General features: G+C 58.9%; 54 protein-coding genes and 1 pseudogene (2 of these 55 running past the window's edge). 37 read left to right on the top strand and 18 right to left on the bottom strand.

Annotated elements, in window-relative coordinates; translation table 11 throughout:
• The 3 genes in view from LSG25_RS12800 to LSG25_RS12790 are tightly spaced (at most 38 nt apart) and all read right to left on the bottom strand, a layout consistent with a single transcriptional unit that may run on beyond the window.
• Nucleotides 1–25 carry the 5' portion of a tripartite tricarboxylate transporter substrate binding protein gene (locus LSG25_RS12800; protein ID WP_232741310.1) on the bottom strand. 929 nt of this gene lie to the left of the window's left edge, so 25 of the gene's 954 nt are visible here — the first part of the coding sequence; it begins with the start codon at nt 23–25; its stop codon lies off the left edge, out of view.
• A gap of 38 nt (nt 26–63) precedes the next feature.
• Nucleotides 64–960, bottom strand: coding sequence for an SMP-30/gluconolactonase/LRE family protein (locus LSG25_RS12795; protein ID WP_232741309.1), 897 nt, complete (start codon nt 958–960; stop codon nt 64–66).
• 16 nt (nt 961–976) lie between these two features.
• A complete protein-coding gene (locus LSG25_RS12790; protein WP_232741308.1) occupies nt 977–1,708 on the bottom strand; it encodes an RraA family protein in 732 nt (243 codons plus the stop codon).
• A gap of 133 nt (nt 1,709–1,841) precedes the next feature.
• Between LSG25_RS12790 and LSG25_RS12785 the strand changes: the two genes are divergently transcribed.
• The 4 genes and pseudogenes from LSG25_RS12785 (at nt 1,842) to LSG25_RS12770 (ending at nt 5,033) form a co-directional block, all read left to right on the top strand.
• Nucleotides 1,842–2,675, top strand: coding sequence for an IclR family transcriptional regulator (locus LSG25_RS12785; RefSeq protein ID WP_232741307.1), 834 nt, complete (start codon nt 1,842–1,844; stop codon nt 2,673–2,675).
• A 107-nt stretch (nt 2,676–2,782) separates the two neighbouring features.
• Complete coding sequence (locus tag LSG25_RS12780) at nt 2,783–3,292, top strand: DUF1993 family protein (RefSeq protein ID WP_232741306.1); 510 nt, start codon at nt 2,783–2,785, stop codon at nt 3,290–3,292.
• Between the two features lie 25 nt (nt 3,293–3,317).
• A pseudogene (locus LSG25_RS12775) lies at nt 3,318–4,082 on the top strand (class II aldolase/adducin family protein); the annotation flags it as partial.
• A 45-nt stretch (nt 4,083–4,127) separates the two neighbouring features.
• Nucleotides 4,128–5,033, top strand: coding sequence for a LysR family transcriptional regulator (locus LSG25_RS12770; RefSeq protein WP_232741304.1), 906 nt, complete (start codon nt 4,128–4,130; stop codon nt 5,031–5,033).
• A 21-nt stretch (nt 5,034–5,054) separates the two neighbouring features.
• Here the strand turns inward: LSG25_RS12770 and LSG25_RS12765 are convergent, their stop codons facing one another.
• The gene (locus tag LSG25_RS12765; protein WP_232741303.1) at nt 5,055–5,795 is read right to left on the bottom strand and encodes a GntR family transcriptional regulator; all 741 of its coding nucleotides are present in this window, start codon (nt 5,793–5,795) and stop codon (nt 5,055–5,057) included.
• 347 nt (nt 5,796–6,142) lie between these two features.
• Between LSG25_RS12765 and LSG25_RS12760 the strand changes: the two genes are divergently transcribed.
• The 8 genes from LSG25_RS12760 to LSG25_RS12725 all read left to right on the top strand — a co-directional run bounded on the left by LSG25_RS12760 (nt 6,143) and on the right by LSG25_RS12725 (nt 13,759).
• Complete coding sequence (locus LSG25_RS12760; RefSeq protein WP_232741302.1) at nt 6,143–7,156, top strand: ABC transporter substrate-binding protein; 1,014 nt, start codon at nt 6,143–6,145, stop codon at nt 7,154–7,156.
• Nucleotides 7,157–7,392: 236 nt separating this feature from the next.
• Entirely contained in the window at nt 7,393–8,109 is a 717-nt protein-coding gene (locus LSG25_RS12755; protein ID WP_232741301.1) for a succinate dehydrogenase/fumarate reductase iron-sulfur subunit, read from the top strand.
• A complete protein-coding gene (locus LSG25_RS12750; protein ID WP_232741300.1) occupies nt 8,106–8,450 on the top strand; it encodes a succinate dehydrogenase in 345 nt (114 codons plus the stop codon). The genes LSG25_RS12755 and LSG25_RS12750 overlap by 4 nt, the downstream gene beginning before the upstream one ends.
• On the top strand, nt 8,447–8,803 hold the full coding sequence (gene sdhC / locus LSG25_RS12745; protein ID WP_232741299.1) for a succinate dehydrogenase, cytochrome b556 subunit: 357 nt from the start codon (nt 8,447–8,449) through the stop codon (nt 8,801–8,803). The genes LSG25_RS12750 and sdhC overlap by 4 nt, the downstream gene beginning before the upstream one ends.
• A 32-nt stretch (nt 8,804–8,835) precedes the next feature.
• A complete protein-coding gene (locus LSG25_RS12740; protein ID WP_232741298.1) occupies nt 8,836–9,711 on the top strand; it encodes a fumarate hydratase in 876 nt (291 codons plus the stop codon).
• A gap of 2 nt (nt 9,712–9,713) precedes the next feature.
• The gene (locus LSG25_RS12735; RefSeq protein WP_232741297.1) at nt 9,714–10,328 is read left to right on the top strand and encodes a fumarate hydratase C-terminal domain-containing protein; all 615 of its coding nucleotides are present in this window, start codon (nt 9,714–9,716) and stop codon (nt 10,326–10,328) included.
• Nucleotides 10,325–12,043: an L-aspartate oxidase gene (locus tag LSG25_RS12730; RefSeq protein ID WP_232741296.1), complete on the top strand. Its 1,719-nt coding sequence runs from the start codon at nt 10,325–10,327 to the stop codon at nt 12,041–12,043. Before LSG25_RS12735 ends, LSG25_RS12730 begins: the two co-directional genes overlap by 4 nt.
• A gap of 66 nt (nt 12,044–12,109) precedes the next feature.
• Nucleotides 12,110–13,759: a thiamine pyrophosphate-binding protein gene (locus LSG25_RS12725; RefSeq protein ID WP_232741295.1), complete on the top strand. Its 1,650-nt coding sequence runs from the start codon at nt 12,110–12,112 to the stop codon at nt 13,757–13,759.
• 117 nt (nt 13,760–13,876) lie between these two features.
• Here LSG25_RS12725 and LSG25_RS12720 read toward each other — a convergent pair whose 3' ends face one another.
• The 8 genes from LSG25_RS12720 to LSG25_RS12685 form a co-directional block, all read right to left on the bottom strand.
• Nucleotides 13,877–14,644, bottom strand: a complete 768-nt coding sequence (locus LSG25_RS12720) for a sulfite exporter TauE/SafE family protein (RefSeq protein WP_232741294.1) — start codon at nt 14,642–14,644, stop codon at nt 13,877–13,879.
• Nucleotides 14,645–14,655: 11 nt separating this feature from the next.
• A complete protein-coding gene (locus LSG25_RS12715; RefSeq protein ID WP_232741293.1) occupies nt 14,656–15,663 on the bottom strand; it encodes an Ldh family oxidoreductase in 1,008 nt (335 codons plus the stop codon).
• Nucleotides 15,664–15,721: 58 nt separating this feature from the next.
• The gene (locus LSG25_RS12710; RefSeq protein ID WP_232744681.1) at nt 15,722–16,660 is read right to left on the bottom strand and encodes a hydroxyacid dehydrogenase; all 939 of its coding nucleotides are present in this window, start codon (nt 16,658–16,660) and stop codon (nt 15,722–15,724) included.
• A 125-nt stretch (nt 16,661–16,785) separates the two neighbouring features.
• Entirely contained in the window at nt 16,786–17,691 is a 906-nt protein-coding gene (locus tag LSG25_RS12705; RefSeq protein ID WP_232741292.1) for an ABC transporter permease, read from the bottom strand.
• Entirely contained in the window at nt 17,684–18,472 is a 789-nt protein-coding gene (locus tag LSG25_RS12700; RefSeq protein WP_232741291.1) for an ABC transporter ATP-binding protein, read from the bottom strand. The genes LSG25_RS12705 and LSG25_RS12700 overlap by 8 nt, the downstream gene beginning before the upstream one ends.
• 148 nt (nt 18,473–18,620) lie before the next feature.
• Nucleotides 18,621–19,790 carry a UxaA family hydrolase gene (locus LSG25_RS12695; protein WP_232741290.1) on the bottom strand — a complete coding sequence of 390 codons (1,170 nt, stop codon included), beginning with the start codon at nt 19,788–19,790 and terminating at the stop codon, nt 18,621–18,623.
• Nucleotides 19,791–19,891: 101 nt separating this feature from the next.
• Nucleotides 19,892–20,173 carry a UxaA family hydrolase gene (locus LSG25_RS12690; protein ID WP_232741289.1) on the bottom strand — a complete coding sequence of 94 codons (282 nt, stop codon included), beginning with the start codon at nt 20,171–20,173 and terminating at the stop codon, nt 19,892–19,894.
• A 303-nt stretch (nt 20,174–20,476) separates the two neighbouring features.
• Nucleotides 20,477–21,253: a transporter substrate-binding domain-containing protein gene (locus tag LSG25_RS12685; protein WP_232741288.1), complete on the bottom strand. Its 777-nt coding sequence runs from the start codon at nt 21,251–21,253 to the stop codon at nt 20,477–20,479.
• A gap of 227 nt (nt 21,254–21,480) precedes the next feature.
• Between LSG25_RS12685 and LSG25_RS12680 the strand changes: the two genes are divergently transcribed.
• The 7 genes from LSG25_RS12680 to LSG25_RS12650 all read left to right on the top strand — a co-directional run bounded on the left by LSG25_RS12680 (nt 21,481) and on the right by LSG25_RS12650 (nt 29,838).
• Nucleotides 21,481–22,269 carry a GntR family transcriptional regulator gene (locus LSG25_RS12680; protein WP_232741287.1) on the top strand — a complete coding sequence of 263 codons (789 nt, stop codon included), beginning with the start codon at nt 21,481–21,483 and terminating at the stop codon, nt 22,267–22,269.
• Nucleotides 22,270–22,360: 91 nt separating this feature from the next.
• Nucleotides 22,361–23,347, top strand: coding sequence for a tripartite tricarboxylate transporter substrate binding protein (locus LSG25_RS12675; protein WP_232741286.1), 987 nt, complete (start codon nt 22,361–22,363; stop codon nt 23,345–23,347).
• Nucleotides 23,348–23,360: 13 nt separating this feature from the next.
• Nucleotides 23,361–24,161, top strand: coding sequence for a phosphosulfolactate synthase (locus LSG25_RS12670; RefSeq protein ID WP_232741285.1), 801 nt, complete (start codon nt 23,361–23,363; stop codon nt 24,159–24,161).
• An 18-nt stretch (nt 24,162–24,179) separates the two neighbouring features.
• Nucleotides 24,180–26,426, top strand: a complete 2,247-nt coding sequence (locus LSG25_RS12665) for a DUF3604 domain-containing protein (protein WP_232741284.1) — start codon at nt 24,180–24,182, stop codon at nt 26,424–26,426.
• Between the two features lie 145 nt (nt 26,427–26,571).
• Nucleotides 26,572–27,777, top strand: coding sequence for a glycine C-acetyltransferase (locus LSG25_RS12660; RefSeq protein ID WP_232741283.1), 1,206 nt, complete (start codon nt 26,572–26,574; stop codon nt 27,775–27,777).
• Between the two features lie 53 nt (nt 27,778–27,830).
• Nucleotides 27,831–28,880 (top strand): L-threonine 3-dehydrogenase, encoded by a 1,050-nt coding sequence (tdh, locus tag LSG25_RS12655; RefSeq protein WP_232744680.1) that lies wholly within the window; start codon nt 27,831–27,833, stop codon nt 28,878–28,880.
• 7 nt (nt 28,881–28,887) lie between these two features.
• Entirely contained in the window at nt 28,888–29,838 is a 951-nt protein-coding gene (locus tag LSG25_RS12650) for an RluA family pseudouridine synthase (RefSeq protein ID WP_232741282.1), read from the top strand.
• Between the two features lie 882 nt (nt 29,839–30,720).
• Here LSG25_RS12650 and LSG25_RS12645 read toward each other — a convergent pair.
• Both LSG25_RS12645 and LSG25_RS12640 read right to left on the bottom strand, forming a co-directional pair.
• Nucleotides 30,721–31,716, bottom strand: a complete 996-nt coding sequence (locus LSG25_RS12645) for an asparaginase (RefSeq protein WP_232741281.1) — start codon at nt 31,714–31,716, stop codon at nt 30,721–30,723.
• A 99-nt stretch (nt 31,717–31,815) separates the two neighbouring features.
• Nucleotides 31,816–32,718: a LysR family transcriptional regulator gene (locus LSG25_RS12640; protein WP_232741280.1), complete on the bottom strand. Its 903-nt coding sequence runs from the start codon at nt 32,716–32,718 to the stop codon at nt 31,816–31,818.
• Nucleotides 32,719–32,778: 60 nt separating this feature from the next.
• Between LSG25_RS12640 and LSG25_RS12635 the strand changes: the two genes are divergently transcribed.
• Together LSG25_RS12635 and LSG25_RS12630 are read left to right on the top strand one after the other, a co-directional pair.
• Complete coding sequence (locus LSG25_RS12635; RefSeq protein WP_232741279.1) at nt 32,779–33,858, top strand: 4-oxalomesaconate tautomerase; 1,080 nt, start codon at nt 32,779–32,781, stop codon at nt 33,856–33,858.
• 32 nt (nt 33,859–33,890) lie between these two features.
• A complete protein-coding gene (locus tag LSG25_RS12630; RefSeq protein ID WP_232741278.1) occupies nt 33,891–34,856 on the top strand; it encodes a tripartite tricarboxylate transporter substrate binding protein in 966 nt (321 codons plus the stop codon).
• 772 nt (nt 34,857–35,628) lie between these two features.
• Here LSG25_RS12630 and LSG25_RS12625 read toward each other — a convergent pair.
• Nucleotides 35,629–36,918: a Glu/Leu/Phe/Val dehydrogenase gene (locus tag LSG25_RS12625; RefSeq protein ID WP_232741277.1), complete on the bottom strand. Its 1,290-nt coding sequence runs from the start codon at nt 36,916–36,918 to the stop codon at nt 35,629–35,631.
• 474 nt (nt 36,919–37,392) lie between these two features.
• Between LSG25_RS12625 and LSG25_RS12620 the strand changes: the two genes are divergently transcribed.
• The 3 genes from LSG25_RS12620 to LSG25_RS12610 are packed head-to-tail and all read left to right on the top strand — an operon-like array spanning nt 37,393 to nt 40,386.
• Nucleotides 37,393–38,130 (top strand): phosphoadenylyl-sulfate reductase, encoded by a 738-nt coding sequence (locus LSG25_RS12620; RefSeq protein ID WP_232741276.1) that lies wholly within the window; start codon nt 37,393–37,395, stop codon nt 38,128–38,130.
• A gap of 52 nt (nt 38,131–38,182) precedes the next feature.
• The gene (gene cysD, locus LSG25_RS12615; RefSeq protein ID WP_232741275.1) at nt 38,183–39,091 is read left to right on the top strand and encodes a sulfate adenylyltransferase subunit CysD; all 909 of its coding nucleotides are present in this window, start codon (nt 38,183–38,185) and stop codon (nt 39,089–39,091) included.
• Complete coding sequence (locus LSG25_RS12610; protein WP_232741274.1) at nt 39,091–40,386, top strand: sulfate adenylyltransferase subunit 1; 1,296 nt, start codon at nt 39,091–39,093, stop codon at nt 40,384–40,386. Before cysD ends, LSG25_RS12610 begins: the two co-directional genes overlap by 1 nt.
• A 31-nt stretch (nt 40,387–40,417) precedes the next feature.
• On the opposite strand, the gene LSG25_RS12605 is transcribed toward LSG25_RS12610, so the two are convergent.
• Nucleotides 40,418–40,903 carry an acyl-CoA thioesterase gene (locus LSG25_RS12605; RefSeq protein WP_232741273.1) on the bottom strand — a complete coding sequence of 162 codons (486 nt, stop codon included), beginning with the start codon at nt 40,901–40,903 and terminating at the stop codon, nt 40,418–40,420.
• Between the two features lie 198 nt (nt 40,904–41,101).
• Here LSG25_RS12605 and LSG25_RS12600 point away from each other — a divergent pair, with 198 nt between their 5' ends.
• From LSG25_RS12600 to LSG25_RS12580, 5 genes are all read left to right on the top strand, one after another.
• The gene (locus LSG25_RS12600; protein WP_232741272.1) at nt 41,102–41,830 is read left to right on the top strand and encodes a YggS family pyridoxal phosphate-dependent enzyme; all 729 of its coding nucleotides are present in this window, start codon (nt 41,102–41,104) and stop codon (nt 41,828–41,830) included.
• A 98-nt stretch (nt 41,831–41,928) separates the two neighbouring features.
• Entirely contained in the window at nt 41,929–42,765 is an 837-nt protein-coding gene (locus LSG25_RS12595; RefSeq protein ID WP_232741271.1) for an ABC transporter substrate-binding protein, read from the top strand.
• A 49-nt stretch (nt 42,766–42,814) separates the two neighbouring features.
• Nucleotides 42,815–43,621: an amino acid ABC transporter permease gene (locus tag LSG25_RS12590; RefSeq protein ID WP_232741270.1), complete on the top strand. Its 807-nt coding sequence runs from the start codon at nt 42,815–42,817 to the stop codon at nt 43,619–43,621.
• Nucleotides 43,608–44,405, top strand: coding sequence for an amino acid ABC transporter ATP-binding protein (locus LSG25_RS12585; RefSeq protein WP_305072040.1), 798 nt, complete (start codon nt 43,608–43,610; stop codon nt 44,403–44,405). Before LSG25_RS12590 ends, LSG25_RS12585 begins: the two co-directional genes overlap by 14 nt.
• A gap of 166 nt (nt 44,406–44,571) precedes the next feature.
• On the top strand, nt 44,572–45,537 hold the full coding sequence (locus LSG25_RS12580; RefSeq protein WP_232741269.1) for a tripartite tricarboxylate transporter substrate binding protein: 966 nt from the start codon (nt 44,572–44,574) through the stop codon (nt 45,535–45,537).
• 80 nt (nt 45,538–45,617) lie between these two features.
• Here LSG25_RS12580 and LSG25_RS12575 read toward each other — a convergent pair whose 3' ends face one another.
• Nucleotides 45,618–46,292, bottom strand: a complete 675-nt coding sequence (locus tag LSG25_RS12575; RefSeq protein ID WP_232741268.1) for a Crp/Fnr family transcriptional regulator — start codon at nt 46,290–46,292, stop codon at nt 45,618–45,620.
• Nucleotides 46,293–46,478: 186 nt separating this feature from the next.
• On the opposite strand from LSG25_RS12575, the gene LSG25_RS12570 reads away from it, so the two are divergent.
• The 8 genes from LSG25_RS12570 to LSG25_RS12535 all read left to right on the top strand — a co-directional run bounded on the left by LSG25_RS12570 (nt 46,479) and on the right by LSG25_RS12535 (nt 56,016).
• On the top strand, nt 46,479–48,437 hold the full coding sequence (locus LSG25_RS12570; protein ID WP_232744678.1) for a long-chain fatty acid--CoA ligase: 1,959 nt from the start codon (nt 46,479–46,481) through the stop codon (nt 48,435–48,437).
• Nucleotide 48,438: 1 nt separating this feature from the next.
• Entirely contained in the window at nt 48,439–49,236 is a 798-nt protein-coding gene (locus LSG25_RS12565; RefSeq protein WP_232741267.1) for an ABC transporter ATP-binding protein, read from the top strand.
• Between the two features lie 15 nt (nt 49,237–49,251).
• Complete coding sequence (locus tag LSG25_RS12560) at nt 49,252–50,181, top strand: branched-chain amino acid ABC transporter permease (protein ID WP_232741266.1); 930 nt, start codon at nt 49,252–49,254, stop codon at nt 50,179–50,181.
• 28 nt (nt 50,182–50,209) lie between these two features.
• Entirely contained in the window at nt 50,210–51,274 is a 1,065-nt protein-coding gene (locus tag LSG25_RS12555) for a branched-chain amino acid ABC transporter permease (RefSeq protein WP_232741265.1), read from the top strand.
• A 132-nt stretch (nt 51,275–51,406) separates the two neighbouring features.
• Nucleotides 51,407–52,732 (top strand): ABC transporter substrate-binding protein, encoded by a 1,326-nt coding sequence (locus LSG25_RS12550; protein ID WP_370635867.1) that lies wholly within the window; start codon nt 51,407–51,409, stop codon nt 52,730–52,732.
• A gap of 67 nt (nt 52,733–52,799) precedes the next feature.
• On the top strand, nt 52,800–53,630 hold the full coding sequence (locus LSG25_RS12545; RefSeq protein WP_232741263.1) for an ABC transporter ATP-binding protein: 831 nt from the start codon (nt 52,800–52,802) through the stop codon (nt 53,628–53,630).
• 14 nt (nt 53,631–53,644) lie between these two features.
• Nucleotides 53,645–54,919: a phenylacetate--CoA ligase family protein gene (locus LSG25_RS12540; protein WP_232741262.1), complete on the top strand. Its 1,275-nt coding sequence runs from the start codon at nt 53,645–53,647 to the stop codon at nt 54,917–54,919.
• An 80-nt stretch (nt 54,920–54,999) separates the two neighbouring features.
• Complete coding sequence (locus tag LSG25_RS12535) at nt 55,000–56,016, top strand: amino acid ABC transporter substrate-binding protein (protein WP_232741261.1); 1,017 nt, start codon at nt 55,000–55,002, stop codon at nt 56,014–56,016.
• A gap of 325 nt (nt 56,017–56,341) precedes the next feature.
• Here LSG25_RS12535 and LSG25_RS12530 read toward each other — a convergent pair whose 3' ends face one another.
• A protein-coding gene (locus LSG25_RS12530) for a winged helix-turn-helix transcriptional regulator (RefSeq protein WP_232741260.1) crosses the window boundary here: on the bottom strand, nt 56,342–56,357 show its end. It continues 233 nt past the right edge of the window; 16 of the gene's 249 nt are visible here — the last part of the coding sequence; the start codon falls outside the window, past its right edge; its stop codon occupies nt 56,342–56,344.

Below are 56,357 nucleotides of genomic sequence, written 5' to 3'. Positions count from 1 at the left end.
CCGCACAGAAAGCGAGTTTACGCATGATGGTGGGTCTCCGGTTTTTCAAGTTTGTGATTTTTTTCAGCCCGCGAAGCGCGGCTCGGGCAAGCCGCGTACGCCGACGTTCAGTGCCAGCAAGGCGCCAGCCAGGGGTTCCCGGGTTTGCTGTTCGGGAGTGAAGCGTTGCGAGTGGCTGGTGATATAAAGCGTGTCGAGTCCGTCGCCCCCGAATGCCGGGCAGGTGGGGTTGGTGACGGGCAATTGGATCGTGCGGTCCACCCGGCCGTCCGGGGCCAGCCGCACCAGATGGCCGGTGGCGACCATGCAGTTCCAGACAAAGCCTTCGGCATCCACGGTGGCTCCGTCGGGACGGCCCAGTTGATGAGTCCAGTCCTTGAAAACGCGTCGATTGGAGATGGCGCCGTCATCGATGTCGTAGTCGAAGGCCCAGATGATCTGCCTGTGCGTGTCGGCGAAATACATGGTGCGGTCGTCCGGGCTCCATGACAGCGCATTGGGCAGCACGAAATCGTCGAGCATGGCGTGGCAACTGTGGTCGGCGTCGAGCCGGTAAAGCGTGCCCAGCGGTTCGCGTTGCACGTCGTGCATGCTGCCGACCCAGAAGCGGCCGCGCCGGTCGCACTTGCCGTCGTTCAGGCGCATGCCGGGCTTGCCTTCCTCGGGGTGGCCGATGCGCTCGGCCGCCTTGCCGCTGGCCGGGTCGTACAGGTAAAGGCCCGTGCCGGTTGCCAGCACGAAGCCGCCCGCCTCGCGCAATGCAATCGACCCGGTCACCAGGTCGGGATGAAGGCGCTGCGCGGTGTGCTTGCCGGTGGCTGGGTCGTAGGACTGCAGCGCCGGGCGGCGCACGTCTATCCACCACAGGCGGCGCGTGCGGCCGCACCAGAGAGGAACTTCACCGAGGATATCGGCGCTCTGCACCACGCAGTCGATGTCAATATTGGTTTCGATCGGCATTTTCGGTTTCCAGGAATTACTTGTATTTTGTGGCGGCCAGCGTCGCCAGGTCGATCCCGGCGGCGATGTCGGCTTTTTGACGGCTGTCGCCCGCGTCGATTTTTTCGGCTTCGGCAAGCACGGCATGCGCGTGGGCGTAGGGCACGAAGACGATGCCCGCCTCATCCGCGGCGACGAGATCGCCGGCGTCGACGCTGATGCCGGCGATGCGCACCCGGCCATTGATTTCCACTGTTTCCAGGCGCCATTTGCCGGTAAGGGGGGTGACGCCGCGCGACCAGATCGGGAAGTCGCGCTCGCGCGAGGCGCCGGGGTCGCGAAACGACCCGTCGATGATGGCGCCCGCGCAGCCCGCCCGGTGCGCGACCGTGGCCGACTGGCCTCCCATGTTCGAGACGCCGGCAAGGCCTTCGATGACCACCACGTCGCCAGGCTCGGCCAGGTTATAGGCTTCGTGCTCGCCCATTTTCCCGATGCCGCTTGCGGCGGCATGTGCGGGGCTTTCGCTGCGCTCGACGTTTCGCACGGTCACGGCCTGGCCCACCAGGCGTTTTCGACTTAGCGTGGGCGCCAGCACGGATGCGGGAATCGCGCCGGCCATGCCCAATTTGTCCATGGCGTCGGAAAGGGTGCCGGTCAGGTCGTCTATGCGCGCATAGCGCTGCAGCAGTTCCGCCGGCAGGCGCGTCAGCGTCATGCGCCGGATTGCTTCAGCCGGTACGCGGCCGGTCAGTTTTTTGGTGCTCATGTGCTTGGTCTGGTAATCTGTCTTTTTTATACTATCCTGTTATTTTGATTTTATCAATAATCCTGTTTAATGGGATTTTTAATAAAAACCCAATTTCAAGGATGGTTCCAAATCAATCCCGGAATGACGGCTTATGCCTTTACAATCCACAGCTGATTGGCTAACTACGCTCGTGACCTTGAACCCGAAAGACACTTCTTCCAGCCTCACCCGCGCGCTCGACATTCTGGGCATGTTTTCGGTTGCGACGCCGCTCGTGGCCGTCGAGGACATTACGGCGGCCCTGGGATACACGCGATCCACGGCCTACCGCTACATCAAGGAGCTGTCCGATGCCGGCCTGGTGACGCCGGCCTCCGCCGGGGCGTACAGCCTTGGGCCGCGCATTATCGAACTGGAACGGTTGGCGGCGCTGACCGATCCGCTTTATCGCGCCGGCCGGACCGTATTGAGCGAGCAGCATTGCGACAACAGCGCCTTGTTGTTGCACAGCCTGTATAACGACAAGGTGCTGTGCATCTACAAGGTAGGGCCCGATATGCTGGAGCATAACGGCCAGCGCCTTACCATGCGCCGGGCGCGGGGCATACCTTTTTCGCTGTTCCAGGGCGCGGCGTCGCTTGCCATGCTGCCTTATCTTTCGCAGCACCGCATCCGGCAAACCTATTTGCGCGACGAAGGCGAAATCAAGGCGGCCGGCCTGGGAACCAACTGGAATGAATTCCGCCGTAATATGGCCGCTATCCGCCGCGCCGGATTCGCGACCAGCCATGGGCAGATCACGCCGTTTGTCATGGGCGTGGCGGTGCCTATTCTTTTGCCCGACGACCAGCGCCTGATCGGAAGCCTTGCGCGCGCCTGTCCCGCCGCCGCCATGCCCAAAGCCCAGGAACCTGTCTGCGCCGAGGAACTGCACGAACTGAGCCGACGGATCGCGCTGGAGTATGCCAAGGTGGCGCATCGCTGATGCGTGGTTCTGCAAGAGGCAAGGCCATCTATTGCTTTGCGTAGCGCCATTTCGGATATTTTCCGCCAGATGCCTATAATCAACTCACTTATCACCTAGGAAATACCATGACTATTTCTCTCTACGCAACCACGGTTCCCGTTTTCAAACAGATGCTAAGCGCGCTCGACGCTGTGCTGGGCAAGGCGGAAGCGCATATTGCCGCCAAGGGCATCGACCCGAACGCCTTGCTGCAGGCTCGGCTTTTCCCCGATATGTTCCCCTTGGTCAAACAAGTGCAGATTGCCGGCGATTTCGCCCGCGGGGCTTGTGCGCGCCTGGCCGGGGTGGATATACCCAAATTCGAAGATACTGAAAAAACATTTTCCGAGCTTCATGCGCTGATCGGCAAGACCCTTGCCTTTGTCGAAGGGCTTACCGCCGCGCAGATCGATGGCAATGAAGAGCGCGAGATCGTTCTACGCCCTGGCACACCCAAGGAAAAGAGGTTTACCGGCCAGTCGTACCTGTTGACGTACAGCCTGCCGCAGTTTTTCTTTCACGTCACCGCGGCCTACGCGATTTTGCGGCACAACGGTGTCGAGATAGGCAAGCGCGACTACATGGGCCAGGCCTGACGCGGGGCGGCCAGCCTCGGCAAGCAAGCAGGAGTACGCAAAAATGACGCACGCGTTCAGCGATGTTGAATGGAAGGCCAGGGTCGATCTGGCGGCGTGTTACAGGCTCATGCCTTTATTCGGCATGAGCGATCTCATTTATAACCACATCACGGCGCGCATACCCGGGGCGGGCGATGAGATTCTCATCAATCCGTATGGCTTCATGTACGAAGAGATCACAGCCTCCAGCCTGATCAAGATCAATGTGCAGGGCGAGATACTGCATAATCCCCATGCCGATTATGAAATGAATCAGGCGGGCTACGTCATCCACAGCGCGGTGCATGGAGCAAGGCGCGATGTGGCCTGTGTCATTCATACCCACAGCCGGGCGGGGATGGCCGTGTCGGCGATGGAGGTCGGCCTGCTGCCTCTGACCCAGACGGCCATGCGCTTCAAGGATATCGCCTACCACGACTATGAAAGTGTGGCGATCGATCTGGACGAGCAGTCCCGGCTGGTGGCCGATTTGGGCACGCAGGATGCGATGATATTAAGAAACCATGGCCTGCTGGTCGCGTCGCCCACAGTGGCCGAGGCGTTCAACACCATGTACTGGCTGGAAATGGCCTGCCGGGCCCAGGTCGATGCGATGGCCTCGGGTACCGAGTTGATCATTCCATCCGAACAGGTGGTCAACAAGACGCATCATTTGTATTTGCCCACTACGCGCCGTCCGTTCGGAATCATGGAGTGGCCGGCCATGCTCCGTTATCTGGATCGCCGCGATCCGGGCTATAAAAATTGAACGCTGATACGATGCCGGGCAGTACTTTTCCGGGCGCGGGCATGTATGTCGTCGATTCGAACGCTTAGAACCTTTCTGGCGGTGGTGCGCTACGGCACGTTCGCGGCGGCGGGGGCGGAAATAGGCCTGACCGCGGCGGCGGTCGGCTTGCAGATAAAGACGCTGGAACAGGCGCTCAATTGCGAATTATTCGTCCGGACCGGGCGCTCGGCCGTGCTCAGCCCCCAGGGCCAGGCAAAAGTCGCGGAAGTCCAGGCCATCGTCAGGGCTTACGATGCCTTGGCAAGTAGCCATGACGATGGCGAGCTGTCCGGGCCTGTTGCGGTGGGAGCCCTGGTGTCCGCGCTCATGGGGGCGTTTTCGGATGCCTTGAGGGCCATCAAGAAAAAGCATCCGGGCTTGAATGTAAAACTGTACGCCGGTTTGTCCAGCGAATTTGCCGACAAGGTGCAAAGGGGAGAGCTGGACGCCGCCGTTGTGACGCAATCTCCGGTGTTGTTAAGCTCGGAATTGATCTGGACGCCTCTTTACACGGAGCCCATGGTGTTGATCGTGCCCAGTCAATCACCGGAGGCGGTCGATTCTTCGCTCACACCCGATGAGGTGCTGGCGACGCTGCCGTTTCTGCGTTTCGACCGGCGTACCTGGACCGGCCAATTGGTGCAGAAGGTTCTGGAATCCTTTGCGGCCAAACCCAACGAAGAGATGGAACTCAATTCGATCGAGACGATTATTGAATTGGTCAGGCAAGGCTTTGGCGGCTCGATTGTTCCAAAGCTGGCCAATGTGGACTGGGCCAACGACCGGCGCTTGCGGGTCATTGAATTGCCCGATGTGCAAATATGCCGGCGCGTGGGATTGCTGGAACGGCAGAGTCACTTCAGGCTGAGCTTTACCAGCGAAATAAAGTCCTATTTCTCGGCCGCGGCGCAGATTCGGCCAGGCAAATAAAAGCTTTATTGGGCAAAAGCCTTATTGCGCCACTCTGGGGCAATACTCGTAGTGCCGCGTGTCAAGATAAGACACGCGGCATTCGATGGGCTGGTTGTTATAGGAAAAGGCAATCCGGTGTATTTGCAGCAGTGCGGTGCCGGGCGCTATGCCAAGCAGCCTGGCCTGTTCTTCATCGGCCGGCGTTGCGCGCACGCGCTCGTCGATGCGGATGACGTTCAGGCCGAAGGCCTCTTGGTACAGGCTGTACAAGGTGCTGGGGCGGTTTCGCAACTGCGATTCGCTGAGCCCGGCGAACAGGGCTTCCGGCACAGTTATTTCATCCACCTGTACCGGCGCGTTGTTCAGCCTGAGCACGTTGGTCAGCTTGAAAACCTTGGCGCTGCTGGCGATACCCAGTTTCTCGCAAGTTTTTTTATCGGCCCTGGTTTTGGCAAACTGAACCAGCGCCACGTCGGGCGGGGCCTTTAGGCCGTCGTGGCGCACGACATTGAAAAAATGGAACAGATGCTGTTCGCGGCTGTGCATGGCCACAAAAGTGCCGCGGCCCTGGTGTCGGATCAGGATGTTTTCAGCGACCAGTTCGTCGATGGCTTTGCGCAAGGTGCCGATCGACACATCGAAGCGCTGGCTAAGCTGTTTTTCGGCAGGGATGACTTCGCCGGGTTTCCATTCCCCGGCCGACAGTCCGGCCAGCATCTGGCGCTTGACCAATTTGTATAAAGTCAGGCCGACGCTCGAAGACGGAGCATATTCACGCATGGTTTAGCACTATTTGTTTAATATGGGAAAGCGTCATTTTAATGACGAGGCCGGTTTTCCAGGATTATAGTAAAAAGCGTTCCATTGATACAAGTCATATAGTTGACATTGATGAATTCAGAACCTATCATGCAATCGACTATAACAATGCGCCGCGGCGTGTGCGGGGCGGGCGGATGGATCCCGTTATGAAGGGCGCTGCCAGTGGGTAGCGTGGATCCGCGCTCGAGCAACAATAAACAAGAATCCAGAATTGGATGCGGAATCAGGAAGGTAGCATATCGGTTCCGGTAGACTTCAAAAGGCGTGTCGTGTGCGCCACCTAACGAAGCAAAAAAGGAGACAAAATGAAACTCGGAAAACTCGGATTGCCGCTTTTGCTGGGGGCCAGCTTGCTGGCTGGATCAAGCCCCAGCGCCATGGCTGAAATCAAGGTCGTCAGCATTGCGCAGCAGTATGGAATCAGCTATTTGCCATTGATGGTGATGCAGGAGAAACAGCTTCTGCGGAAAGAAGCAAAGGCGGCCGGCCTGGGCGACATCGAGGTGAAATGGGCCAAATTCGCCGGCGGCAATGTCATGAACGATGCCATATTGTCGGGCGATTTGCAGTTCGCATCGGGGGGCGTGGGGCCGTTCGTCACATTGTGGTCCAAGACCGTCAAGAACGTTGGCGTCAAGGGCGTGTCGGCCATGAATTCCATGCCTTTGCTGTTGAACACCCGCAACCCTGACGTCAAGACAATCAAAGATTTCACCAGCAAAGACCGGATTGCGCTGCCGGCGGTCAAGGTTTCGATTCAGGCTATAACGCTGCAAATGGCGGCGGAAAAGGCCTTCGGTCCGGGCCAGCAAAACAAGCTGGATGCATTGACCGTGACCCAATCGCATCCGGATGGCATGGCGGCGCTGCTGTCGGGCAGCAGTGAAATCGACAGCCATTTCACGTCTCCGCCGTTCCAGTACATCGAACTGAGCAAGCCCGGGATTCATACCGTCTTGAATTCGTACGATGTAACCGGGGGCCCGCATACGTTCAATATCGTCTGGGCAACCCAGAAATTCGCGGATGCCAATCCCAAGACCTATGCGGCCTTCGTCAAAGCGTTCGACGAGGCAATCGCTTTTATCAACCACGATAAAAAGGCGGCCGCCGAGCTGTACATCAAGGTCACCAAATCGAAAGAGCCGGTGGAATTTTTCGAAAAAATCCTGAACGATCCGAACGTCGAATTCACGACTACGCCGAAAAACGTCATGAAATACGTCGATTTCATGTACCGAATCGGTTTCATCAAGGTCAAGCCTGCATCCTGGAAAGACATGTTCTTCCCCAATGTGCAGAATGCGCACGGCAGTTGAGGTTCTGCAGGGTTGTGCACCGCAAGCCAGGCCGTTTAACGGCGGTTTGGCTTGCGGGTGGAAGGCTATCAATAATAAAGAAAAAATTTATTTTTAACGAATAAATACTAGCTTTTCTTTTTGAATGGCGGCGCTAATAATAAAAGCTATTGGATTCGGCCTGGTCGATCATGCTTCGGCAATGCGATGGGGCCGGTTGCGGCGCCGCTGTATGCCAAAGGGAAATAGAGAGCTTTATGACTGACAATCTCAATGTGAAGGTCTGGCGCGGAAAGGAGCGAGGCAGTTTTGTGGCCTACGAGGTGCCGCGCCGCGAAAGCCAGACCGTCCTCGACGTCGTGACGTATATCCAGCGCCATCTGGATCACACTCTGAGTTATCGTTTCTCATGCCGCGTCGGCATGTGCGGTTCCTGTGCCATGACGGTCAACGGGGTTGCGCGCTGGACGTGCCGCACTCACGTCGCCAAGGTCGCAAGCAGCGGCGAACTGGAAATTGCGCCTCTGGCAAACCTGCCGGTCGTCAAGGATCTTGCCGCCGACATGAACGAGTTTTTCGACAAATGGGCGCGCGCCAAGGGGCAGTTCAAGGGTTCGAAGACGCGCCACGACGATTTCGCGCGGGTCGATCCGGCCTCCAAAGAGCGTGTTGCGGCCGATGCCGGCATGGAATGCATCGGTTGCGGCGTATGCTATTCGTCGTGCGATGTCGTCACCTGGCGGCCCGATTTCCTGGGCCCCGCGGCACTCAATCGTGCCTGGACGCTGGTCAACGATGCGCGCGACATGCAGCAGCATGAGCGTTTGCAGGCGGTGGCGGGCGATGCCGGCTGCCATTCCTGCCATACCCAGGGTTCCTGCACCGAGCGCTGTCCCAAGGGGCTTTCGCCAACCTTCAGCATTGCCGGCCTGAAAAAGCTTGCCGCCAAGGCGGCCATCCGGGGCGATCTATGACGACGGCCGCGCATCAAGCCAGGCGCTGGTATTGGCAGCGCATCAGCGCAATGGTGCTGGCCATTTGCGTGCTGGTCCACATCGGCGTGATTATCTATGCGGTGCGCGGCGGGCTTACCGCAGCTGAAATCCTCGGCCGCACACAGGGTAATTGGTGGGTAGGCGTGTTCTACGGCATTTTTGTGCTGGCCTGTACGGTGCATGTGCCGATCGGCCTGGCGAAAATTGCGGAAGAATGGCTGGCCTGGCCTCAAAAAACGGCCAATATGGTTTCCAATATTTTTGGCGTTGCAATCCTGTTCATGGGGTTTCTCGCCGTTTATGCGGTGCTTGCATCATGAAGCGCGGCAATGATTTCCGTTCGCGCAATCACCCGGCCTACTGGGCGTTCCTGGTTCATCGCATTTCGGGGCTGGTCCTGGGTTTGTTCCTGCCGGTGCATTTTTGGGCGCTAAGCCGGGCGATACACGGCCAAGCCGCGCTCGACGGATTCCTGAAGCTTACCGACAACGCCTTGTTCAAGTTCAGCGAATGGGGCGTGGTCGTTCTGTTGTCATTGCACATGATGGGTGGAATACGGCTCTTGCTGATCGAGTTCGGCGGGCAGCCGGGGCTGCGCAAAAACTGGATCGCCGGTGCCGGCGGTTTTGGCATTGCGGTCGGGCTCGCTTTTGCCCTGGCATTGATTGGATAAGTGCCGGCGCGCCGGATACTGAAGGAGATATTGTGAAAATTGATCTGTCGGCCGTTGAAGAAGCGGCGAAGGAACTGTACATTCGCGCCCTGAAGGTGCTGCCGCCCGATATCAAAGAGGGCTTCACCAGCTTGGCCGCGGCTGAAACCGCACCGGTCGCCCAGCGCATTCTCGGCACCATGATCACCAATATCAGCGTGGCCGAAGGCGCCAACAATTTGCTGTGCCAGGACACCGGCGTACCCATTTACAAGATAGCCATAGGCAGCAATGCGGAGGTGAACGGCTACGCGCTCAAACAGGCGATCCGCAAGGGGTGCGAGCGCGCCACGACCGAGCATCCGTTCCGCTCGTCCATTGTGCATCCGCTTACCCGCATCAACGACAATACGTCCTGTGGAATAGAGGTGCCGGTAATCAGCATCGATTTCGTCGATATCCCGGACTATCTGAAAATAACCATGATTCCCAAAGGCAGTGGTTCGGAAAACAATTCTTTCCTCAAGATGGCCATACCCGCCGAGGGAATCGACGCCATCAAGGCCTTTACGATCGATTGCGTTTTGGCGGCGGGCGGGAAAACCTGTCCGCCCACGATTGTCGGCGTCGGCGTGGGCGGCAGCTCCGACTTGTGCGTGGCGCTGGCCAAACGGGCCGCGACCCGGGCCCTGGGGAGCCATTGTTCAGATCCCGAAGGGGCCAAGCTCGAGCAGCAGCTGTCGGCCGCGGTGAATCAACTGGGCATCGGGCCGCAGGGCCTGGGGGGCGACTCCACGGCATTTGCCGTCCATATCGAACTGGCCTCCACGCACATTACGATGAACCCGGTGGCGGTCAATATGCAGTGCCATTCCGCCCGCAGGGCGACCGCCACTTTTTCGCCATCGGGCGTTTCTTACGGATTCTGATCATGGCCCACTACGAACTCAGCACTCCAGTGACCGAAGAGCAGGTCCGGCGGCTGCGCATCAACGACACCGTTACCCTGCAAACCACATTGTTCGGCATCCGCGATGCTACGCAGATCCATATGTTCGATCATCATCGCAGCACGCGTTTCGACCTGCGTGGCCATGCGGTTATTCATACCGCGCCGAACGTAAAGAAAGTACCGAAAGACGCGCAAAATCCTTGCGGTTATGCGTCTATTTGCATAGGCACAACCACTTCGGATCGCATGGAGCGTTTCACCCGCCCCTTGATGAGCGAAACCGGCGTGCGCATCATTATCGGCAAAGGCGGCCTGCGGGAAGATTCCCTGTCGGCGTTCCAGGAACTGGGCGGCGTATACCTTGCCATTGTGGGCGGTACGGCGGCGCTGGAAACGACCTGGATAGAACAGATCGAAGACGTCGATCTGGACGACCTGAATCCCGAATCCCTGTGGAAGTTTCGTGTCAAGGATTTCGGCCCCTTGCTGGTGGCCATGGATAGCCAGGGCGGCAGTCTGTACAACGTTGTGCGCAACGATGCCGCGGCGCGGCGCGCCCAGGTGCTGGCGTCTCTTGGAGTTAAATCCGCATGAGCGTCAAACGCATACAAACCGATATCCTGATCCTGGGTTCCGGGGGCGCGGGCCTGTTCGCCGCATTGCATGCGCATAGCGCCAATCCGGAACTGTCGGTGACCGTTGCCGTAAAAGGCCTGCTTGGGAAGTCGGGCTGTACCAGGATGGTGCAAGGCGGCTATAACGTCGCCCTGGCGGAGGGCGACTCGGTAGAGCGCCATTTCATGGATACGATCGAGGGCGGCAAATGGCTGTCCAACCAGGATCTTGCCTGGACGCTGGTCACCAAAGGGGTCGAGCGCGTACACGAGCTCGAAAATGAGCTGGGTTGTTTTTTTGATCGCAATCCCGACGGAACCGTGCATCAGAAGGCCTTTGCCGGGCAGACTTTCGACCGGACCGTGCACAAGGGCGATCTCACCGGTATCGAGATCATCAATCGGCTTTCCGAGCAGGTGTGGGCCCGCGGCATACATCGGCTGGAAGAGCACCGGGCCGTTGAGCTCATAAAAACGGCCGACGGTACCGCGCTTGCCGGCGTGCTGATGATATCCATGCATAGCGGCGAGTTTGTATTTGTGCAGGCCAAGGCGGTGTTGCTGGCAACGGGCGGCGGCCCCACCATGTACAAGTATCACACTCCTTCCGGAGAAAAGAGCTGTGACGGCCTGGCGATGGCCTTGCGGGCCGGCCTGTTCCTGCGCGATATGGAAATGGTGCAGTTCCATCCGACCGGCCTGCTGGCGGGAACCGGCACGCGCATGACTGGCACGGTGCTCGAAGAGGGCTTGCGCGGTGCGGGCGGCTATCTGCTGAATGGCAAGCGTGAGCGCTTCATGCACAATTACGATCCTCGCGGCGAGCGGGCAACACGCGATATTGTCTCGCGCTCGATCTATACGGAAATGCGCTCGGGCGATGCCTCGCCCAATGGCGGCGTCTACATCCAGATGAGCCACCTGGGGGCCGACAATGTGCGCCGGCAATTCAAGGGCATGGTCGAGCGTTGCGCCGATTGCGGCTTCGATCTGGCGGGCGGCCTGGTCGAGGTCGTGCCGACGGCGCATTACATGATGGGCGGCGTTGTTTTTGAACCCGATTGCACAACGTCGCTAAAAGGCCTCTTTGCCGCCGGGGAAGATACGGGCGGAGTGCATGGGGCAAACCGGCTGGGTGGAAATGGCGTGGCCAATTCCACGGTCTTTGGCGGCATAGCCGGGGAAAGCATGGCGGCATGGGTCGGGCAAAATAATGAACTGCGTGCGCCGGACGACGCCGCCATCCAGCGCAGCGTCGCAATGCATCGGGCGCCATTCGGACAGGCGCCGGGAGACCTGGAGGAAATTCGCGAGCAGTTGTATGCGTGCATGTGGGACGACGTGGGCATTTCGCGCACAGGAGAAAGCATCGAGCGCGGCCTGCAGACGCTGGGTGCGCTCGATGCCGCGCTGGACCTGACAGGCGTATCGGGCGAAGACCGGGCGTTCAATCTTACCTGGCACGATTGGCTGAATCTGAAAAGCCTCATTGCGGTCAGCAAGGCGATTGCCAGCGCGGCACTGGCGCGCGAGAATTCCCGCGGAGCCCATTTTCGGGAAGATTTCCCCGAGCCGGGCGATTTGCCGAACTCGACCTATACCGTGGTGCGGGATGTCGACGGATTGCTCGAGCTCTCGCGCAGGCCTGTACACTTCACCCGAGTCGCTCCCGGAGCTACTATTCTGTCGGAATAGCGGCGGCCCCGGAGCCGCCGGTTCAAAATAGTACGACTATCCGATTCTTGAGTAAGGAATACCGCTATGCAAGCACAGGGCATTCGCGGCGCCGATATTATTGCGCAGACACTTGCCCGCATGGGCGTCGACAAGGTGTTTTCCCTTTCGGGAAACCATATCATGCCGCTTTACGATGCACTGATCGATACCCCCATCGACATCATTCACGTGCGCCACGAGGCCGCTTGCGTGCATATGGCCGATGCGTATGCGCGCACCACGGGCCAGGTTGGCATTGCGATGGTAACGGGAGGGCAGGGCCATGCGAACGGTATCGCGGCGCTCTTTACTTCGCTGGCTTCCGAAGCGCCCATGGTGCTGTTGTCTGGGCATGCCGGCCTGGGCGAGCTGGGCAAAGGCAGTTTTCAGGAATTGCGCCAGGCCGAAATGGCGGCGCCTGTCGCGAAGGCCTCCTGGACGGCGCAATCCGCGGCCGGCCTTGGGCATGACCTGGCGAAGGCCATGCAGATTGCCCGAAGCGGACGGCCCGGTCCGGTACATATCAGCTTGCCGTTCGATCTTCTGGAGCAAAGAGTCGATTCCACAGATAGCCTTTGGCCCGAGGCTTCTGCTTCCCGTGCCATCCACATGCCGCTTTCCACACACATGTCCGAGCGGATCATGAAGGAAATTTCCGGAGCGCAGCGGCCCCTGATTCTTTGCGGCCCTGCATTGTGCGGCGGCCCGGGCCGCGCACTGATGGCGCGCCTGGAGGGCGCGGTGCAGGTTCCGGTCATAGGCATGGAAAGTCCCCGCGGCATCAATGATCCAAGCCTGGGCGCGTTCTCCGAAATATTGGCCCTGGCCGACCTGATCGTCCTGCTCGGCAAGCCGCTGGATTTCACCTTGCGGTTCGGCAGCAGCCCTTTCATTGACCAGAATTGCCGGTTTATTGTTATCGATCCCGATCAGGACCTGATTGCGCGGGTCATGAAGTATAGGCAAGACCAGCTCAGCCTGTCGACGCTGGCCGATTCGGCCAGTGCGGCCGATGCATTGCTGGCCAGCGCCGGCAGTCACTCTTCGCGTCCCGTGGAGTGGCTGAACCAGGTAAGGGCTGCGCTGGACTATCGCCCGCCGGAATGGAAAAGCGTGCAATCGGCAATTGGCGGCCCGGTTCATCCTCTGGAGCTGTGCGCCGTATTGCAAGATTTTTTTGCCCGGCATCCGGATGCGACGCTTGTATGCGATGGCGGGGAAATAGGCCAATGGCCCCAGGCGGTCGTCACACAGGCAAAGAATAGGCTGATCAATGGTGTCGCCGGCTCCATAGGCCCGTCGTTGCCGTTTGCCCTGGCCGCCAAGATCGCAAACCCGGCCCATCCGGTCGTGGCCGTCATGGGCGATGGCACATTCGGTTTTCATATGGCTGAATTCGATACGGCGGTGCGATACGGCCTGCCTATCATTGTCATCGTGGGCAACGATGCGAAATGGAATGCCGAATACCAGATCCAGGTGCGCACTTATGGCAAGCCGCGCGCCCAGGGATGCGAGTTGCTTCCCGCCCGCTACGACAAGGTGGTTGAAGCGCTGGGAGGGCACGGCGAATATGTGACCAAAGAGATGGATCTGCCGGCCGCGCTCGAAAGGGCTTTCAACAGCGGCAAGCCGGCATGCATCAATGTGCTGATCGAGTCTGTGCCGGCCCCCGCCACCAAAAGGCCGGCGTAGCTTTGACGACACGGGCGGCTGCAAGGGCCACCCTACGAATTACCCCTATGAATCCGACCATCCCTACGAATTCGCAGGGGCGTCCCTTGTGGGCTCCCGGAATGCGCGCGTTTTGTGTCAAAGCCCTTTTACAATGGCGCTGACGCCGCCCAGCAATAAAATCGCCCATACCAGCTTTTTCGCTGTGGCCGACGAGATTTTCTCGTGCATGCGGCTACCGAAGAAAAAGCCCACCAGGGCGCTTGGGAAAAGAACGGCCGCAATAATATAAATGGCTGGATCCAGCAGCAGTCCGGTGGCCAGGAACATCAAGAGCCGGATTATTGCGGTGGCGCCTATCAGGGTGCCCAGGGTGGAGCGCAACACCTTCTTGTCGTCGATGCGGCTGGCCAGGTAAATCGTATATAGCGGGCCGCCCGTTCCGAACAACGTGGTAAAGATGCCTCCGCAGAACCCCAGCGGCGCCGCCAGCCCGGGACTGATCTTGTATTTTTTTCTGTTGAAGAAATTGTTCCAGGCGAATATCAGCAATATGAATGCGCCCAGCACGAGGAAAAGAGGCTTTTTGGGCGCGTACAGAAGCAGCGAAAGCCCGACCAGTGCGCCCGCCAGCAAAAAAGGCAAGAGGCGCTTCAATTCGATTTTGTCGATATTGCGCCATTCGCGGGAATTCATTACCGTGCAGACGACCAGGTCGAACAGCAGCATGACCGATACCGCAGTATGCAAGGGCAAGACCAGTATCAGAAATGGGATTGCCGTGATGGACGAGCCGAATCCGGTCAGGCCGAATATCGAATAGGCAAGCAATAGCGTGATTGACGCAAAGGCGATGTGGGTGGCTGGAATTATGGAAGTCAGATAGGTCAGGAATTCGCCTGTCATATTGCCGGTACTTAGGTGTTTCCGGCGAGTTTGAGCAATTGCTGATATAGCGCGTCGGGAACCGCAATGCCTTTTTGGGCGGACTGTTCAAGCAGTGCGTGGCGCCGGTCGCCGGGTAGCCGCACCCCATCGTCGTGCAGCATCAACTCGATGAGCTTTTCGGTGCGCGAGAAATAGATGTCGGTGCCCGCCATGGCGCCGGGATCGATGGCCAGGAATAATTGACCGATGCGTGGCTGATTGCCTTCGGCCGAAAAGAATGAATCGGCTTCGAAGCCGAAGGCGGCGCCGGTGAGCGCGCAAGCCAGTAATTCCACCATGAGCGCCAGCATGGCTCCTTTTACGCCGCCCGTCGGCAGCATGCTGCCGGCCAGGGCCGCCTGGGCGTCGGTGGTGGGCTTGCCGTCTTTGTCGACGGCCCAGCCCAGGGGGATAGCCTTGCCTTCCTTGGCGGCCACCATGATCTTGCCGCGCGCCGCTTCGCTGAGGGCAAGATCGATGAGCAGGGCGTGGGTATCCCGGCGGGGAAAGATGGCGGCGATCGGGTTGGTGCCGAACAAGGGTGTTTTCCCGCCCCAGGCTGGCATTGCCGCCGGCGAATTTCCGAAGGCCATGCCGACCATTCCGGCTTTGCCGATTTGATCGAGATGCACGGCCGCGGCGCCAAAATGGTTGCTGTTCGTGACGCCCACGCAAGACACGCCGAACTCGCGCGCGCGCTCCACGGCCAGCTCAACGGCCAGCGCGCAGGCTTCATAGGCCATGCCGCATTGGGCATCGACCAGGCAGGCGCCGCCTTTGGAGCGCAGGATTTCGGGCTTTGCCTTGGTGGAGCTGCGGCCATTGCGCAAGAACGTCGTGTATTGGGGGACACGCGACACGCCGTGCGAGGCCAGGCCTTGCGCGTCGGCGGCGACAAGCGCCTTTGCCGCCGCCAGGGCCGCTTCATGGCTGGCGCCGGCCGCTTCGAGCCCTTGAAGGGCCAAGGTTGTCAGTTCGTCTATGGAGAGTAGCGGCATGGAATCAAATCGCTTTTAGAAAATGAGGGTGATGAGCAAGCTTATGCGGCGTTTCCGGTCAGGATGGGCCGGCCTGGTTCAGGTGGCCGGCGACGCGCTCCGCAATCAGAGCACTGACGCGGGTATTGGATTCTGTCGTGACACCCGCAATATGGGGTGTCAGGATGAGGTTCGGCGCATCTGCCAGCACGTTGCCGACGGGCAGGGGTTCCTGGTGGAAGACGTCGATTGCGGCGCCGCCCAGGTGGCCGGAACGCAGCGCATTGCCCAGCGCCGCCTCGTCGATGATGCCGCCGCGCGCCGTGTTGATAAGGATGGCGCCGGCTTTCATTTTCGACAAGGCATTCTTGTCGATGAGATTGCGTGTTTGGTCCGTCAAGGGAACATGCAGCGAAACGATATCGGCCTGGGCCAGCAATTCGTCCAGTGTCTTGGGCTTTGTTCCTGATTTTTTCCATATGGGGGCATCGGGGGCGATCATGGGATCGTGCGCAATGACGGCCACCCCCAAGGCGTGCGCCAGGCTGGCTGTCAGCTGGCCGATTCCCCCAAAGCCGATCAGGCCCAGGGTTTTTCCGAAAAGCTCGCGCCCGTTCGACAGTGCGGCGCGCGGCCACGAGCCGGAAGCGGTTTCCGTGCTGCGGGTGTAGGCCTCTCGCAGCAAAGCCATGGCGGTGCCTATGACATATTCGGCCACCGCCCTTGCATTGGCGCCGGTAGCCGGAATAACCGCAATCTGGCGGCCTTCGCAGGCGGGCAAATCGATATTGTCCAGGCCCACGCCCAGGCGGCCCACCACACGCAAGCGCAAAGCGGCTTCCAGCAAGGCGCGGTCGACCTGGGTTCGGTTGCGCACGATCAGGCCGTCGGCATTGGCCAGCGCCGCCAGCAATTCCGGGCGACGATCAACCAGGGTAGGGTCGTAGAGCGTATCGAAATCGGCTGCAAGCTTTGCAACCGAAGCATCGTCCATAAATTCGCAAATCACCAACTTCATTGCAAGCCCTTTCATGATGGCGCCCACAAAGGGCGTTACCGCGGCGTATCCCTGGCTTCTGTAGGGGCGCCCAGTGCGGGCGCCCGTTTCCAATCAATACGATATCAATGCCATAAGCAAAAAACTTATTCCTGCATGCCCCATTTGCGGATGGTGCGTTGCTCGATAATGCGGAAGACAAAGTTTTCCACAAAGAGACCAATCAGAATCACAGTGAGCAAACCGGCAAACACGCTGGGAATTTCCAGCTGATTCTTGTTCTCGTAGATGAACCAGCCCAATCCGCCGCTGCCCGAGCTGACGCCGAATACCAGCTCCGCCGCGATCAGCGTGCGCCAGGCGAATGCCCAGCCGATTTTCAATCCTGACAAAATAGCGGGAAACGCGGCCGGGATCAGTATGCCGAATACATATCGAAGCCCCCCAAGCCCATAGTTTCGCCCTACCATGCGCAAGGTCATGCTGACAGACTGGAACCCCGAGTGGGTATTGAGTGCAACGGCCCAGAGCACGGAATGTATCAATACAAAAACCAGGCTGCCCGGCCCCAGGCCGAACCACAGCAGGGCCAGTGGCAGCAAGGCGATTGCAGGCAAGGGGTTGAACATGGATGTGACCGTTTCCAGGAAGTCACGTCCGATGCGCGAGGTGATTGCAAAGATGGTGAGAAGGGCGGCCAGCACCAGGCCGGCGCTATAGCCCATTAGCAATATCCGGACCGAATACCATGATTTCCCGATAAGGCCTCCGCTGACTATGCCCGCAATAAGCGCCTTTACCGTGGCCGTGAATGTGGGGAACAGCAGCTCGTTGTTAAGAAGGCGCGCGTAGATTTCCCATGCCAGGGCAAGAATGATCAGGATGAAGATTTTGCGCGCGACGTTGTTGTCGTAAAGCTTTTCCCAATTGGTCAGGGGTTTTTCCACGACGCCAAAGTCGTCGCTTACCGATCGGGTGCGGAAGAACTCCGGGCGCTCGACATTTTCGCGTACGGTCGGCGGCCGGCCTTGCATGTCTTCGGAATTAGGCATGGGTTATCTCCTCGTTCTCGACAGGCTCGGAGAACAGCATTGCATTGATGCGCTCGGACAGGCTCTTGCCGCTGGCGTCGACCGTATCTTCGCCCGTGCTGTTGAGTTCGGCTGTTACCTGGCCCGGATGAGGCGAAAGCAGCAGGATCCGGTTGCCGATCTTGACGGCCTCTTCGATTGAATGGGTGACGAACAGCACTGTGAACCGGGTGTCGTCCCACAATTGCAGCAGCTCGTCCTGCATTTTTCGGCGTGTCAGCGCGTCCAGGGCGGCATAGGGTTCGTCCATGAGCAGGATATCCGGCTCCATGGCCATCCCGCGCGCAATCGCGACGCGTTGTTTCATGCCGCCGGACAACTGATGGGGATAATGGTTGGCGAACTGGGAAAGCTTGACTTTCTCGATGTACTGCATCGCCTTTTCTTCCGCGGCCTTGCCTTTGAGCTTGCCGCTGGCAATCAATGGGAACATGACGTTTTGCTTGATGGTTTTCCAGGGAGGAAGCTGGTCGAATTCCTGGAACACCATCATGCGGTCGGGCCCGGGCATGGTGATGATATTGTTTTTCAAGCGTATCTCACCCTCGGTCGGGGTCAGGTAGCCGCCAACGGCCTTGAGCAGCGTCGATTTCCCGCATCCCGAAGGGCCCAGCAGTACAAAGCGGTCGGATTGATATACCTTGAAATCGACCCGGTAGGTCGCCGTTATTAAATACTCTTTTGTCTTGTACTGGATTGTTACGCCTTTCACTTCAAGCAAGGGCGGTGGTGTGTTGCTCATTTTTGTGTCCTCCATAACGAACTGCGTCGTTTACTTTCCGGCCGGTTGCGTTGTTCAGGGCATCGACACCTCGGCCTCTGCAGGGGGCTTCTGGAGCGGGTCGGGCCGATCCGGCTTCTACGGGCGCAGCCGGCCGGCCCTTTTTCGTTCAGGCGCTTTCGTACAGGCGTGTCAGAACGAACTCGCGATGACCCAGTGCTTCGGCGTCGGTCAAGCGGCCATTGGCGGTGGCCAGCATGATGTCGAGCAACTGATCCCCCGCTTCATCCAGGTTCATTTCGCGTTGCAATAGAGGGGAGCAATCGAAGTCGATGTGCTCGCTCATGGTGCGCACGGTGCGTGGGTTGGCGCTTAGCTTGATGACCGGCAGGATCGGGTTGCCGATGATGTTGCCTTGCCCGGTTGGGAAGAAGTGCACGACATAGCCCGAGGCGGCGCACAGCGTGACCATTTCGGCGGCCGCCGAGGACGAGTCCATGAACCACAGGCCCGGGTGCGTGGGGGTTTCGGCCTTGTCGAGGACTCCGTCAACCGAGCATTTCTTGCCGATTTTCTGGATATTGCCCATGGCTTTTTCTTCGATCGTGGTCAGGCCGCCTTCGATATTGCCCTTGGTCGGTTGCGAATCGGACAAGTCGGAAGTCTTGTGGCGATTGATGACGTCTTGATAGCGGTTGAACATGGCCATGAATTGGCTGCGCACATCGTCGTTGATGCACCGGTCGGCGACAAAGTTTTCGCCGCCTGTCAGTTCGGTGGTTTCACCGAAAACCAGCGTGGCGCCTAATGGATGGAGCTTGTCGAACGCATTGCCGACCGTCGGGTTGGAGCCGCAACCGGATGTGGTGTCGCTTTCCCCGCATTTGGTGGATACCCACAATTCCTTGATGTTGCATACTTCGCGCTGCTTTTCCGAGGCCCATTGCACATATTCGCGCGCCACCCGGGAGGCCTTCATGATGGTTTCGTGGTCGCCGTGGCGCTCGATGCCGAAGCCGGTAACGGGTTTTCCGGTGGCGGCGATGCCTTCGACGACTTTTTGGGTCCAGCCGTCTTCAATGCCTATGACCACGACCGCGGCGACGTTGGGGTTGGAGCCGGCACCAATCAGGGTACGGAAGTGCAGGTCGAGGTCGGCGCCGAATTGCAGGCGACCGTAGGGGTGGGGAATGGCCATGACGCCCTTGATATTGTTGGCGACCGCTTCGCAGGCGGCGTTCGACAAGTCGTCAAGAGGCAGGATAATGACGTGATTGCGCACGCCCACGCGGCCGTTTTCACGGCGATAGCCCAGGAAAGTGGTGTCTTTAGTAATCATGATTGGTTCTATGGCTGTTAGGGACGTTGAGAATATTCGGCGTATCGGATGGACAGCTCGGCTTGCGCATGCCGTTCAAGCGGCGGCGCATCGAGGCCCGGTCACCAGCGCTTGGTCTTGATGTTGTGAACGTGAGCGTGTTCCCCCATCTTGATGGGAGCGACGACTTTTCCGATATCGACGCCGTACTTGAGCACGGTGTCGCCCACCGCCATGTTTTTCAACGCGATTTTGTGGCCGATGGGAATATCCTGCGCTGCCTTGACCTTGATGGTGCGGTCGTCGTCCATTATCCAGGCGGTTAATTCCGCGCCCGCCTTAACGCCTTCAACGACCGCGACGGCGACCATATCGTTGGCATCGTGTAATACAAGATGAATCATTCGAAGCTCCTTAATTTTGGCTTATGACATTTGGCAATCGACTCGAAGCGTGTTTATCTTAGATTCGAAATTCATCAAAGTCAACCATATGACCTATATCTATTATTGAAGCGGAAACGACCTTGTTGGCGACAACCGGAGTCGGTATTACAGGGCGGGGAGAAAAGCCCTGCCGCCGCCAGGGCGGCGCCGGCAGGGCTGGCTTGTGAGGAAGAGATCGTCGCTCGCGGCCGCAGGGGCGGGACGAGCGGCGCGTGCGTCAGCCCACGAATACGCGCAGGGGCTGAGGACTGGACCTGAGCCTTATTGAGGCACCCATTTGTCGGCCAATTTGGCATATTCGCCGCTGGCTTTGCTCAAGTGCAGCCATTGGTCCACGAACAGCTTGAAGCCCATATCGCCGTTGGCCAGCAAATAGCCCATTTCGGCGTATTGCAGGGGCTTGTTCGGATTGACGGGGCACAGCTTGGGGTTGAGCTTGCTTTGCACCTTGGCTTCGGCCGCTTCGGTCACGAAAACGTCGGCCCGGCCTTCGGCGACTTCCTTGAATATGCCGATATTGTTTTCATGCGTGATGATATGGGCTTTGGTCAGGTAGGTTTTGGCGAATTTCTCGTTGCTGCCGCCCGGGTTGACGATCACGCGCACATTGGGCTTGTTGATGTCGGCAATGGTCTGGAATTTCTTGGCGTTGGTGCACAGGGTAATGGGAGTCTTGCCGTTGATCATGTAAGGGGAGCTGAAATAAGCCCTTTTCTGGCGCTCGAGCGACACCGAAATGCCGCCGGCGCCGATATCGCATTTGCCCGAGGTGAAATCGTCCATGAGCTTGGCCCAGGTGGTTTTGACGAATTCGGTCTTGGCGCCCAGGGCGCCGGCCAGGGAGTTCATGAGATCCACGTCCAGGCCTTCGAATTTGCCGTCTTCTTTCATAAAACTGAAGGGCTTGTAGTCGCCGGGACTGCAGACACGTAGGGTATGGCTTTCCATGACGTGCTTCAGTGTGTCCGGTGCGGCGCTGGTTTGGGCTGCCACCAGGGTGGGCGCGGCGAGCAGGGCTAAGGCTAAAAGGTGTTTCATAGTGTGGGGCCTTTATCTGAAAGTGTGGCGGCTGCTATGACTATGGCCCGGGAATTGCCGGGCAGGCGTGTGCCTGGCCTATTTTTATGGCTTTGATGCGGTCACGCAATGCGTGATTACTCGCAATAAGCCATGTTCGGCTGCGGGAGAAATAAAGCTATATAGCTCTTGACCTCTATACTTTATCTTTGGTATAGTGCGGACACATTACGAAAACGAAGCTGGAAATGCGCGCCGACGATTCTGTCCTTTCTCCCGCCAATGCCATATCCCGGTATTTTTTCCGCCTGGGCCCGCTGGGCTTGAGCAAACACGCCCAACTGCGTGAATCGATTATCCAGGCGGTCAACGATGGCCAGTTGCGCTATCAGGACAAACTTCCTCCGGAAAAAGCGCTGGGCGATTTGTTAAGCATCAGCCTGGGAACCACCCAGAAGGCCTTGGGAACTCTGGCGGCCGAAGGGTATCTGGTCCGCAAGCACGGTATCGGCACATTTATCGGCCAGCCGCGGCGCGCCATACAAAAATCATGGCACTACCGCTTTACCGATCCGGCCACCGGCGAACACCTACCTGTGTTTGCGCACCTGATAGGGCGTACCGTGGTGGGCGATGGGCCCTGGACGAAAACCCTGGGGCCCGATGCCCAGGGCTACATACGCATCGACCGGCGCATTTCAATCGATGAGCGCTTCGCGTGTGTCAGCGAGCTGTATTTGCCGAAGTCGCTGTTTGAGGGAATGCTCGATATACCCGCCGCCAGATTGGAAGACGTCAATCTCAAGGAAATCCTGGAAATGGAGTTCGGGTATCCCACCGTCGAGGCCAAAGGCGGTGCCCGTCTTGTGCGGCTGGAGCCGCGCATTGCAACGCTCATGGATCTGGCGCCGGGAAGCTGGGCGCTGAAAATCAATATTCATGGCAAGACCCGGGGCCAGCAGCCTATTTCTTACCAGAAAATGTTCGTTCCTCCTTCCGATTGTGAACTCGATATGGATTTCACAGGAGCTTCCTGACGGATTCCCGTCCCCTGCCTTGCGGGTACTCGGAAGCCCGGTACAGGTTTGCATGTCCTTGCTTGTGTTCTGTCCTTATAAGGAGAGATGTATGGTGGCGCTGCATGAAAAACTACGTGTCGTATTCCTGGCCTGTACCGTGTTGTTCGGTGTTGCAACGGCCTCCCAGGCTGCCGGTTTTCCAGACCGGGCCCTGACTCTCGTTGTGCCGTTTTCCCCGGGAGGAGGGCATGATTTCACGGCACGGCTGCTGGCGTCCAAGCTGGACAGTTACCTTGGGCAGCAGGTCATTGTCATCAATAAGCCAGGCGCCGACGGCATGATCGGGGCACAGTATGTGGCGCGGTCCAAGCCCGACGGCTACACCCTGGTCATGTCGTCCCCGGCCGAAACCGTGATTGCTCCTTTCCTCTATAAAAACATGAGCTACGATCCAGGCAAAGACCTGAGCCCGGTCACCCTGGTGGGTATCACGCCCATAGCGCTCATCGCCAATCCTTCATTTCCACCGAATACGGTCACCGAGCTGGTCGCCTACGTAAAAGCGCATCCCGGTACGGTGAATTACGGTACGCCGGGGGTAGGCAGCGCCCAGCAACTGGCGGTGGACTGGATCGATCGCTCGACCGGAATCAAGATGCTCGATGTGCCTTATAAAGGCGCCGGGCCGGCAACGCTCGATGTCCTGGCCGGGCAAGTGCCGCTGGCGAGCGTGGGCATGGCCCCGGTCATGCCGCACTGGAAAGAGGGCAAGCTCAAGGTTCTGGCCATCATGGACAATAAACGCCTGAAATGGCTGCCCGATGTGCCCACGGCCAGCGAGACAGCAGGCGCGGGGGCGGTGGATGTCGTTCAGTGGATGGGCCTGTTTGCGCCGGCCGGTACGCCGAAGGCCATTATCGATAAGCTGAACACGGCCTTCGCCAAGGTGCTGCATGACCCCGCCGTCAGGAAAACCATGATAGGCCAGGGCGTCGATCCCGTGGGCAACAGCGTGGCGGATTTTTCCAAGTATTTGAAGCAGGAAAGCCGGAAATACGCCGCACTGGTCAAAGAGTCCGGCATTTCAGCCAAATAAGGAGCCACATTATATGGATACCCGCGCCCCGTTCGATTTCGTAACCTTGCCCGCCGCGCGCAGCAGCAAACCGCGGCGCAACGGCCGCACCATGATGATCGACGATGGCCTGCCGCTGGGCCATACGGCCGACTTGATGGCCATGGCGGGCGACTATGTCGATCTGGCCAAGATAAAAACAGGCACGGCCCGCTTGTATACGCGTGAAAACCTTCAGGCCAAGCTTGCCCTGTATCGGCAGTCCCAGGTTCGCTCTTTTCTCGGTGGGCAGTTCCACGAATATATATTGGCGACGCAAGGTGAAGCCGCCTTGCCGCGTTTTTATGACGAGGCGCTCAGCCTGGGCTTCGAAACAATCGAAATTTCCGACAATGTCGTGCCCCTGACCGCGCCGCAGCGCGTGGCCCAGATCCGGGCCGCCGTGGCAACCGGGCTGACTGTGTTCGGCGAGGTGGGCTCAAAGGAAACGCTGAACGATCCAAGCCTGTTGGTGGATCAGGCGCGCGACTGCTTCGATGCCGGTGCCGAGCTGGTGCTGGTCGAAGCGGCGGAACTGGTTGAAAATGGAAAATTGCGTGCCGGCACGATAGAGTTGCTGATGCGGCAGCTGGACATGACGCGCGTCATGATCGAGCTGCCCGGCCCGTGGATAGCCGAGGTACGCAGCTGCGACATCGAGTCGATGAAGAAAACCTTGATCTCGGTATTGGGGCCCGATGTGAATCTGGCCAATGTGGCGGCCTCGACGCTGATCGATACCGAGGCGGCTCGCGTGGGGCTGGGCACCGCCGGCCCGGGAACTTCCTCTCACTGACAACGGACAGACATACTTATGGGACACTCAAGCTACGCGGCACATCTGATGGGTTCGGCAACGGTCGACCCAACCGGTGAATTCGAGGCGGGAAGCTTCAATTCGTTCACTCTGGTTTACACGGCCGGTTATTTCGGTATTGATGATACCGGGTCGATCAAGGTGGTGCATCGCTTTGCCAGCGATATGGGCCGCCCTCAATTTACCGATCCGCAAGGCTGGAACTACACTACCGTCGAAGCGACGAACGGCGCCGTGCTGGATGTGACGTACGATGGCAAGCTCAATATACGCCCCTGGGACAAGACCCTGTTCATACGGGTCGTGCGGGGTTTCCTGCGGGAAGGCGACCAGATCATTGTCCGGTTCGGCGACAGGCGCCAGGGCTCGCCGGGCATAAGAGTGCAGACGTTTGTCGAGCCTACTTTCGAATTCAAGGTTCTTGTCGACGCCTTTGCCACGTACCAGTACGTGGAGCTCGAGCAGTCCCCCGTCATTTCCGTCGTGGCCGGGCCACCGCTTGGATTCAAGGCCATTCTTCCCACCCTGGTTCGCGCCGGGGAGCCTTTCAGGTTTGGATTCAAGGGCGAGGACAAGTGGGGAAACCCCAGTCATTGCGTGACAGGCACGTTTGAGGTGCGCAGCAATTTTCCTATAGAAAACCTGCCTGCGTCGTTCGATATGTCACTAGGGGACTATGCACGGATCCTGCCGGATCTAAGGGCAAGCCAGGAGGGCGACCTGGAAATCGAAGTGTGCCAGCAAGGGCGGGTCCTGGCGCGCTCCAACCCGTGCCGCATCGTGCGGCAAGCGCAGCATCGCCATTTCTGGGCCGATTTGCATGGGCAGTCAGAGGAAACCATCGGTACCAATTCGGCGCGCGACTTGATTGTCTTCGCCAGGGATCGCGCCTTTCTCGATGCAATGAGCCATCAGGGCAACGATTTCCAGATTACGACGGAATTCTGGCACGAACTCAATCGCCTGACAGGCGAATTCAATCGGGACCATGAATTCGTCATCTTCCCCGGATATGAATGGTCCGGCAACACCGGCCTGGGGGGCGACCGCAATGTCCTGTACCTGAACGAAGGGCGGCCCATACACCGATCGTCGCACGCCCTGGTCGACGATATGTCCGACGCGGATACCGATGCCAACAGCGCCGATCAGTTGTTCGACGCATTGAAAGACGAGGATGTGATCGTTTTTGCGCATATCGGCGGACGCTATGCCGACATCACCATGTCGCACAACGCGCAGATCGAACGATCCATCGAGATCCATTCCGATTGGGGCACCTTCGAGTGGCTGTTGGCCGATGCGTTCGCGCAGGGATATCGCGTCGGCATCGTTGCCAATAGCGATGGACACAAGGGCCGCCATGGCGCCAGCCATCCGGGCGCTTCGCTATTCGGCGCGTACGGCGGATTGACCTGCCTGGTCGCCGGCGAACTGACGCGAGATTCCCTGGCCGACAGCCTGCGTCATCGGCGCCACTACGCGACCACGGGTTGCCGTGCCTTTCTGGCGGCCAATATTGTTTTCGACCACCCGGCTACTTTGTTCTCCGATGATCCGAACCTGGGGCTGCCCGTTACGACCACAAGCACCCTCAAAGCGGATATGGGCGCTGTCACCGAATACGATGGCGAGAGCGCAACGTTTGAATTCGAGCTGCTCACCGAAGGGCCCATTGAAAACATCGAGATCCGCAATCGCATGGAGGTGGTGGAAACATTGCGCCCGTACGGGCAGGCGGATTTGGGGCGGAGGATTCGCCTGATCTGGGAAGGCTCCGGTTATCGCGGGCGCGGCCGGCAAACTGTTTGGGATGGCTGTGCGGCCTTGACCGGCAATGCATTCGAACAGCCGCAGCCGGTCAATTTCTGGAATCTCGACAAGCAACTGGTTCAGACCGCGGACAATCGTCTGGAATGGAAATCGCTGACAACCGGCGGATTCAGCGGCATTGACGTACGGCTGGCCCATCCGGACGAAGGCACGCTTCATATAGAGACGCCGCTTATCAAAGAAACGATTCCGGTTGCTTCGATAGGCATGGAGCCCCTGTCGTTCGAAAATGGGGGCATACGGCGTCGACTGCAAGTCTTTCGCCTGCCCGACCAGAACCCAAGCCGACGCTTCAAGCAAAGCATACGCGTCCCATTGCACAAAGACGGCGATAACGCCATTTATCTGCGCGCAACGACCGAAGATGGCTTTTTCATTTTTTCGAGCCCTATTTATATTGTCAGGAAGTAAGCCCAGGCGCAGTAATCCCATTTTCATATCAAACAGGCACTTTGCTGGCTTCGCTTACCTTGCCCGGTAATGCCTGCGCTTCGCGTTCACGCTTGATCTGGAAATGGAATAACATCATTCTGTATTGTCGCTCAAGGCTTTTTCCATGAACCGCTCATTTCTCGATCATGTGAACACGCAAATACAGCAGTTGCGCCGCGACGGCTTCTACAAGGCCGAGCGTGTCATGGCCAGCGCCCAGTCGGCGCAGGTGGCGCTGGCCGATGGCTCCCGGGTGCTGAATTTTTGCGCCAATAATTATCTGGGCCTGGCCAACGACGCCCGCCTGATACAAGCCTCCAAACAAGGGCTCGATGAGGCCGGATTCGGCCTCGCATCGGTTCGATTCATTTGTGGAACGCAACTGGGCCATAAGGAACTCGAACGGATGCTGGCCGGCTTTCTGAAGATGGGCGATGCCATCTTGTATTCCAGCTGTTTCGACGCCAATGGCGGCCTGTTCGAGGTGTTGCTCGACGAAGGCGACGCGATCATCAGCGATGCGCTCAATCACGCCAGCATTATCGACGGAGTGCGTTTGTGCAAGGCCCAGCGCTATCGCTATGCCAACAACAATATGGCCGATCTCGAAGCGCAACTGCAAGAGGCCGGCAAGGCAGGCGCGCGCTACAAACTGATTGCCACGGATGGGGTGTTCTCCATGGATGGGGTCATTGCCGACCTGAAGTCCATTTGCGACCTGGCTGATCAGTACGGTGCCATGGTCATGGTCGACGATTCGCACGCGGTGGGTTTTATCGGCGAGCATGGCCGGGGTACGCCCGAGTATTGCGGTGTCGAGGGCCGGGTGGATATCCTGACCGGCACCTTGGGCAAGGCACTGGGCGGGGCTTCGGGTGGTTATGCGGCGGCGCATCCGGCGGTGGTGGAATTACTGCGCCAGCGTTCGCGCCCCTACCTGTTCTCCAATACGCTTGCGCCGGGAATCGTTGCCGCCTCCCTGAAAGTGCTGGAGCTGCTGCAAAGTACCGAGGGCGATGCCTTGCGCCAGCGTGTTCACGCGAACGGCCGGCAATTCCGCAACGCCATGGCGGCGCTGGGCTTCGAGCTGGTGGCGGGCGGGCATCCGATTATTCCTGTCATGTTCGGCGATGCGAAATTGGCGGGGAAAGTGGCTGATGAGCTTTTGCACGAAGGGGTGTATGTCGTCGGTTTTTCCTATCCGGTGGTACCCAAGGGCCGCGCAAGGATCCGCACTCAAATGAGCGCGGCGCATACGCCCGAACACATTGACCAGGCGGTGGCCGCGTTCGGGCGTGTCGGGCGGCGGCTGGGTGTAATCCATGAGTAGGGGCGCTCCTTGTGGGCGCCCAAGGGATAAGCGGTTTATTTTTGGAGCGCATGATGCGAGCCCTGGCAAAACTGGAGCCTACGACAGGCTTGACGCTGACTGAGGTCGAAAGGCCTGTGATCGGCCATAACGATGTTTTGATACGCATACGCAAGACGGCGATTTGCGGCACGGATATCCACATCTGGAAATGGGACGAATGGGCCAGCCGGACCATACCGGTACCTATGCAGGTAGGCCATGAATATGTGGGCGAGATCGTCGAAATCGGCCAGGAGGTCAGCGGTTTTAATATGGGCGACCGGGTTTCGGGCGAAGGGCATATTACTTGCGGATTCTGCCGCAACTGCCGGGCCGGGCGTCGTCACTTGTGCCGCAACACCCAGGGGGTCGGGGTCAATCGGCCGGGGGCTTTTGCCGAGTATCTGGCAATACCTGCCTTCAACGCGTTCAAGATTCCCGATGATGTGTCCGACGATATGGCGGCGATCTTCGATCCGTTTGGCAATGCCACGCATACGGCGCTGGCGTTCAATTTGGTGGGCGAAGACGTGTTGATTACCGGAGCCGGGCCGATAGGCGCCATGGCGGTGGCGATAGCCCGCCATGTGGGGGCGCGCAATGTGGTGATTACCGATGTCAATGAGTATAGGCTTGAGCTGGCGCGCAAGATGGGTGCTACGCGGGCTGTCAATGTGACCCGCGAATCCCTGCCCGATGTGATGCGCGACCTGCATATGACCGAGGGTTTCGACGTTGGCCTGGAAATGTCGGGCGTGCCCAGCGCGTTCACTTCCATGCTCGAGCAGATGAACCATGGCGGCAAGATTGCCATGCTGGGCATACCGCCGGCGGGGTTCGGCATAGACTGGACCAAGGTGATTTTCAAGGGACTCGAGATCAAGGGTATTTACGGCCGGGAGATGTTCGAGACCTGGTACAAAATGGTAGCCATGCTGCAAAGCGGGCTGGATTTGTCGCCGATCATTACGCATCGCTATACGGTCGACGAATATCAAACAGGCTTCGAGGCCATGCTGTCGGGCCAGAGCGGCAAGGTGATTCTCGACTGGACGCCGGCTACGATGCGGCAAGCGGCATAAGCATTCTATGCAGAAGTCGGGTCGGGCTGAATTCATGACACGGGCGCCTTTGCCGGTGCGTGACGGTGTGGCGCCCAGTCGCGTGTATTTGCCTGCAGGGCCCTGGCCGACCTTGCTGGAGTTCCTGCTGGAACGCTTTCCTTATGTGGAGCCCGCGGTGCTGCGCCGCCGCCTGGATTGCGGCGAGATCGTCGATGCGGCCGGGCAGGCGCAGATTGGGGCAAGTCCGTACCGGCCCCAGCGCTGGTTATGGTATTACCGCGAGGTGGCCGATGAAATTCCGGTCCCATTCGATTTGCCGATACTGCATCGTGATGAACATTTGGTCGTTGTCGACAAGCCGCATTTTCTGGCGAGTACGCCGGCGGGGCGCTATTTGCGTGAAACGGCCTTATTTCGCTTGCGCAATGCGCTGGATCTGCCTTTGCTCAGCCCGATTCATCGTTTGGACCGCGATACGGCCGGGGTGATGCTTTTCAGTGTCAACCCCGATAGCCGCGGCCCGTACCAGGTTATGTTTCAGTCGCGCGAAATTCTCAAGGAATATGAGGCGATTGCGCCGTTCAGGCCGGATCTGAGCTTGCCCTGTGTGCATCGCAGCCGCATCCAGCCTCAATCTTCTTACTTTACGATGGAGGAAGTGGCCGGCGAGCCCAATAGCGAAACCCGTATCGAGCTGCTGGACCAGAGTGCGGGCCTGGGGCGCTACAGGCTTTTGCCGCGAACGGGGCGCAAGCATCAGTTGCGGGTGCACATGAGTGCCTTGGGAATTCCGATTTGCGGCGATGGTTTTTACCCGACGCTGCATGCGCATCGGAGTGAAGACGATTTCGAGCGTCCTTTGCAATTGTTGGCGCGTTCGATTGAGTTTATCGATCCTCTGAGCGGTCGTCCCAGGCGTTTCGAGAGCCAGCGGCAATTGGTCGGTTGGATGAAGGGAAGCGGTGAACGTATCTAGAGTATTTTTGGTGCGGGTGTTTACGGCATTGGATGCGTTCCAGTGACTTTTGTTTTGAGCCGTTTTTTGGGCTTGGGTAGTGACTTTGAGCTGCCTGTATTGGCTGCGATGGTTTTGGATTGTGCGTTGCTGTGTAGGCGGCGGTTAATTCTATAAAGACGCCGCAGGGTGGGCGGTGCTGTGCAGTCCGGCACGTCCAGCGGTCGGCTAGCTGCGCTAGCCGACTACCCGGGTCTGCCTCGTCCAGGCGGGCGTCGGGCCAACTCGCAGTGCCTCGCGCGCGAGGCACTGCTCAGACAGGGCCCGCCGAAGGCCCCCGCCTTCCCTTCGTCAGCACCCGGCGCTGGACTACCGCCGGACTACACAGCACCGCCCACCCTGCGGCTCGCGTTGAGGTAATGCATCGAGGTATATGTTGGGGAAGCGGGCGTTTAGTCAATCGAGTCGTCAATCCATCAAGAAGTCAATCGAAATGGATACGGCCACGTGATAGAGGCATAAGTGCAGGCACGTTACTTGTTCTATGGGTGCAGGCCCATTAACGGTAGGTGCAGGCACGTAAATTCCAGGCATGCCACAACGTGAGCCGTCTATCGGGGCTTGGGGTCAGGACCGGCGTAAGGCGTGCGCCGGATGCTACCGTAGGGAAGGCGGGGGCTTTCGGCGGGCCATGTTTGAGCGTAGCCGCGCCAGCGGCGTAGCGAGTTTGGCCCGACGCCCGCCTGGACGAGGTAGATCCGGATCAAGCACGCCGTGCCGGGCCTGACCCCAAGCCCCGATAGACGGCGTCTTTAAATACCAATACCCACCCACCGAATCCCGTAAACAACTCGAACCAAAAATGCATCTAGATGCCGCCTCACCGCGCTTCTTGCCGACGGCTCAATACCGGTCGAAGTACGATTGGATTTGCGCAATGTCCCCGGTGACACCCAAGGCCAGCATCAGCAGAATACGCGCTTTCTGCGGATTCAGGGAGTTGGCAGAAACCAGGCGCTGCCTGGCATCGTTGACGCTGGCCGACACGATTCCCGAACCGACGCGGCTGGAGCGTACGCAAATCACCTTGTGTTTTACGGCAAGCCTGGCGCCTTTGCGCGCCTGTGGCGACATGCTCCCGTTGCCGCAGGCGGCGACAACAATCCCTTGGGCTCCGGCCGCTATCGATGCTTCGTAAAAATGCAGGCCGGCATTTTGGTGGTCATAAATAATATCTACCGAGGGCAAAGCCTTTGTGGCCGATATGTCGAAGTCCGTCTGAGTGGTATGCAGCCGTGTGGGAGTTTGGTACAGGTGAACCTGCTGGTTGTTGATGTGGCCGATACATCCTTGCTCGTATGAACGAAAAGTATCGACCTGGGTCGTATTGGTTTTGCTGACAAAACGGGCCGCGACGATGCGATCGTTGAGCGAGACCAAAACACCCAGGTGGCTGGCCTGGGGATGGGCGGCCAGCAACACTGCGTTGTAGAGATTGAGTGGGCCGTCGGCGCTGATCGCCGAACCCGGACGCATGGCGCCCACAAGAACCACAGGTTTATGGCTTTTCACTGTCAGATTGAGGAAATACGCGGATTCCTCGAGTGTGTCGGTGCCGTGTGTGATGACAATGCCATCGATATCCGGGTCGGCCAGCAACTGGTTGACCCGCGTCGCCATTTTGAGCAGCATCTTGTTGGTGATGGCAAAGCTTTCGATATTGAACAGCTGTTCGCCGCCGATCCGGGCCAGCTTGGCGATTTCGGGCACGGCCTTGAGCAATGAATCGATGCCTTCGGTGACGCTGTAGTCTGTCAGGGCGGTCGAGCTTGGCGCGGTCGAGGCGATGGTGCCGCCGGTTCCTATGATGACAACGTGGGGCAGTTTTGATTTGTTCATGCGAGGCGATTTCCTTGATCTGCGGGAGCGGTGTATTCCAACCGGGCGGGCCGGCAACAATTTTACTTCCGGAATGCCGCATTGCGCGACCCCTGGGCCTTAGCGGCGATCGGCTTCTTTCTTGATGAGTTCGTAAAGCACCTTGGCCGCCGGAGACAGCGGGCTGTGTTTTTTGCAAAGCAGGCCGAGTGTTCTCGAGACTTCGGGTTCGATCAGGGGGATGCCTTTCAGCGTGGAATGGTTTTTTGCGGGCAAGGCAAGCTGCGGCACAGCGGCGACTCCCAGGCCTGCTTCAACCAGGCCCAGCAGCGACGACACATGCGCGACTTCGAAAAAGCTGCTTGGACGGCGTGCGCTTTGCGCCAGGGCGGAGTCGATCAATACCCTGTTGCCGCTTGACTTCCCGACGCTCATGAAACGTTCGTCGCATAATTCCTCCCAGCGCACCTTGCGCCTTTTGGACAAGTGGTGGTCCTTGTGCACCGCCAGTACGAAGCGTTCGGTGAATACCGGTTCGAATTCCAGATCCGCTTCCTGGGTGCCGATAAAATTGATGCCGAAGTCGGCTTGCCGATTGATGACGGCATTCAAGACCGTATTGGCGCTTTCGTCCAGGATGCGCACGCGGATTTGCGGGTAGCTCTTGGTGAATTTTGCGATTACCGCGGGTAAGAAATAGTATGCGGCCGAGGGCACGCAGGCTACGGTCACCACGCCGCGCCGTTGCGCGGCCAGATCGGCGATTCCCAGCATCGCTCCTTCCAGTTCATCGAGCGCGCTGCGCGAATGGTCCAGGAATGTACGGCCTACATTGGTAAGCACGACGTGGCGGGTACTGCGTTCGAACAGTTTGACGCCCAGTATGGACTCCAGCTTTTCGATACGGCGGCTCAGGGCCGGAGCCGACAGATGAAGGTCTTCGGCGGCGGCCCTGAATGAGAGCTTTTCGGAAACGGCTACAAATGCCTGGAGCTCTTGCAGGTCGAAATTGATGCGTGCCATGCAATAGTCCTTGTTAAAGTTGCAATTCACTAATTTTCAAGGCAATTGCATCATACTCGCATGGAAAAAGAAATACCTTGCGTACTGATGCGTGGAGGCACCTCCCGGGGGCCTTTCTTCTGCGCCGATGCCTTGCCTGCCGATGTTGCCGAGCGTGATCGGGTGCTGATTGCCGCGATGGGTTCGCCCAACGATTTGCAGATCAACGGATTGGGCGGCGGAAGCACGCTGACCAGCAAAGTGGCGATTATTTCGCGGTCGGCCCGGCCTGATTGCGACGTGGATTATCTGTTTGCCCAGGTTTCGGTCAATCAGGCTCTGGTCGACACCCGCCCCAATTGCGGGAATATGCTGTCGGCGGTGGGCCCGTTTGCGCTGGAGCAAGGGCTGGTTCACGCCAGCCGGGATGAAACCATGGTCCGGGTTTTCAACGTCAATACGCAGACGGTTATCGAGGCCATTGTCAAGACGCCCGATGGCCACGTGACCTATGAAGGCAATACGCGCATCGACGGCGTACCGGGGACCAGCGCGCCGGTAATCCTGAATTTCCTGAATGCGGAAGGCAGTCTGACGGGAGCCTTGTTCCCCACCGGATCGCCTGTCGATATGATTGACGGGATCGCCGTAACCTGCATAGACGTGGCCATACCCCTGATGATTATCGCCGCCGATTCTCTGGGCTTGGAGGGCAATGAAGCCCCCCAGGAACTGGACTCCAATGCGGACCTGATGCGGCGGCTTGAAAAGCTGCGCCTTGAGGCGGGGCTGCGCATGGGGCTGGGGGATGTGGCGCACAGTGTCGTTCCCAAGCCGGTGCTGGTCAGTGCCGGCGCGGATGGGTGTTCAATACAGTCGCGCTACTTTACGCCGCATCGCTGCCACAATGCGCATGCGGTGACCGGTGCCATCGGCGTGGCCAGCAGCTTTATTCTTCCTGGCACGGTATCCCATGAATTGAGGGGGGCGATGCCGCCCTCGGGGGGAACCGTGACAGTCAGGCATCCGGCAGGGCAGATCGAAATCTCGCTCCAAACCATAATGGAGGATGGGCAACTGCGGATCAAGAGGGCCGGGGTAGTTAGAACGGCAAGAAGAATCATGAGGGGAGCGGTATCCGTACCCGGGCCGACTTCCTGATCTACTTATATAGCAAGCAAAAGGAGTTTGAAATGAAATTCGCGATAGCGGCAACGCTGGCCATTATGTGCACGGCGACAACCGCAGCCTGTGCGGCGGACGCCGATTTTCCCGATCGCCCCCTGACCATAGTCGTGCCGACGGCCCCTGGCGGCGGCAACGACGCCATGGCGCGTATCATTGCCCAAAAAATGGGCGCCGAGCTGGGTCAGACGGTAGTGGTCGAAAACAAGCCGGGTGCCAATGGCGCGATTGCTTCAGGCTACGTGGCTCGCGCCAAGCCCGATGGATATACGATTTTGTTCGGCTATATCGCCACGCATGCCATCAATCCGGCCATACAGAAGGTCAATTACGATCCGGTCAAGGACTTTGCTCCGATCGGTGAGGTGGCTACTTCGCCGACTTTGCTGGTGGTGAATGATGCCGTGCCGGCCAAAACCGTGCAAGATCTGATCGCTTTGTCCAAGAAGCCCGGTTCAAACCTGAATTACGCCTCGGCGGGTACCGGGACCGCTCCTCACGCTGCGGGCGAATTGTTCAAGCTGGCCACCGGCGCTGTGATGCAGGATGTGCCCTACAAGGGCTCGGCTCCCGCCATGATGGATACGGTGTCAGGTGTTACGCAAGTCATGTTCCCGAGCTTGTTCACTGGAGCGCCTCAAATCGAGAGCAAGCGGGTGCGTGGCTTGGCGGTTGTGGGGGATAAGCGTTCGCCTCTGTTTAAAAATTTGCCGACTTTGAAGGAGCTGGGCATCGATGTGTCGGTTGACCAGTGGTATGCCCTGTTTGCGCCGGCCCAGACGCCCGCTCCCATTATTGCCAAGCTGAACAAGGCGTTGAATGGCGCGTTGAAGGATTCGGTCGTTGCGCAGAAGTTCGTGGATCAAGGTGCTACGGTGGAAGGCAGTACGCCGGCGGCATTGGGTGATCTGGTGAAGAATGATTTGGCCAAATGGAAAAAAGTCGTTGCCGCCACGCATATGACCGCGAACTAAAGTGTTTTCGGTTTACGTGTTTCAGTGACGTTCGTTTTGGGCCGTTTTTAGGCTTATGCGATGGCTTTGGGCTGTGTTTGCTGGGCGGTTAATTCTATAAAGACGCCGCAGGGTGGGCGGTGCTGTGTAGTCCGGCACGTCCAGCGGTCGAGGCGCTACGCGCCCCGACTGCCCGGGTCTGCCTCGTCCAGGCGGGCGTCGGGCCAAACTCGCTACGCCCCGCGGTGCGGGGCTACGCTCAAACATGGCCCGCCGAAAGCCCCCGCCTTCCCTTCGTCAGCACCCGGCGCTGGACTACCGCCGGACTACACAGCACCGCCCACCCTGCGGCTTGCGTTGAGGCAATGCATAGAGAGAGGCATTGGAGTCGTGCACCGAGAGAAACGTTAAGGTCATGCATCGAGGTATACCTTGAGCTGGCAAGTTCATTCCAGGCATGCCATTACGTGAGCCGTCTATCGGGGCTTGGGGTCAGGACCGGCGTAAGGCGTGCGCCGGATGCTACCGTAGGGAAGGCGGGGGCTTTCGGCGGGCGCTGTCTGAGCCCAGCCTCGTGAGGCTGGGCGAGTTCGCCCGACGCCCGCCTGGACGAGGTAGATCCGGATCAAGCACGCCGTGCCGGTCCTGACCCCAAGCCCCGATAGACGGCGTCTTTAAATACCAAAGCTACCAACCCACCGAATCCCACAAACAACTCGAACCAAAAATGCATTACACAGGCATTGCATCGTAGGGGAAGCCATTGCGGCCTCCCGCAGTCAACGCATCGGCCTTACGGATACAGGCCGCGCACTTCGCGGGCTTCCAGTATGCGTGAGCATGCCACGATAAACGCGGCGGTTCGCATGGTGACCTGGTGCTCTTTGGCGACCGCCGATATCGAAGTGTAGGCCGAGCGCATCATGGTTTCAAGGCGATGGTTGATTTCGGGCTCGGTCCAGTAGAAGCTGGAGAAATCCTGCACCCACTCGAAATAACTGACCGTGACACCGCCCGCGTTGGCAACTACATCGGGCACGATCAGAGTGCCTTTCGATGCAAGGATATCGTCGGCTTCTGGAGTGGTCGGGCCGTTGGCGCCCTCGACCACGATTCTTGCTCGGATGGAGTTGGCATTGCTGCTGTTGATCTGGCCCTCCAGGGCCGCCGGGATGAGGATTTCGGTTTCGAGAGCCCAGAAATCGGCGGGGTTCAGGCTTTCCGCCTCGGCGGCTCCGGCGATTCCGCCGGTTTGTTCCACATGGTTGAGCAGGGCCATGACGTTCAGGCCATTGGCATTGTGCACGCAGCCCGTATGATCCTGGACTGCGATGACTTTGGCGCCCAATTCGTAGAACAGGCGCGCCGCCGTGCCGCCCACATTACCGAAACCTTGCACGATGACCCGGGCACCCTGCAGGGTGATACCCAAGTCTTGTGCGGCTTCGCATCCCACCACGAAAACACCCCGGCCTGTCGCCTCGACACGGCCCAGGCTGCCGCCCAGCGACACTGGCTTGCCGGTGACGACCCCTGTTGCCGTGGAGCCTTCATTCATGGAGTAAGTGTCCATCATCCAGGCCATGGTCTGGGCATTGGTGTTGACATCGGGTGCGGGAATATCTTTGTGGGGGCCGATGATTACACCGATTTCGCTGGTGTAGCGGCGTGTGATCCGTTCGAGTTCGGGGCGCGAGAAATTGCGCGGGTCGATGCGGACCCCGCCTTTGGCTCCGCCGAAGGGCAGGTTGACGGCGGCATTTTTCACCGACATCCAGGCGGCCAGCGCCATGACTTCGGAGAGCGTGACATCCTGATGGAACCGCACGCCGCCTTTGCCCGGACCGCGCGACACATTGTGCTGCACTCGGTAGCCCTCGAAGTGGGCCACGGTACCGTTATCGAGTTCTACAGGAACATCCACGATCAGGGCGCGCTTGGGACGTTTGAGCGTTTCCAGCCATTTGCTCAGGCGCCCCAGGTATGGCGCAACCCGATCGACCTGCTCTAGATAAATACCCCAAGGACCCAGGTCCTTGGGGTCGAGATAAGAAGGAAGTGCATGCGTTGGGTGCGTCGACATTATGTGGCCTCTAGTGTTGAAAGGAATGCCTGTTGAGAGAGTTTGGTGTTTCGTCTTGAAGCTGCAAGCTTACTATGTCCCTATTTAATTTTTGAAATATTTAAATAGGGACATATATTATTGCGTGCTTGTCATGGCTTTCACGCAACGCTGAATCCTGTGCCGATATCACAACAAGGACGAGAGGAAGCCGCTCGATGTTCAATCCGCGGCGGCTTTCATTCCGGACTTGCCGCGCCGGAAGTTTCCTGGCGGAAATACCGAACGAGCCCGCCGGCCATCATGCATGAGCTTATGTGTTTTCGGATTAATGCTCAATAGCGATAAACAGCTAACCATTAATTCGTTCCTTCGCGGCTCATATGCGTCCAGACTACGTTTTTGAATAGAGTCATTGCGGCATCGGCCATGAGCCCGATACTGTGGGCCGGATTGCTTCCGGCATCGGCGCAAGGGACTGAACCAAGGCATGTCGTGAGTACTTTATTACATTCTTTCCCGGATACTGAAACATCCAGTCAATGGACGGCGCTGGTCGATAGGGTGGCCGGCATAGCCGCCGACCATCCCGATGCCGTGTTTGCATCATCGCTGGCAGCCGAAGACATGGTGTTGCTGCACGCCCTTGTTCAGGCCAAGGCTCCGATCGAGGTGTTCACGCTGGATACCGGGCGGCTGCACCCGCAGACCCTGGCCATGATAGACACCATTGCGGATCGCTACGGCGTAGCCGTTCGTGCAGTCAGGCCCGATCCGGCAGCGGTACAGGAACACGTGGCGCAGTTCGGCGAGTTTGCCTTCTACGACAGCGTGGACTTGCGCAAGGCCTGTTGCGGCATTCGCAAGGTCGAGCCGTTGCGTCGTGCCTTGCAAGGCCATTCAGCCTGGCTGACCGGGCAAAGACGCGATCAATCCATTACGCGCACCGAATTGGCCGAATCCGAATTCGATACGGTGTTCGGCTTGCAAAAGTACAACCCCCTGGCGAGCTGGACCACCGATCAGGTGTGGGCCGTCGTACGCGCGCTGGATATCCCCTACAACCCGCTGCATGACCAAGGCTATCCCTCGATAGGCTGCGATCCCTGTACGCGGGCGATCCGGCCGGGCGAGGATGCAAGGGCGGGCCGCTGGTGGTGGGAGCAGAAATCGTCCAAGGAGTGCGGCTTGCATGCCGGCAATTTGAAGACGATGGAAGTCCAGGCCGGCTAGCGCTTGCCGGGACTGATGAATTGAGTTGATGCCGGATTTGAAGAGGAAGATTATGGGTGACATTACCGCACGGACACATCTGGACTGGCTGGAGTCCGAGGCGATTTATATTTTGCGCGAGGTGGCGGCCGAGTGCGAACGGCCCGTGCTTCTGTTTTCAGGCGGCAAGGATTCTGTAGTGCTGCTGCGCCTGGCCGAAAAGGCATTTCGCCCGGCCGGCTTTCCATTTCCCTTGATGCACATCGATACCGGCCACAACTTCGACGAGGTCATCGAATTCCGCGACCGTTGCGTGGCCGCACTGGGCGAGCAATTGATCGTACGCAATGTCGCGGATTCGATTGCCCGTGGCACGGTGGTTTTGCGCCGCGAAACCGATTCGCGCAACGCTGCGCAGGCCACGACTTTGCTTGAGGCGATAGAGGAATTCGGCTTTGACGCATGCATTGGCGGCGCCCGGCGCGACGAGGAAAAGGCCCGGGCCAAGGAGCGGGTTTTCTCGTTTCGCAACGAGTTTGGCCAATGGGATCCCAAGGCCCAGCGCCCGGAATTATGGAACCTGTTCAACACCAAGGTTCACAAGGGCGAGAACATGCGGGTCTTTCCGATCTCGAACTGGACTGAGCTGGACGTGTGGCAATACATACAGCGCGAAGGCCTGAGCCTGCCTTCGATCTATTACGCGCACGAGCGGCAGGTGATTCCCCGCAATGGGCTGCTGGTTCCATTGACGCCGCTTACTCCGCTCAAAGATGGCGAAACGGCCGAGACCCGGACGGTGCGTTTCCGGACGGTGGGCGATATTTCCTGCACCTGCCCGGTGGCTTCCACGGCGGGCAGTCCGGAAGCGATTATTGCCGAAACCGCTATTACAACCATCACTGAGCGCGGTGCCACGCGCATGGACGATCAAACTTCCGAGGCTTCGATGGAGCGTCGCAAAAAATTGGGGTATTTTTAATGAATGCAATCAATGAGTCCTGGCTGTCGACCGCCGATACCGGGGTGCTGCGCCTGATCACGGCCGGGTCGGTCGATGACGGCAAGTCCACGCTGATCGGACGCCTGCTGTATGACAGCAAGGGTGTTTTTGCCGATCAGCTCGAATCCATCGCGCGTTCCAAATACAAGCGCGTGGCGGCCAGTGAAATCGACTTGTCGCTGCTGACCGACGGGCTTGAGGCCGAACGCGAGCAGGGCATAACGATTGATGTCGCGTATCGCTACTTTGCCACGCCTTTGCGAAAATTCATTGTGGCCGATGCGCCGGGGCACGAACAGTACACGCGCAACATGGTTACTGGCGCCTCCACCGCCCAGGTCGCCATTATTCTGATTGACGCCAGCCGGGTCGTGAATGGCGAACTGTTGCCGCAGACCAAGCGCCACAGCGCGCTGGCGAAAATGCTGGGATTGCAGCATATTGTGGTGGCCGTCAATAAAATGGATCTGGCTGGCTGGGATGCCCGGCTTTTTGAACAAATACGCGAGGCCTATGCGGCACTGGCCGAAAAACTCGGCATAGCCCAGTTTCATATTGTGCCGATATCGGCCCTCAAGGGCGACAATGTGGTCGAGCGTTCCGAGAATACCCCTTGGTACGATGGCCTGCCCTTGCTTGCCTTGCTGGAAAATCTGCCCTCGGCCACCTCGGCTGCGCAAACCCCCGCGCGGTTTTTTGTGCAGTGGGTCATCCGCCACGGAGGCCACGACGTGAACGATTTCCGCGGCTATGCCGGACAACTGTCGGGCGGCAGCTTGCGGGTTGGCGACGAGATCAAGGTACTGCCTTCCGGTGAAAGCGCCAAAGTGGCCCGCCTGGTGCAATTCGATCGCGATGTCGATCTGGTGATCGGCGGCGACAGCGTAACCGTGGTTCTGGATCGCGATATCGATGTGTCGCGCGGCGACCTGATTGTGGCTGCCGACGCGCCCGTTCGCGTGACCAAAGAGTTCGAAGCGGAGCTATGCTGGCTCGATCAGCAGGCACTCAGCCCGGTGCGCCAGTACTGGCTTAAACAGGGTACGCGCATCACGCAGGCCAAGGTCAAGGCGGTGCACACTCGTCGCGACATGCGCGAGTTGCTGCATGTGGAGGCGGGCGGGGCGCTGGCCATGAACGACATCGGCCGCGTGACACTGGTGTCGCGCGATCTGCTGGCGATCGATTCTTACACGGATCAACCGGTTACCGGTTCATTTATCCTGATCGACGCGGCTACCCATCAAACGGCCGCGGCCGGCATGGTGCGTTAGGCAGGGGCGCGGGTGCTCCGCGCAGCCCCGCTCAGTTCGGCGCCTGCTTGATTTTCATATGGCGGCGTTCCATCTCCTGGCGCAGCTCGCGGCGCAACAGCGCCGCGTTGAAGCGCCCACGCTCTTCGTCGTTGCCTGGCTCCAGCGGCGGCACCTCGACCGGCGTGCCCTGGCTGTCGACCGCGATCATGGTGAAATAACAGCTATTGGTATGGCGCACGAGTTTTCGGCGTATATCTTCCGTGACCACCTTGATGCCGATTTCCATTGATGTGCGGCCGGTGTAGTTGACCGAGGCGTAAAACGTCACCAGCTCGCCTACATGGATAGGTTGGCGAAACATGACCTGGTCGACCGACAGGGTGACGACATAGGTTCCCGCATAACGGCTGGCGCAGGCGTAGGCCACCAGATCCAGTTGTTTGAGTATGGCCCCGCCATGTACATTGCCCGAAAAATTGGCCATATCGGGTGTCATGAGAATGGTCATGGAAATCTGGTGTGTGGCGTCGTTCATTCTTTGTGCAGGGATATTGAGTGGATGGTTCGGGCGGCCTGGGGCGGCCGGGCTTGATGTGTCGTTGCCGAAGGAGCGGACACAAGGCCCGCCCCTGGCAATGGGGAATGCCGCCGATGCCGAGCAAAAAAAAACCAGTTGCAGTACTTTTAGGGTATATGAAAGATGCCACTGTAAAGAAGTAATGTGAGGTTGTCGATGTCTGATTCCATGGAAATTCGCCTGGCCGGGGTGCGCGAACGCATTGCGGCGGCTTGCGCCAGAGCGGGGCGTTCACCGGACGAGGTTGTGCTGCTGCCGGTAAGCAAAACCTTCGGGCCCGACTCAATACGCAGCGCGATGGCATTGGGCCTGACGCGATTCGGTGAAAACAAGACTCAGGAAATCCGCCAGAAGGCACAGGAGTTCGGCGCGGCGGATCTGGCCTGGGTGATGATAGGCCATCTGCAAACCAACAAGGCCAAAGAGGCCGCCCGCCTGGTGGCTGAAGTCCAGTCTCTCGATCGCTTGTCGCTGGCTCGCGAGCTCGATCAGCGTTTACAGCAGGAAGGTCGGGCCATCGATGTCCTCATACAGGTCAAGACCTCGGCGGAGCCCAGCAAGTTTGGCCTGCCGGCGGAGGAACTGCCGGAATTCCTCAAACAACTGGCGGCGTTCGACTGCTTGCGAGTCCGGGGCTTGATGACGCTGGCCGTGAATTCCGCAGATGAAATGGCGGTGCGGATGTGTTTTCGCACCTTGCGCTTATGGCGGGATCGTTTGCGGGCCGACGGGGCGGCCGGCTTGACGCGATTGTCCATGGGCATGAGTGGGGATTTTGAATGGGCCATTGAGGAAGGTTCGACAGAGATTCGCGTGGGATCGGCGATTTTCGGCCATCGCACCTATGCGAATGCTGCTGCACAGGAAGGATCTCCGGTCTGCTAAAATTCGCCCAGGCCCATCGACGCGTACCGCGTACGAAACAATAATGCGGCTTGCGTTTTTCCAGCGGTCGAACCCAGATATCGAAAACAGGAGCAGCAATGCGAACCATCCGGAAATTTACATTCCTCGCTGCGCTGCCGGCAATCTGGCTCGGCTGTGCCTTCTCCCCGGCGATTGCGGCAGACACGATTGCCGCCGGCTCCATCACCAACAGTCCGCCGATGATTTCCTATGCGTCCGACGGCACTACGCTGCAGGGCGTTATCGTCGACCTGGCCGCGGCGATGAGCAAGCAGATGGGCAAGACAATTGCCTTCAAGCCCATTCCTTTCAATGGGCTCTTGCCGGCCATGCAGGCGGGACACATCGACATTACCTTTACTCTCATGAACGACACGCCCGAGCGCGAGAAGATCATCGACTTTGTCGACTTCTTCAATCTGGGCACGATGCTGCTGATCAAGAAAGGCAATCCGCAGCATGTGGAAAGCCTGGAAACCATGTGCGGCCAAACCGTCTCCACGGTCCAGGGGTCGACGCAGCTCGCGCTGGTTGCCGAAATGAGCGGTAAATGCACCGCGGCCGGAAAACCCGCGATCCAGAATCTGCAGTACGCGCAGCCTTCGGATGCGCGGCTGCAAGTGCAAACAGGCCGCGTTGCGGCGTTCCTGGGCAATTCGCCGGTCATGGTCTATTTGGCCAAGACGGCGGGTAATGGCTCCATCTTCGATGTCGTTCGCGGCCACGAATATCAGCCGGTGCCCTTGGGAATCGGTGTGTCGAAAACCAATCAGCCTTTGCGCGATGCCTTGCAGAAGGCGCTCAATTCGCTGATCGCCGACGGCAGCTATCGCAAGATCCTCGAAAAATATCAGGTCGAGGGCGGCGCCGTGACATCGGCCGCGATCAACGGCGGCCAGAACCTCAAGCTATGAGGCGCGGCTCGGGCCATGCGGCCCGCGAAGGCGGCCGCGGGAGGCCGGCGTGAATCGCGTTGTGCCGCTGCGGCGCCCCTGGCTCTGGCTTGGGAGCGCCGTGGTGACGGTGGTGCTGGCCTTGCTGGCCGTTTCAGTCTATCGCAATCCGCACATCGACCATTCGGTCATTATGCAATATCAGTTCGCGCCGGCGATCCTGCAGGGCTTGCGCACGACTGTCGTGCTTGCCGTCCTGGCGGCGATCATTGGTCTTGCGCTGGGCATTGTGCTGGCTTTCATGAGGCTGTCCGCCAGCCCGGTCCTGCGGCTGGGCAGCGGTTTCTATACCTGGCTGTTGCGCGGCACGCCGCTGCTGGTGCAAATCCTGCTGTGGGGTAATCTCGCGCTGCTCTTCCAGCACATAGGCCCGTTCGACACCAATGCGATCATGACTCCGTTTGTCGCTTCCGTCGTTGCCCTGGGCCTGAACGAGGCCGCCTATATGGCGGAGATTGTCCGGGCGGGGATTCTGTCTGTCGATCGAGGCCAGTACGAAGCTTCGCTTGCACTGGGCATGCCGCGCACGCTCGCGATGCGGCGCATCATCCTGCCGCAGGCCCTGCGCGTCATTATTCCCCCGGCCGGAAACCAGTTCATTTCGCTGTTGAAAGCCACGTCGCTGGTTTCGGTGATTGCCGGCGGCGATTTGCTGACGGCGGCCGAGAACATTTCCTCGGCCAATCTGCACACGATCGAGCTGATGTTGGTGGCAACCTTCTGGTATCTGGTGCTGACGACGATTACGAGCGCAAGCCAGTATTTTATAGAGCGGCGGCTTGGCCGCGCGGGAACGGGGCTGCATGGCACTCGATGAGGCGAAGCCGGCGGGCCCAAGGCCGATGGTCCGCGCACAGGATGTGCACAAGCGCTACGGACGCGATGAAGTGCTCAAGGGAATCAATCTGGAAGTCTCCTCCGGAGAGGTGCTGTGCCTGATCGGACCTTCGGGCTCGGGCAAGAGCACGTTTTTGCGCTGCATTAATCATCTGGAAAAGATCGATGCGGGGCATCTGTGGGTCGATGGCGAGCTGGTCGGTTACCGCGAGCGCGGCAATCGACTCTACGAGCGTCACGAGCGCGAGGTTTGCCGCCAGCGTGCGGGCATAGGCATGGTTTTCCAGCGTTTTAACCTTTTTCCTCATATGACGGTGCTCGAGAACATTATCGAGGCGCCGCTGCATGTGAAGCATGAGTCCAAGCCCCAGGCCGTGGAGCGCGCCCGTGCATTGTTGCAGCGGGTGGGCCTGCAGGGAAAAGCCGATGCCTATCCCAGCCATCTCTCGGGCGGGCAGCAGCAGCGCGTGGCGATTGCGCGGGCTCTGGCCATGCAGCCCAAGCTCATGCTCTTCGACGAACCGACGTCCGCGCTGGACCCTGAGCTTGTCGATGAAGTGCTCGCGGTGATGCGCAGCCTGGCCGACGAGGGCATGACCATGGTCGTTGTGACCCACGAAATGGCTTTTGCCCGCGATGCCGGCGACCAGATCGCCTTTATGGACGGCGGTGTAATCGTCGAATCGGGGCCGCCGGGCGAGGTGTTGTCGCGTCCGCGGCATGAGCGGACCCAGGCTTTCCTGGCCAGGGTGATCGGCGCATAGCCATCGGCTGCCTTGGCATGCCGCATCGCTGCCTGCGGTTACATTCAAGGGCGATGATCGTATCTTCTAATGCCGGATTCGGCAGAGATCGGGCATAATCAAGCGCGTAATAATGTATTTATACGCCAATGCGTAACAATATATCCGTGATTTAAGGAGAATCCGAATGTCCAAATTGTTTAAAGGGCTGCTTGCCGTATCGGCTTTGAGCGTTGCCGGGCTTGCCTCGGCCGCATCGTGGCCCGAACGGCCCGTACAGTGGGTGGTGCCTTATGCCGCGGGCGGTGGATCCGACGTCATAGCCCGGCTGGTCGCCGCCGAGCTCCAGAAAAAACTGGGCCAGAACCTGATTGTCGAAAACAAGCCCGGCGCCGGCACGATCATCGGTGCGACTTTTATCCAGCAGTCCAAGCCTGACGGCTATGTCGTGGGCACGGCGGATTCGGGCACACTGGCGTATAACCCTTCGCTGTACTCCAAGCTGCAATACGATCCGGCCAAATTTACCTATATAGGAGGGTTGGCTCGCTTTCCCCTGATGCTTGCCGTCAACGAGAAATCGCCCTTCAAGACGGTGGACGAGGTGCTGGCCGCCGCCCGCAAAGAACCTGGCAAGCTGACATCGGCTTCGGCGGGCAATGGTTCGCCGCATCACCTGGCTCTTGAAATGTTCAACCAGCTCGCGGGCGTCAAGATCGTCAATGTGCCTTACAAAGGCGCCGCGCCGGCCATGCAGGATTTGCTCGGCGGGCAGGTAGACATGGCTTTTGTCGATTCGGCGTCGGCCTATGCCAATATCAAGGCCGGGAAAATCCGTGTCCTGGCCGCGGCTACCCCGGAACGCGTCGCGATTTTCCCCAATGTGCCGACCATGGCTGAAGCCGGGGTGAAGAACTTTACGGCGTATGCCTGGCAGGGCTTGGTGGGCCCCGCGAATCTGCCTGCCGATGTTGTCAGCAAGCTCAGTGCCGATCTTGAAGCCACGCTCAAGACCAAAGTGGTCGACGATAAGATCCGTGCAATGGGCGTTGAACCCATGCCGATGTCACCCGCCGAATTCAAGGGGTACGCCAACAAGGAACAGGCCGAGTGGGCCAAGGTGATTAAAACCGCAGGCATAAAGCTGGACTGACAAGCCGCTTGAAAACAGGGGCGGGCGCAAGGGCCGCCCCTACGGCTTATTTCACACAGGCCGCCCTGTCGGCCCGCTACCTAAACGCCGTAATGCTTCAGGCCATCGAGGCTCAGCACATGGACGGCGCCGTACTCGATCTTCAGCAATTGCGCCGCTTCCAGGGCCTGCAGCGCCTGGTTGGTGCGCTGGCGCGAAATCCGGGCCAGGTAGCCGATTTCTTCCTGCGTGATATTCAGGCGCATGCCCTGGCCGGGATAGAGCAAAGGATTGAAGAGTTCCGCCAGGCAGCGTGCGACCCGCGCATCGGGCGCCAACAGGCGATCGTACTCGGCTTTGCCTATGAACTGGGCGACCCGCTCGTTCAACTGATGCAGCAGATATCGATTAAAGGGAATGCTGCTGTCGAGCAGCCATTCGAAGCAGGCGACCGGCAGCCGTGCGATGGCCGATTCGCGCAGCGCAACCACATCGTATTTGCGCGCCTCGTGCTTGAGCAGCGAGCCCTCGCCGATCCAGCCGCCGGCGGGTACGCCGGTTAGAGAGGCGAGCTTGCCGTCGGAGTTGCCCACCGATACCTTGATCAAGCCGCTGAGCACGCCTATCCAGGCATACGCTTTTTCGCCCTTGCGCTCGATCATGGCGCCGGCCGGAAAATGAGTGACGGAAATATCACGCAAGACCCGGTCTTGCTGCTCGCCTGTCAATAGGGAAAACCAGGCTGCCGCACTTAGCATCGAATCTTTCAGTTGCATGAGGATTTACCCTAGGAAATGCGTGAATGTCGTATCCGTGACAATTTTCTGCAGCCCAAGCTTATACCTTTACATCCAACTGAATAAAAAAACATATTGGTTGAACGTCTGGATCTGCTTTTGCCTGAAACTTTAAAGCAGTCCGGAGGCCGACTCAAGGGAGACATCGTGGCGCCAGATTCATCTATGGCCAGGCCTGACGGGAAACCGGGTACTTTTCCGGCTCTGGTCTTGCATCATGCCCGCGTAAGGGGCGCGCGGCCGGCTTTGCGTGAAAAAAACCTGGGCATCTGGCAAACCTTGACCTGGAGCGAACTGGCCGACCAAGTGCGTGAGCTTGCAAACGGCCTGGCTGCCTTGCAGGTCCAGGCCGGCCAGCATGTCGCCATTGTAGGCGAGAACAGGCCGCGCCTGTACCTGGCCATGATGGCGGCGCAGGCGATCGGCGCCATACCCGTGCCCCTGTACCAGGATGCCGTGGCGCAAGAAATGCTGCATGTGCTGCATGACGCCGAAATTCATGTTGCCATCGTCGAAGACCAGGAACAGGTCGACAAAATGCTTGAGGTCTTCGGGCAGTGTCCTGCGCTGCGGCATATTGTCTACGACGATCCGCGCGGCCTGCGCAATTACATCAACAAAGACCTGCTGAGTTTCGATCGCCTGGTCGAGCTGGGTCGCGAGCATGCCGGCCGATATCCGGATTTTTTCGATGCCTCGGTGGCGGCCATCGACCCTCATGCTCCGGCCGCCATGTTTTATACCTCGGGCACCACCGGCAAGGCCAAGGGCGTGGTGCTGACCCACCACGCCCTGATTGACCGCGCCCGCGCCATCCAGGAGATGGAAAACCTGAGCGATCGCGAAGAGGTGCTGGCGTATCTGCCGCCGGCCTGGATAGGCCAGAACATGTTTTCGTATACGCAATTTCTGGTCACGGGGTTTACCGTCAACCATCCCGAGTCGCCCGAGACGGTATCGATCGATATGCACGATGTCGGGCCCACTTATTATTTTGCGCCGCCGCGTGTGCTTGAAGGTCTCCTGACTCACGTCATGATCCGCATGGAAGACGCCAGCCGGCTCAAACGCAAGGTGTTCAATGCATCCATGGCGCTGGCGCGCCGCGTCGGTGTGCGCATACTCGACAAAGACCCCGGCGTCGGTGCCTGGGATCGCTTCAAATACCGCTTGGGCAACTTTTTCGTTTATGGCCCTTTGCGCAACGCCCTGGGTATGAGCCGGGTACGGGTAGCCTATACCGCGGGCGAGGCCATCGGCCCCGATCTCTTTGTTTTCTACCGATCCATAGGCATCAATCTCAAGCAGTTGTATGGCTCCACCGAAACCTCGGTGTTCGTCTGCGTGCAGGCCGATGGGCAGGTCCGGGCCGATACGGTCGGGCCGCCGGTCAAGGGGGTTGAAATCCGCGTGGCCGACAATGGTGAAATCCAGGTCAAAAGCCCCGGCCTGTTCAAGGAGTACTACCGCAATCCCGAGGCGACGGCTGAATCCTACACGGCCGACGGCTGGTACCACACGGGCGATGCCGGATACCTCGATACCGACGGCCAGCTGAAAATCATCGACCGGGCCAAGGATGTCGGCAAGCTGGCCGACGGCAGCTTGTTTGCACCCAAGTACATCGAAAACAAGCTCAAGTTTTTCCAGTTCATCAAAGAGGCCGTGGCCTTCGGCGCCGATAAATCCGAGGTTTGCGCGTTTATCAATATCGATCTCGAAGCCGTTGGTAATTGGGCTGAACGGCGCGGTTTGCCTTATGCCGGCTATACCGATCTGGCTGCCAAGCCGGAAGTCAGCGAACTCATCGGCGATTGCGTCGATCAGGTCAATGCCGACCTGGCCGCCGATCCCAGGCTGTGCGGCTCGCAGGTGGCGCGATTCCTGATCCTGCATAAAGAACTCGATCCCGATGACGATGAGCTGACCCGTACCCGCAAAGTGCGCCGTGGGTTCATTGCCCAAAAATACGCGGTGCTGGTCGAGGCGCTGTTCGCGGGCCGGACCCATCAGTATGTCGAAACCGAGGTGAAGTTCGAAGACGGGCGTACCGGCACGATTTCGGCCGACCTTCCCATCGCAAGCGCCCGGATCCACCCCGGCAATGCCAAAAGGGCCGCGTAACATGACTCAAGCCACTCGCGACCAGAGAATCGGGGCAACAATCCTCGACATGCGCAACATTTCGCTGTCTTTTGGCGGGGTCAAGGCATTGACCGAAATTTCGTTCGACGTCAAAGAACACGAAATCCGCGCCATTATCGGCCCCAACGGCGCCGGTAAAAGCTCCATGCTCAATGTAATAAACGGTGTGTACACGCCGCAGCAGGGTGAAATAAGCCTTGATGGCGTGCGCTTCAAAAAAATGAACTCGCGCCGCGCCGCGGAAATGGGCATCGCCCGCACGTTTCAGAATCTCGCCCTGTTCAAGGGCATGAGCGTGCTGGACAACATCATGACGGGCCGCAACCTACGCATGAAAAGCGGCATTCTGGCGCAGGCCTTTCGCCTGGGCTCGGCCGAGCGCGAAGAAATCGCCCACCGCGAATTTGTCGAGAACATTATCGACTTCCTGGAGATCCAGGCGCATCGGAAAACGCCCGTGGGGCGCCTGCCGTATGGCTTGCAAAAACGGGTCGACCTGGGCCGGGCGCTGGCCATGGAGCCGCGCATGCTTTTGCTTGACGAGCCCATGGCCGGCATGAATATCGAAGAAAAGCAGGACATGAGCCGCTTCATCCTCGATGTCAATGACGAGTTCGGCACCACCATCGTGCTGATCGAACACGATATGGGCGTGGTCATGGATATTTCCGACCGCGTGGTCGTGCTCGACTACGGCAAAAAGATCGGCGATGGCGAGCCCGATGCGGTTCGCACGAATCCGGACGTTATACGCGCCTATCTGGGCGCGGGCCACTGAGCAAGGACGACAGCAATGGGATTTTTCCTGGAAACCGTGTTTGGCGGCCTGATGACGGGCATGCTGTATTCGCTGGTGGCATTGGGTTTCGTGCTGATATTCAAGGCGTCCGGAGTCTTCAATTTTGCGCAAGGCGCCATGGTGCTGGTAGCGGCGCTTTCCATGGCGCGCTTTTCGGAATGGCTGCCCAAATGGTTTGGCTTCCATAGCCTGTTGCTGGCCAATATTCTGGCGTTCGCCATCAGCGCGGTGTTGATGTGGGCGATTGCCGTGGTGATCGAGCGCTGGGTGCTGCGTCATCTGGTCAATCAGGAGGCCACGACCCTGTTGATGGCCACCCTGGGGATCAGCTATTTCATCGACGGCCTGGGCCAGATCGTGTTTGGCAGCACGGTGTATTCCATCAATGTCGGCATGCCCAAAGACCCGCTTTTCATCCTCAATTCGTTTTTCGAAGGCGGTGTGCTGATCAGCCTTGAAGACCTCACCGCGGCGGCCGTGGCCGCCTTGCTGGTGGCCGTGCTGGCCTTCTTCTTCCAGTACACCTCGACCGGGCGGGCGCTGCGCGCGGTCGCCGACGACCATCAGGCGGCGCAGTCCATCGGCATACCGCTCAATCGCATCTGGATCATTGTCTGGACCGTGGCCGGCCTGGTGGCCCTGGTGGCAGGCGTGATCTGGGGCTCCAAGTTCGGCGTGCAGTTCACTCTGTCGACGGCGGCGCTGCGGGCCTTGCCTGTCGTTATCCTGGGCGGGCTTACTTCCGTGCCCGGCGCCATTATCGGCGGCCTGATCATCGGCGTGGGCGAGAAGCTGTCCGAGGTCTATGTGGGGCCGTTCGTAGGAGGGGGCATCGAGATCTGGTTCGCCTATGTGCTGGCACTGGTGTTCCTGCTGTTCCGTCCGCAAGGCTTGTTTGGCGAAAAAATCATCGATCGCGTTTGATGGTTTCACTCATCCCGGGTATTTAATTATGTTTTATCGCGAAAATGGCCAGTTCAAAAGCAGTTATCGGGCCGACCAACAGATTTTTCCCATACGCCAGGACCGGATCTTCATCGCCGGCCTGCTGGTGCTCGCCTTTGTGCTGGTTCCCCTGCTGGCTTCCAGCTACTTCCTGCAGGCTGTGCTTACACCTTTCCTGATCCTTTCCCTGGCCGCCATCGGCCTGAATATCCTGGTGGGCTACTGCGGCCAGATATCCATGGGCTCGGGGGCTTTCATGGCGGTGGGCGCCTACGCGGCCTGGAATTTTGGCGTGCGCACTCCCGCTTTGCCATTGATCGTCCAGATTCTGCTGGGCGGCGTCTTCGCCACGCTGGTGGGCGTGGTGTTTGGCATTCCCAGCTTGCGCATACGCGGGCTCTACCTGGCGGTTACCACGCTGGCCGCCCAGTTTTTCGCGGATTGGGCATTTCTGCGGATTCCGTATCTGACGAATTACTCGTCCTCGGGGAATGTATCGGTTCCGGCCTTGTCGGCGTTCGGCATTCCGATTCAAACGCCTGTCCAAAAATATCTGTTCGTACTGATTTTCGCCGTCGTGTTTGCCTTGCTGGCCAAGAACCTGGTGCGTGGCGCGATCGGCCGCCAATGGATGGCGATCCGCGATATGGATGTGGCTGCTTCAGTGATTGGCATACGCCCCGTTTACGCCAAGCTTACCGCCTTTGCCGTCAGCTCATTCATCATTGGCGTGTCGGGGGCGCTCTGGGCCTACATACATCTGGGCTCCTGGGAGCCGCTGGCTTTCGACCTGAATCGTTCGTTCCAGTTGTTGTTCATGGTGATTATCGGCGGCCTGGGCTCGATTCTGGGCAGTTTTTTCGGTGCGGCCTTTATTGTGCTGGTTCCGATTGCCCTGACCAATGTGCCTGGCTGGTTCGACTTGCCACTGGCCATCGATACCGCCGCGCATATCGAACATATGGTGTTTGGTGCGCTGATTGTATTTTTCCTGATTGCCGAGCCGCACGGCCTGGCCCGGTTATGGAGCATAGGCAAGGAGAAGCTGCGTATCTGGCCGTTCCCTCATTGATTGTCGCATTGACTGTTGCATTGGCTGTATAGGTACAGAAGTTCAGGCATTTGTTTTTAACGCTCGGCTGGCTCATTCGAACCGGACTGAACAACACACGGTGCGTAGAAACACCAAACGGAGGACTTGGAGATGAAACATACTTTCAAATTGGCCACAGCCATGTTTGCGGTGGCAGGCGCCTTGAGCGCCATGGCGGCGCCTGCTGCAGCGGCGGAAGATCAGTTTATTCCCCTGCTGGCTTACCGCACGGGTTCCTTTGCGCCGCTGGGCATCCCCTGGGCCGACGGGAAAATGGATTACCTTAAATTGGTCAACGCCCGGGACGGGGGTGTCAATGGCGTCAAGCTCAGCTATGAAGAGTGCGAAACGGGCTACGCCACCGATAAGGGCGTGGAATGCTATGAGCGGCTGAAAGCCAAGAACGGCGGGGCATCGGGCTTCGATCCGCAGTCCACGGGCATTACGTTTGCCATTACCGACAAAGCCATACTCGATAAAGTATCGGTTGAAACCGTGGGCTATGGCCTGTCGCAGTCCGCCAACGGTGCTGTGTTCCAATGGAATTTCCCGCTGCTCGGAACCTACTGGACGGCGGCCGATACGATGATCCAGGATATCGCCAAGAAAGTGGGCGGCGTCGACAAGCTCAAAGGCAAGAAAATCGCCCTGGTGTTTCACGATTCGCCGTTCGGCAAAGAGCCCATTCCGCTGCTCGAGGCGCGCGCCAAGGCCGATGGTTTCGAATTGCAGCTTTATCCGGTCACCGCGCCCGGCGTCCAGCAAAAATCCACATGGCTGCAGATCCGTCAGAAACGTCCTGACTACGTGCTGTTGTGGAGCGCCGGGATCATGACGCCGACGGCGATCCGCGAGGCGCAGGCTATAGGCTATCCGCGCGACAAAATGTACGCCATATGGTGGGCCGGCTCTGAAAATGACGTGCAGGACCTGGGCGATGTGGCCAAGGGCTACAACGCGGTGACCATTCAAAATAGCGCCGAGCAGGGGAAGGTTCACCAGGACATCAAGAAATACCTCTACGACAAAGGCCAGGGCACCGATACCGACGGCAAGTATTTCGGAACCATCAGCTATACGCGCGGCCTGATGATTTCGATGCTGCAGGTCGAGGCGATCCGCGCCGCCCAGGAAAAGTACGGCAAGGGCAAGCACATGACCCCAGAGCAAGTGCGCTGGGGTTTCGAGCACCTCGATCTGACTCAAGACCGGCTTAACCAGTTGGGCTTCGGCGAGATCATGCGTCCGGTCAAAACCTCGTGCGAAGATCACATGGGTACCGACTGGGCTCGGATCATCCAGTGGGATGGCAAGAAATTCAAGGTCGTATCCGACTGGTACCAGTCCGACAAGAAATTCGTCAATCCGCTGGTAAAAGAGCTTGCCGCCAAGTACGCCAAAGAGAAAAACATCACTCCTCGCACTTGCAAGGACTGATGCCCGGCTGTCCGCCTGCCGCCGCCGTGCGGCAGGCGGATTCAATCGACGGCATGGAATGCTTTTTATGAATGCAAGAGCTGACACTGAAACGCCCAACATTCTGCTTAACGTCAATGGTATCGAGGTTATTTATAACCACGTGATCCTGGTGTTGAAGGGGGTGTCGCTGTGCGTGCCGGAAGGCAAGATCGTGGCGCTGCTGGGCGCCAACGGGGCCGGCAAAACCACGACTTTGCGGGCGGTTTCCAATTTGCTCAAGGCTGAACGCGGCGATGTCACCAAGGGCAGCATCGATTATCGCGGCGAGCGGATCGAACGGCTTTCACCGGCCGACCTGGTCAAGCGCGGCGTCGTGCAGGTCATGGAGGGCCGCCATTGCTTCGGCCATCTGACCATCGAAGAAAATCTGCTGACAGGTGCGTATACACGCGCTATTTCACGCGGCGATTTGAGCGCGGCGCTCGATCGCGTTTATGGGTATTTCCCGCGCCTCAAACAACGGCGCACCAGCCAGGCCGGCTACACCTCGGGCGGCGAACAGCAGATGGCGGCGATTGGGCGTGCACTCATGGCCAACCCCACTATGATTCTGCTCGACGAGCCTTCCATGGGGTTGGCTCCGCAAATCGTGGAAGAAATTTTCGAGATCGTGCGCGATCTGAACGAGCGTGAAGGCGTGAGCTTTCTGCTTGCCGAGCAAAATACCAGTATTGCGCTGCGTTATGCCGATTATGGCTACATCCTGGAAAACGGCCGCGTCATGATGGATGGCGCGGCGCACGACCTGGCCCAAAACGAAGACGTCAAAGAATTCTATCTCGGAGTTTCAAGCGGCGAGCGCAAGAATTTTCGCGATACAAAATTTTACCGGCGCCGCAAGCGTTGGCTTGCCTGATCCCGAGGGATGCCATGATGACGTATTTCGAAGAACGCGAATCCGCGCCCGCTGCCCAGCGCGAGCAACTGCTGCTGGAACGCTTGCCAGCCGCCTTGAAGCGTGCCCGCGTCTATGCGCCGGCGATCGCCGAGCAGTTGCAGGGAATCGATCCCAATGCTATCGGGCGGCGCGCCGATCTCGAGCAGATCCCCGTAATTCGCAAAAGCGAACTGCTGCAGGCGCAACTGGATATGCGCCAGGGCCGAACCGGCGGGCAACTGGACGAGGTCGGCCGTATTTTCGGCGGCTTTTCGTCCATAGGCTGGGGCGACGCCTTGCGTGTATTCGCCTCGCCCGGCCCCATATACGAGCCCGAAGGCACGCGCCCCGACTACTGGCGCTTTGCCCGGGCCTTGTACGCGGCCGGCTTCCGGTCGCGGCAACTGGTGCATAACTGCTTTTCCTATCATTTCACGCCTGCCGGCTCGATGATGGAAACAGCGGCCCATGCGCTGGGCTGCACCGTTTTCCCCGGAGGCATAGGCCAGACCGAGCAGCAGGTCCGCGCCATTGCGGACCTGGCTCCCGCCGGTTACACGGGCACGCCCAGCTTCCTGAAGATCATTCTTGAAAAGGCCGACGAGCTGGGGGTGGCCTTGCCTTCGATCCGGCGCGCGCTGTTTTCCGGCGAGGCGTTTCCACCCTCTTTGCAGCGGTGGTTTGCCGAGCGCGGGATTGACGGTTACCAGGCATACGGTAGCGCCGATCTGGGTATGATGGCCTACGAAACCTCGGCTCGCGAAGGCCTGGTGGTCAATGAAGATATCATTCTGGAGATCGTGCAGCCGGGCACGAATCGGCCCCTGCCCATAGGCGAGGTAGGCGAAATCGTGGTCACCACGCTCAACCCCGATTACCCGCTGGTGCGATTCGGCACCGGCGACCTGTCGGCCGTGATGCCCGGTATTTCGCCTTGCGGGCGCACGAATATGCGCATCAAGGGGTGGATGGGCCGTGCCGATCAGACTACCAAGGTGCGGGGCATGTTCGTGCATCCGGGGCAAATAGCCGAGGTCGTCCGGCGCCACCCTGAAATCGGCAAGGCGCGGCTGGTGGTCAGCGGCAAGTTTGGCGCCGACCTGATGACTTTAAGCGTTGAAACCACCCATCCCGGCCCCGATCTGCAGGCCAGGATCACCGCGTCGGTGCGTGATGTAACCAAGCTGCGCGCCGAGCTGGAATTCGTGGAAACCGGCACTCTGCCCAACGATGGGAAGGTCATAGACGACCTGCGGGATTATGAATAAGTTTATCTGTTTTTCGGTGGTCCGATTGCGGTAAGATGCCTGCTGGAGTCGTTATCTCGGGTTTCTTACAGGGGAATTTTATGCGCTACGTTAAATACGCGGCTGGTGCGCTGGTCTTGTTTTCGGGGCTGCAATGGGCTCATGCCGATACGCTCGATGTAGTCAAGAAGCGCGGCTATGTCGAATGCGGGGTTACCACCGGTTTTGCGGGATTTTCGGCGCCCGATGCCAAGGGCAACTGGAAGGGGCTCGATATCGACGTCTGTCGCGCCGTGGCGGCGGCAACCTTGGGTGATGCCAGCAAATTCAAGGCCGTTCCCCTGAATTCACAGCAACGGTTTACGGCATTGCAATCGGGCGAAATCGATCTTCTGGCTCGCAATACGACTGTTACGCAACAGCGCGATACGGCCCTGGGCGCCATTCATGCCGGTATCAATTATTACGACGGGCAGGGCTTTCTGGTGCCGAAGTCGTTGAAGGTAAAAAGCGCCAAGGAGCTCGACGGCGCGACGGTCTGCATGCAAACCGGCACATCCAACGAAAACACCATGGCCGATTGGGCCCGCGCCAACAAGATCAGCTACAAGCCAGTGGTGATCGAGCAGTTCAACGAGGTGGTCAACGCCTTTGCCTCCGGCCGTTGCGATGTGTTCACGACCGATGCTTCGGGCCTGGCTTCGATTCGGATTTCCAAGCTGCAAAATCCTGACAATTATGTGGTTTTGCCGGAAATCATTTCCAAAGAGCCCTTGGGGCCCTTTGTGCGGCAGGGCGACGATGCGTGGCTGAACATCGTCAAATGGTCGCTTTATGCGATGATCGGCGCCGAAGAGTTGGGAGTTACGTCGAAGAATGTCGACGAGGAGCTCAAAAGCAATAATCCCAATGTTCAACGCTTGCTGGGGGTTACTCCAGGGGCCGGCAAAAACATGGGGCTTGACGAAAAGTGGGCTTACAACATCGTCAAGCAAGTGGGTAATTATGGCGAAAGCTTCGAGCGCAATGTGGGCATGGACAGCCCTCTGAAAATTCCGCGCGGCCTGAATGCGCAATGGAATAAAGGCGGGCTGATGTACGCCTTGCCGGTGCGCTGATATCGCCGATATACCGGTTTTGCCCGTTGCGCCCTTGGGTTATCCGACCCAGGGCGCTTTTTTTATGGGATGTTATGAGTTGGCGGGCTGCTGCTGCGTAGATCGTCGATGCCGTCATTTTCGTTCTTAAGACGCGGGGGTGGCGGCCCAGGCAGGGTGGAGCTCGCATCGTCCGGTCCTGGCGTTGCCAGGACTGCCCGCGGCCGGCGCCTGGATCGGGCGGTCGCGGAACTCGCGTCGTCCACAGCCCCCCGGGCGGTGGACACCCTTGACGCTCAAACAGCCGCTCCCTTGCATCCCGATCCAGGCGCCGGCCGCGGCGGACTCAAGCTCGCTCACCC

The sequence above is a fragment of the Paralcaligenes sp. KSB-10 genome (assembly GCF_021266465.1).
GTDB lineage: Bacteria > Pseudomonadota > Gammaproteobacteria > Burkholderiales > Burkholderiaceae_B.
Note: the sequence above shows the minus strand (reverse complement) of the source record. Positions and strands in the feature narration are given on the sequence as shown.

Coding starts and splice junctions, on each gene's coding strand:
- LSG25_RS12795 (WP_232741309.1), bottom strand. CDS start 960: ATGCCGATCGAAACCAATATTGACATCGACTGCGTGGTGCAGAGCGCC.
- LSG25_RS12790 (WP_232741308.1), bottom strand. CDS start 1,708: ATGAGCACCAAAAAACTGACCGGCCGCGTACCGGCTGAAGCAATCCGG.
- LSG25_RS12785 (WP_232741307.1), top strand. CDS start 1,842: ATGCCTTTACAATCCACAGCTGATTGGCTAACTACGCTCGTGACCTTG.
- LSG25_RS12780 (WP_232741306.1), top strand. CDS start 2,783: ATGACTATTTCTCTCTACGCAACCACGGTTCCCGTTTTCAAACAGATG.
- LSG25_RS12770 (WP_232741304.1), top strand. CDS start 4,128: ATGTCGTCGATTCGAACGCTTAGAACCTTTCTGGCGGTGGTGCGCTAC.
- LSG25_RS12765 (WP_232741303.1), bottom strand. CDS start 5,795: ATGCGTGAATATGCTCCGTCTTCGAGCGTCGGCCTGACTTTATACAAA.
- LSG25_RS12760 (WP_232741302.1), top strand. CDS start 6,143: ATGAAACTCGGAAAACTCGGATTGCCGCTTTTGCTGGGGGCCAGCTTG.
- LSG25_RS12755 (WP_232741301.1), top strand. CDS start 7,393: ATGACTGACAATCTCAATGTGAAGGTCTGGCGCGGAAAGGAGCGAGGC.
- LSG25_RS12750 (WP_232741300.1), top strand. CDS start 8,106: ATGACGACGGCCGCGCATCAAGCCAGGCGCTGGTATTGGCAGCGCATC.
- sdhC (WP_232741299.1), top strand. CDS start 8,447: ATGAAGCGCGGCAATGATTTCCGTTCGCGCAATCACCCGGCCTACTGG.
- LSG25_RS12735 (WP_232741297.1), top strand. CDS start 9,714: ATGGCCCACTACGAACTCAGCACTCCAGTGACCGAAGAGCAGGTCCGG.
- LSG25_RS12730 (WP_232741296.1), top strand. CDS start 10,325: ATGAGCGTCAAACGCATACAAACCGATATCCTGATCCTGGGTTCCGGG.
- LSG25_RS12725 (WP_232741295.1), top strand. CDS start 12,110: ATGCAAGCACAGGGCATTCGCGGCGCCGATATTATTGCGCAGACACTT.
- LSG25_RS12720 (WP_232741294.1), bottom strand. CDS start 14,644: ATGACAGGCGAATTCCTGACCTATCTGACTTCCATAATTCCAGCCACC.
- LSG25_RS12715 (WP_232741293.1), bottom strand. CDS start 15,663: ATGCCGCTACTCTCCATAGACGAACTGACAACCTTGGCCCTTCAAGGG.
- LSG25_RS12710 (WP_232744681.1), bottom strand. CDS start 16,660: ATGAAGTTGGTGATTTGCGAATTTATGGACGATGCTTCGGTTGCAAAG.
- LSG25_RS12705 (WP_232741292.1), bottom strand. CDS start 17,691: ATGCCTAATTCCGAAGACATGCAAGGCCGGCCGCCGACCGTACGCGAA.
- LSG25_RS12700 (WP_232741291.1), bottom strand. CDS start 18,472: ATGAGCAACACACCACCGCCCTTGCTTGAAGTGAAAGGCGTAACAATC.
- LSG25_RS12695 (WP_232741290.1), bottom strand. CDS start 19,790: ATGATTACTAAAGACACCACTTTCCTGGGCTATCGCCGTGAAAACGGC.
- LSG25_RS12690 (WP_232741289.1), bottom strand. CDS start 20,173: ATGATTCATCTTGTATTACACGATGCCAACGATATGGTCGCCGTCGCG.
- LSG25_RS12685 (WP_232741288.1), bottom strand. CDS start 21,253: ATGAAACACCTTTTAGCCTTAGCCCTGCTCGCCGCGCCCACCCTGGTG.
- LSG25_RS12680 (WP_232741287.1), top strand. CDS start 21,481: ATGCGCGCCGACGATTCTGTCCTTTCTCCCGCCAATGCCATATCCCGG.
- LSG25_RS12675 (WP_232741286.1), top strand. CDS start 22,361: ATGGTGGCGCTGCATGAAAAACTACGTGTCGTATTCCTGGCCTGTACC.
- LSG25_RS12670 (WP_232741285.1), top strand. CDS start 23,361: ATGGATACCCGCGCCCCGTTCGATTTCGTAACCTTGCCCGCCGCGCGC.
- LSG25_RS12665 (WP_232741284.1), top strand. CDS start 24,180: ATGGGACACTCAAGCTACGCGGCACATCTGATGGGTTCGGCAACGGTC.
- LSG25_RS12660 (WP_232741283.1), top strand. CDS start 26,572: ATGAACCGCTCATTTCTCGATCATGTGAACACGCAAATACAGCAGTTG.
- tdh (WP_232744680.1), top strand. CDS start 27,831: ATGCGAGCCCTGGCAAAACTGGAGCCTACGACAGGCTTGACGCTGACT.
- LSG25_RS12650 (WP_232741282.1), top strand. CDS start 28,888: ATGCAGAAGTCGGGTCGGGCTGAATTCATGACACGGGCGCCTTTGCCG.
- LSG25_RS12645 (WP_232741281.1), bottom strand. CDS start 31,716: ATGAACAAATCAAAACTGCCCCACGTTGTCATCATAGGAACCGGCGGC.
- LSG25_RS12640 (WP_232741280.1), bottom strand. CDS start 32,718: ATGGCACGCATCAATTTCGACCTGCAAGAGCTCCAGGCATTTGTAGCC.
- LSG25_RS12635 (WP_232741279.1), top strand. CDS start 32,779: ATGGAAAAAGAAATACCTTGCGTACTGATGCGTGGAGGCACCTCCCGG.
- LSG25_RS12630 (WP_232741278.1), top strand. CDS start 33,891: ATGAAATTCGCGATAGCGGCAACGCTGGCCATTATGTGCACGGCGACA.
- LSG25_RS12625 (WP_232741277.1), bottom strand. CDS start 36,918: ATGTCGACGCACCCAACGCATGCACTTCCTTCTTATCTCGACCCCAAG.
- cysD (WP_232741275.1), top strand. CDS start 38,183: ATGGGTGACATTACCGCACGGACACATCTGGACTGGCTGGAGTCCGAG.
- LSG25_RS12610 (WP_232741274.1), top strand. CDS start 39,091: ATGAATGCAATCAATGAGTCCTGGCTGTCGACCGCCGATACCGGGGTG.
- LSG25_RS12605 (WP_232741273.1), bottom strand. CDS start 40,903: ATGAACGACGCCACACACCAGATTTCCATGACCATTCTCATGACACCC.
- LSG25_RS12600 (WP_232741272.1), top strand. CDS start 41,102: ATGTCTGATTCCATGGAAATTCGCCTGGCCGGGGTGCGCGAACGCATT.
- LSG25_RS12595 (WP_232741271.1), top strand. CDS start 41,929: ATGCGAACCATCCGGAAATTTACATTCCTCGCTGCGCTGCCGGCAATC.
- LSG25_RS12585 (WP_305072040.1), top strand. CDS start 43,608: ATGGCACTCGATGAGGCGAAGCCGGCGGGCCCAAGGCCGATGGTCCGC.
- LSG25_RS12580 (WP_232741269.1), top strand. CDS start 44,572: ATGTCCAAATTGTTTAAAGGGCTGCTTGCCGTATCGGCTTTGAGCGTT.
- LSG25_RS12575 (WP_232741268.1), bottom strand. CDS start 46,292: ATGCAACTGAAAGATTCGATGCTAAGTGCGGCAGCCTGGTTTTCCCTA.
- LSG25_RS12570 (WP_232744678.1), top strand. CDS start 46,479: ATGGCCAGGCCTGACGGGAAACCGGGTACTTTTCCGGCTCTGGTCTTG.
- LSG25_RS12565 (WP_232741267.1), top strand. CDS start 48,439: ATGACTCAAGCCACTCGCGACCAGAGAATCGGGGCAACAATCCTCGAC.
- LSG25_RS12560 (WP_232741266.1), top strand. CDS start 49,252: ATGGGATTTTTCCTGGAAACCGTGTTTGGCGGCCTGATGACGGGCATG.
- LSG25_RS12555 (WP_232741265.1), top strand. CDS start 50,210: ATGTTTTATCGCGAAAATGGCCAGTTCAAAAGCAGTTATCGGGCCGAC.
- LSG25_RS12550 (WP_370635867.1), top strand. CDS start 51,407: ATGAAACATACTTTCAAATTGGCCACAGCCATGTTTGCGGTGGCAGGC.
- LSG25_RS12545 (WP_232741263.1), top strand. CDS start 52,800: ATGAATGCAAGAGCTGACACTGAAACGCCCAACATTCTGCTTAACGTC.
- LSG25_RS12540 (WP_232741262.1), top strand. CDS start 53,645: ATGATGACGTATTTCGAAGAACGCGAATCCGCGCCCGCTGCCCAGCGC.
- LSG25_RS12535 (WP_232741261.1), top strand. CDS start 55,000: ATGCGCTACGTTAAATACGCGGCTGGTGCGCTGGTCTTGTTTTCGGGG.